This window comes from Streptomyces sp. NPDC020681, assembly GCF_044334895.1.
Lineage (GTDB): Bacteria > Actinomycetota > Actinomycetes > Streptomycetales > Streptomycetaceae > Streptomyces.
Genome location: NZ_JBIRTX010000008.1, coordinates 57,149 through 113,006 on the forward strand (window position 1 = coordinate 57,149; position 55,858 = coordinate 113,006).

53 protein-coding genes and 1 tRNA gene (2 of these 54 cut by a window edge) are annotated in these 55,858 nt (G+C 70.7%); 27 read left to right on the top strand and 27 right to left on the bottom strand.

The features are described from left to right. Positions 1-339: the 5' portion of an ATP-binding protein gene (locus ACH4YL_RS20465; RefSeq protein ID WP_398508800.1), read on the bottom strand. The gene continues 174 nt to the left of window position 1, outside the view; 339 of the gene's 513 nt are visible here — the first part of the coding sequence; its start codon is at positions 337-339; its stop codon lies beyond the left edge, outside the window. Positions 340-519: 180 nt separating this feature from the next. Further along, complete coding sequence (locus ACH4YL_RS20470; protein ID WP_398508801.1) at positions 520-888, bottom strand: STAS domain-containing protein; 369 nt, start codon at positions 886-888, stop codon at positions 520-522. Between the two features lie 262 nt (positions 889-1,150). Between ACH4YL_RS20470 and ACH4YL_RS20475 the strand changes: the two genes are divergently transcribed. From ACH4YL_RS20475 to ACH4YL_RS20485, 3 genes are all read left to right on the top strand, one after another. Continuing rightward, positions 1,151-2,041 carry an RNA polymerase sigma factor SigF gene (locus ACH4YL_RS20475; RefSeq protein WP_398508802.1) on the top strand — a complete coding sequence of 297 codons (891 nt, stop codon included), beginning with the start codon at positions 1,151-1,153 and terminating at the stop codon, positions 2,039-2,041. A 334-nt stretch (positions 2,042-2,375) separates the two neighbouring features. Continuing rightward, positions 2,376-3,527 carry a DegT/DnrJ/EryC1/StrS family aminotransferase gene (locus ACH4YL_RS20480; RefSeq protein ID WP_398509087.1) on the top strand — a complete coding sequence of 384 codons (1,152 nt, stop codon included), beginning with the start codon at positions 2,376-2,378 and terminating at the stop codon, positions 3,525-3,527. Continuing rightward, positions 3,520-5,733: a lipopolysaccharide biosynthesis protein gene (locus ACH4YL_RS20485; protein WP_398508803.1), complete on the top strand. Its 2,214-nt coding sequence runs from the start codon at positions 3,520-3,522 to the stop codon at positions 5,731-5,733. Before ACH4YL_RS20480 ends, ACH4YL_RS20485 begins: the two co-directional genes overlap by 8 nt. Here the strand turns inward: ACH4YL_RS20485 and ACH4YL_RS20490 are convergent. The 6 genes from ACH4YL_RS20490 to ACH4YL_RS20515 form a co-directional block, all read right to left on the bottom strand. Then, positions 5,708-6,832, bottom strand: coding sequence for a glycoside hydrolase family 26 protein (locus ACH4YL_RS20490; RefSeq protein WP_398508804.1), 1,125 nt, complete (start codon positions 6,830-6,832; stop codon positions 5,708-5,710). The two genes, ACH4YL_RS20485 and ACH4YL_RS20490, sit on opposite strands and share 26 nt — an antisense overlap. After that, positions 6,829-7,230: a hypothetical protein gene (locus tag ACH4YL_RS20495; RefSeq protein WP_398508805.1), complete on the bottom strand. Its 402-nt coding sequence runs from the start codon at positions 7,228-7,230 to the stop codon at positions 6,829-6,831. The genes ACH4YL_RS20490 and ACH4YL_RS20495 overlap by 4 nt, the downstream gene beginning before the upstream one ends. Next, positions 7,227-9,158 (bottom strand): hypothetical protein, encoded by a 1,932-nt coding sequence (locus ACH4YL_RS20500; RefSeq protein ID WP_398508806.1) that lies wholly within the window; start codon positions 9,156-9,158, stop codon positions 7,227-7,229. Before ACH4YL_RS20500 ends, ACH4YL_RS20495 begins: the two co-directional genes overlap by 4 nt. A gap of 137 nt (positions 9,159-9,295) precedes the next feature. Next, on the bottom strand, positions 9,296-10,087 hold the full coding sequence (locus tag ACH4YL_RS20505; protein WP_398508807.1) for a polysaccharide deacetylase family protein: 792 nt from the start codon (positions 10,085-10,087) through the stop codon (positions 9,296-9,298). An 11-nt stretch (positions 10,088-10,098) separates the two neighbouring features. Continuing rightward, the gene (locus ACH4YL_RS20510; protein ID WP_398508808.1) at positions 10,099-11,454 is read right to left on the bottom strand and encodes a glycosyltransferase; all 1,356 of its coding nucleotides are present in this window, start codon (positions 11,452-11,454) and stop codon (positions 10,099-10,101) included. Between the two features lie 29 nt (positions 11,455-11,483). Continuing rightward, positions 11,484-12,554, bottom strand: a complete 1,071-nt coding sequence (locus ACH4YL_RS20515; protein WP_398509088.1) for a GNAT family N-acetyltransferase — start codon at positions 12,552-12,554, stop codon at positions 11,484-11,486. Positions 12,555-12,897: 343 nt separating this feature from the next. Here ACH4YL_RS20515 and ACH4YL_RS20520 point away from each other — a divergent pair, with 343 nt between their 5' ends. The 6 genes from ACH4YL_RS20520 to ACH4YL_RS20545 all read left to right on the top strand — a co-directional run bounded on the left by ACH4YL_RS20520 (position 12,898) and on the right by ACH4YL_RS20545 (position 18,273). Next, on the top strand, positions 12,898-14,247 hold the full coding sequence (locus ACH4YL_RS20520) for an ATP-binding protein (RefSeq protein ID WP_398508809.1): 1,350 nt from the start codon (positions 12,898-12,900) through the stop codon (positions 14,245-14,247). Beyond that, entirely contained in the window at positions 14,244-14,690 is a 447-nt protein-coding gene (locus ACH4YL_RS20525) for a roadblock/LC7 domain-containing protein (RefSeq protein WP_398508810.1), read from the top strand. Before ACH4YL_RS20520 ends, ACH4YL_RS20525 begins: the two co-directional genes overlap by 4 nt. Further along, on the top strand, positions 14,687-15,046 hold the full coding sequence (locus ACH4YL_RS20530) for a DUF742 domain-containing protein (RefSeq protein ID WP_398508811.1): 360 nt from the start codon (positions 14,687-14,689) through the stop codon (positions 15,044-15,046). The genes ACH4YL_RS20525 and ACH4YL_RS20530 overlap by 4 nt, the downstream gene beginning before the upstream one ends. After that, a complete protein-coding gene (locus tag ACH4YL_RS20535) occupies positions 15,024-15,647 on the top strand; it encodes a GTP-binding protein (protein ID WP_398508812.1) in 624 nt (207 codons plus the stop codon). The genes ACH4YL_RS20530 and ACH4YL_RS20535 overlap by 23 nt, the downstream gene beginning before the upstream one ends. Beyond that, positions 15,644-16,966, top strand: a complete 1,323-nt coding sequence (locus tag ACH4YL_RS20540) for a cytochrome P450 (protein WP_398508813.1) — start codon at positions 15,644-15,646, stop codon at positions 16,964-16,966. The genes ACH4YL_RS20535 and ACH4YL_RS20540 overlap by 4 nt, the downstream gene beginning before the upstream one ends. Positions 16,967-17,067: 101 nt before the next feature. Further along, positions 17,068-18,273: a cytochrome P450 gene (locus tag ACH4YL_RS20545; RefSeq protein WP_398509089.1), complete on the top strand. Its 1,206-nt coding sequence runs from the start codon at positions 17,068-17,070 to the stop codon at positions 18,271-18,273. A gap of 33 nt (positions 18,274-18,306) precedes the next feature. On the opposite strand, the gene ACH4YL_RS20550 is transcribed toward ACH4YL_RS20545, so the two are convergent. Then, positions 18,307-18,996 carry an aspartate/glutamate racemase family protein gene (locus tag ACH4YL_RS20550; protein ID WP_398508814.1) on the bottom strand — a complete coding sequence of 230 codons (690 nt, stop codon included), beginning with the start codon at positions 18,994-18,996 and terminating at the stop codon, positions 18,307-18,309. A gap of 130 nt (positions 18,997-19,126) precedes the next feature. On the opposite strand from ACH4YL_RS20550, the gene ACH4YL_RS20555 reads away from it, so the two are divergent. After that, entirely contained in the window at positions 19,127-19,993 is an 867-nt protein-coding gene (locus ACH4YL_RS20555) for an SDR family oxidoreductase (RefSeq protein ID WP_398508815.1), read from the top strand. Here ACH4YL_RS20555 and hutI read toward each other — a convergent pair. Genes hutI through hutU form a run of 4 tightly spaced genes read right to left on the bottom strand, consistent with a single transcriptional unit; the run spans position 19,972 to position 25,390 of the window. Then, entirely contained in the window at positions 19,972-21,144 is a 1,173-nt protein-coding gene (hutI, locus tag ACH4YL_RS20560; RefSeq protein WP_398508816.1) for an imidazolonepropionase, read from the bottom strand. The two genes, ACH4YL_RS20555 and hutI, sit on opposite strands and share 22 nt — an antisense overlap. A gap of 39 nt (positions 21,145-21,183) precedes the next feature. Further along, positions 21,184-22,518: a formimidoylglutamate deiminase gene (locus ACH4YL_RS20565; RefSeq protein ID WP_398508817.1), complete on the bottom strand. Its 1,335-nt coding sequence runs from the start codon at positions 22,516-22,518 to the stop codon at positions 21,184-21,186. After that, positions 22,509-23,699, bottom strand: coding sequence for an allantoate amidohydrolase (locus ACH4YL_RS20570; protein ID WP_398509090.1), 1,191 nt, complete (start codon positions 23,697-23,699; stop codon positions 22,509-22,511). The genes ACH4YL_RS20565 and ACH4YL_RS20570 overlap by 10 nt, the downstream gene beginning before the upstream one ends. Positions 23,700-23,731: 32 nt before the next feature. After that, positions 23,732-25,390, bottom strand: coding sequence for a urocanate hydratase (gene hutU, locus ACH4YL_RS20575; RefSeq protein ID WP_398508818.1), 1,659 nt, complete (start codon positions 25,388-25,390; stop codon positions 23,732-23,734). 118 nt (positions 25,391-25,508) lie between these two features. Between hutU and ACH4YL_RS20580 the strand changes: the two genes are divergently transcribed. From ACH4YL_RS20580 to ACH4YL_RS20605, 6 genes are all read left to right on the top strand, one after another. Continuing rightward, complete coding sequence (locus ACH4YL_RS20580; protein ID WP_398508819.1) at positions 25,509-26,822, top strand: diaminopimelate decarboxylase; 1,314 nt, start codon at positions 25,509-25,511, stop codon at positions 26,820-26,822. Between the two features lie 60 nt (positions 26,823-26,882). Continuing rightward, the gene (locus tag ACH4YL_RS20585) at positions 26,883-27,353 is read left to right on the top strand and encodes an SRPBCC family protein (RefSeq protein WP_398508820.1); all 471 of its coding nucleotides are present in this window, start codon (positions 26,883-26,885) and stop codon (positions 27,351-27,353) included. Positions 27,354-27,555: 202 nt separating this feature from the next. Further along, entirely contained in the window at positions 27,556-28,005 is a 450-nt protein-coding gene (locus tag ACH4YL_RS20590) for a hypothetical protein (protein WP_398508821.1), read from the top strand. Then, positions 28,002-28,772: a transcriptional regulator gene (locus ACH4YL_RS20595; RefSeq protein WP_398508822.1), complete on the top strand. Its 771-nt coding sequence runs from the start codon at positions 28,002-28,004 to the stop codon at positions 28,770-28,772. The genes ACH4YL_RS20590 and ACH4YL_RS20595 overlap by 4 nt, the downstream gene beginning before the upstream one ends. Before the next feature lie 37 nt (positions 28,773-28,809). Then, positions 28,810-29,238 carry a roadblock/LC7 domain-containing protein gene (locus ACH4YL_RS20600; protein ID WP_398508823.1) on the top strand — a complete coding sequence of 143 codons (429 nt, stop codon included), beginning with the start codon at positions 28,810-28,812 and terminating at the stop codon, positions 29,236-29,238. A gap of 57 nt (positions 29,239-29,295) precedes the next feature. Next, complete coding sequence (locus ACH4YL_RS20605; protein WP_398508824.1) at positions 29,296-29,670, top strand: hypothetical protein; 375 nt, start codon at positions 29,296-29,298, stop codon at positions 29,668-29,670. 58 nt (positions 29,671-29,728) lie between these two features. Here ACH4YL_RS20605 and ACH4YL_RS20610 read toward each other — a convergent pair whose 3' ends face one another. Both ACH4YL_RS20610 and ACH4YL_RS20615 read right to left on the bottom strand, forming a co-directional pair. Continuing rightward, positions 29,729-30,565, bottom strand: a complete 837-nt coding sequence (locus tag ACH4YL_RS20610; protein WP_398508825.1) for a MurR/RpiR family transcriptional regulator — start codon at positions 30,563-30,565, stop codon at positions 29,729-29,731. Further along, positions 30,562-32,079 carry an aromatic amino acid ammonia-lyase gene (locus ACH4YL_RS20615; protein ID WP_398509091.1) on the bottom strand — a complete coding sequence of 506 codons (1,518 nt, stop codon included), beginning with the start codon at positions 32,077-32,079 and terminating at the stop codon, positions 30,562-30,564. Before ACH4YL_RS20615 ends, ACH4YL_RS20610 begins: the two co-directional genes overlap by 4 nt. A gap of 140 nt (positions 32,080-32,219) precedes the next feature. Between ACH4YL_RS20615 and ACH4YL_RS20620 the strand changes: the two genes are divergently transcribed. The 5 genes from ACH4YL_RS20620 (at position 32,220) to ACH4YL_RS20640 (ending at position 36,272) form a co-directional block, all read left to right on the top strand. Next, a complete protein-coding gene (locus ACH4YL_RS20620; protein WP_398508826.1) occupies positions 32,220-33,503 on the top strand; it encodes an ABC transporter ATP-binding protein in 1,284 nt (427 codons plus the stop codon). Further along, complete coding sequence (locus ACH4YL_RS20625; RefSeq protein ID WP_398508827.1) at positions 33,500-34,159, top strand: ABC transporter permease; 660 nt, start codon at positions 33,500-33,502, stop codon at positions 34,157-34,159. Before ACH4YL_RS20620 ends, ACH4YL_RS20625 begins: the two co-directional genes overlap by 4 nt. Position 34,160: 1 nt before the next feature. Further along, positions 34,161-34,823, top strand: coding sequence for an ABC transporter permease (locus ACH4YL_RS20630; protein WP_398508828.1), 663 nt, complete (start codon positions 34,161-34,163; stop codon positions 34,821-34,823). A gap of 21 nt (positions 34,824-34,844) precedes the next feature. Then, entirely contained in the window at positions 34,845-35,774 is a 930-nt protein-coding gene (locus ACH4YL_RS20635) for an ABC transporter substrate-binding protein (RefSeq protein WP_398508829.1), read from the top strand. An 81-nt stretch (positions 35,775-35,855) separates the two neighbouring features. Continuing rightward, positions 35,856-36,272, top strand: coding sequence for a hypothetical protein (locus ACH4YL_RS20640; protein ID WP_398508830.1), 417 nt, complete (start codon positions 35,856-35,858; stop codon positions 36,270-36,272). A 449-nt stretch (positions 36,273-36,721) separates the two neighbouring features. On the opposite strand, the gene ACH4YL_RS20645 is transcribed toward ACH4YL_RS20640, so the two are convergent. Then, the gene (locus ACH4YL_RS20645) at positions 36,722-38,110 is read right to left on the bottom strand and encodes a cystathionine beta-synthase (RefSeq protein WP_398508831.1); all 1,389 of its coding nucleotides are present in this window, start codon (positions 38,108-38,110) and stop codon (positions 36,722-36,724) included. A gap of 153 nt (positions 38,111-38,263) precedes the next feature. Here ACH4YL_RS20645 and ACH4YL_RS20650 point away from each other — a divergent pair, with 153 nt between their 5' ends. The 3 genes from ACH4YL_RS20650 (at position 38,264) to ACH4YL_RS20660 (ending at position 41,761) form a co-directional block, all read left to right on the top strand. Further along, entirely contained in the window at positions 38,264-39,268 is a 1,005-nt protein-coding gene (locus tag ACH4YL_RS20650; protein ID WP_398508832.1) for an SGNH/GDSL hydrolase family protein, read from the top strand. A gap of 150 nt (positions 39,269-39,418) precedes the next feature. Further along, on the top strand, positions 39,419-40,639 hold the full coding sequence (locus tag ACH4YL_RS20655) for an acetyl-CoA C-acetyltransferase (RefSeq protein ID WP_398508833.1): 1,221 nt from the start codon (positions 39,419-39,421) through the stop codon (positions 40,637-40,639). 279 nt (positions 40,640-40,918) lie between these two features. Continuing rightward, a complete protein-coding gene (locus tag ACH4YL_RS20660) occupies positions 40,919-41,761 on the top strand; it encodes a hypothetical protein (RefSeq protein ID WP_398509092.1) in 843 nt (280 codons plus the stop codon). Between the two features lie 62 nt (positions 41,762-41,823). On the opposite strand, the gene ACH4YL_RS20665 is transcribed toward ACH4YL_RS20660, so the two are convergent. Next, entirely contained in the window at positions 41,824-42,150 is a 327-nt protein-coding gene (locus ACH4YL_RS20665) for a hypothetical protein (RefSeq protein WP_398508834.1), read from the bottom strand. A gap of 99 nt (positions 42,151-42,249) precedes the next feature. On the opposite strand from ACH4YL_RS20665, the gene ACH4YL_RS20670 reads away from it, so the two are divergent. Beyond that, positions 42,250-42,480 (top strand): DUF4287 domain-containing protein, encoded by a 231-nt coding sequence (locus tag ACH4YL_RS20670; RefSeq protein WP_392619934.1) that lies wholly within the window; start codon positions 42,250-42,252, stop codon positions 42,478-42,480. A 77-nt stretch (positions 42,481-42,557) separates the two neighbouring features. Here ACH4YL_RS20670 and ACH4YL_RS20675 read toward each other — a convergent pair whose 3' ends face one another. From ACH4YL_RS20675 to ACH4YL_RS20685, 3 genes are all read right to left on the bottom strand, one after another. Continuing rightward, positions 42,558-43,451, bottom strand: coding sequence for a Bax inhibitor-1/YccA family protein (locus ACH4YL_RS20675; RefSeq protein ID WP_398508835.1), 894 nt, complete (start codon positions 43,449-43,451; stop codon positions 42,558-42,560). Positions 43,452-43,598: 147 nt separating this feature from the next. Next, the gene (locus tag ACH4YL_RS20680; RefSeq protein ID WP_398508836.1) at positions 43,599-44,327 is read right to left on the bottom strand and encodes a hypothetical protein; all 729 of its coding nucleotides are present in this window, start codon (positions 44,325-44,327) and stop codon (positions 43,599-43,601) included. Positions 44,328-44,508: 181 nt separating this feature from the next. Beyond that, positions 44,509-44,590: transfer RNA gene (locus tag ACH4YL_RS20685), tRNA-Leu, on the bottom strand. Positions 44,591-44,988: 398 nt separating this feature from the next. Between ACH4YL_RS20685 and ACH4YL_RS20690 the strand changes: the two genes are divergently transcribed. Together ACH4YL_RS20690 and ACH4YL_RS20695 are read left to right on the top strand one after the other, a co-directional pair. Continuing rightward, on the top strand, positions 44,989-45,759 hold the full coding sequence (locus ACH4YL_RS20690; RefSeq protein ID WP_398508837.1) for an ABC transporter ATP-binding protein: 771 nt from the start codon (positions 44,989-44,991) through the stop codon (positions 45,757-45,759). Between the two features lie 178 nt (positions 45,760-45,937). Next, a complete protein-coding gene (locus tag ACH4YL_RS20695; RefSeq protein WP_398508838.1) occupies positions 45,938-48,481 on the top strand; it encodes an ABC transporter permease in 2,544 nt (847 codons plus the stop codon). 72 nt (positions 48,482-48,553) lie between these two features. Here ACH4YL_RS20695 and ACH4YL_RS20700 read toward each other — a convergent pair whose 3' ends face one another. The 7 genes from ACH4YL_RS20700 to ACH4YL_RS20730 form a co-directional block, all read right to left on the bottom strand. After that, positions 48,554-49,864 (bottom strand): class I SAM-dependent methyltransferase, encoded by a 1,311-nt coding sequence (locus ACH4YL_RS20700; protein WP_398508839.1) that lies wholly within the window; start codon positions 49,862-49,864, stop codon positions 48,554-48,556. Positions 49,865-50,070: 206 nt separating this feature from the next. After that, positions 50,071-51,462, bottom strand: coding sequence for an NAD(P)/FAD-dependent oxidoreductase (locus ACH4YL_RS20705; RefSeq protein ID WP_398508840.1), 1,392 nt, complete (start codon positions 51,460-51,462; stop codon positions 50,071-50,073). 356 nt (positions 51,463-51,818) lie between these two features. Then, the gene (locus tag ACH4YL_RS20710) at positions 51,819-52,733 is read right to left on the bottom strand and encodes an exopolyphosphatase (RefSeq protein ID WP_398508841.1); all 915 of its coding nucleotides are present in this window, start codon (positions 52,731-52,733) and stop codon (positions 51,819-51,821) included. Next, positions 52,730-53,320: a DUF501 domain-containing protein gene (locus tag ACH4YL_RS20715; RefSeq protein WP_398508842.1), complete on the bottom strand. Its 591-nt coding sequence runs from the start codon at positions 53,318-53,320 to the stop codon at positions 52,730-52,732. Before ACH4YL_RS20715 ends, ACH4YL_RS20710 begins: the two co-directional genes overlap by 4 nt. A 250-nt stretch (positions 53,321-53,570) precedes the next feature. Next, positions 53,571-54,047 carry a septum formation initiator family protein gene (locus tag ACH4YL_RS20720; RefSeq protein ID WP_398508843.1) on the bottom strand — a complete coding sequence of 159 codons (477 nt, stop codon included), beginning with the start codon at positions 54,045-54,047 and terminating at the stop codon, positions 53,571-53,573. Positions 54,048-54,137: 90 nt separating this feature from the next. After that, positions 54,138-55,424 (bottom strand): phosphopyruvate hydratase, encoded by a 1,287-nt coding sequence (eno, locus tag ACH4YL_RS20725; protein WP_398508844.1) that lies wholly within the window; start codon positions 55,422-55,424, stop codon positions 54,138-54,140. Positions 55,425-55,729: 305 nt separating this feature from the next. Next, positions 55,730-55,858: the end of a transglycosylase family protein gene (locus ACH4YL_RS20730; protein WP_398508845.1), read on the bottom strand. 519 nt of this gene lie beyond the right edge of the window; the window shows 129 of its 648 coding nt (coding positions 520-648); the start codon falls outside the window, past its right edge — the gene reads right to left on this strand; its stop codon occupies positions 55,730-55,732.

Here is a 55,858-nt window from a genome sequence, read left to right on the forward strand (position 1 = left end):
GAGGCGCAGCACTTTGCCGTCGCAGCCGACCCGCAGCTCCTCCGGGCCCTCCGCGTGCAGACAGGCGTTGGTGACCAGTTCGGAGACGACCAGCAGCACATCCTCGGCCGCGGCCCTGCGGTCGGCAGTGGCTGCGGGCAGCCAGCCCCAGTCGTACAGGGCCTGGCGGGTGAAGTCGCGGGCGAGCGGCACGATGCCGCTGGCGCTGCCCAGCGCGAGCGCGCGCACGGCGCCCGCGGGCACGGTCGAGGATCCGCGCACACCGGAGGCGACGTCGGCGCTCGCGCCGTTCGGCTCGGGGCCGAGGTCGCCCGGCGGTTGCTGCCGGGTGGTGCTCATCAGCGCTTCACCTCACCGATTCGCCGTTTCGCCATTCTTCGATACTCAGAGTGCCGGAAGGTCCACGTTCTGCGGGGTTCTCCTGCCCTGCGGAATCGTGCCAACACCCGCTGCGTCTACGCGGAGAGCGTGACGCGGACTACAGGAACCGGCCGGCCGGACGGCCGAACCGGTCAACGGTCAGTCGGCCAGGGCCGCTTCGAGCGATTCATGCACGGTGAAGACCGCCTCCGCCCCGGTGATCTCAAAAACCCTCGCCACGACGGGCAGCATCCCGGCCAAATGAACCCCTCCCCCGGCCGCTTCCGCCTTGAGCCTCGCACCAAGCATCACATTCAGCCCGGTGGAGTCGCAGAATTCGAGCTGCGAGCAGTCGATGACCAGGCGTGAGCGGCCCTGCGCGAGCGCGTCGTCCAAGGGCGCACGCAGCAGTTCGGCCGTATGGTGATCCAACTCACCCACCGGTTTCACAATCTCGCTGCGGCCCTCGGTCCGCACCTCGACCTGAAGCCGGCCCCGATTCGCGCTGCCGACCGTCCCGCGGTCCATGCCCGTCCCTCTTCGCCGTGTCGTTCACTGCCGCCTGGACGGCGCTGACCTCCGCCGAACATTACGCCTTTCGCACGCCCAGCGGCCAGCCGAACTCCATAGCAAACCCGGCATAACAGACATTTGACACTTGCAACTGCCCATGGAGAGCGGGTAGGCCTAGTAAAGACACAACGAACCACGGCCGGCTTTGGAGGCGCCGCTCACCGCAGCTTCATGTATGGGCATCGGCGGCCATATGCCGAGAACGATGGAGGACACCATGTCACCCCGGCTCGACGAATCGCGTACCCCCACCGCGCCGTCGGCACTTTCCACCCCGACCGAAGCGTCCAAGCCCCTCGAAGGCCTGGATGGTCTCCCGGAGATCCCGCCCTTCGACGAAGTGGCGGCACTGGACGCCCGCGCGCTGTCGAAGACGCTCTTCGGACGGCTCGAGTCGCTCGAAGAGGGCACCCACGAGCACGCCTACGTACGCAACACGCTCGTCGAACTCAATCTGGCACTGGTGAAGTTCGCCGCCTCCCGCTTCCGCTCCCGCAGCGAGCCGATGGAGGACATCATCCAGGTCGGCACCATCGGCCTGATCAAGGCGATCGACCGCTTCGAGCTCAGCAGGGGCGTGGAGTTCCCGACGTTCGCGATGCCGACCATCGTCGGCGAGATCAAGCGCTTCTTCCGCGACACCTCGTGGTCGGTGCGGGTACCGCGGCGGCTCCAGGAGCTGCGGCTCGACCTCGCGAAGGCGGGCGACGAGCTCTCCCAGCAGCTGGACCGCGCGCCGACCGTCGGCGAGCTGGCCGAACGGCTCGGCATCGGCAACGACGAGGTCGTCGAGGGCATGGCGGCGAGCAACGCGTACACCGCGAGCTCGCTGGACGCCCAGCCCGAGGAGGACGAGAGCGAGGGTGCGCTCGCGGACCGGATCGGCTACGAGGACCACGGGCTCGAAGGCATCGAGTACGTCGAGTCGCTCAAGCCGCTCATCGCGGGGCTTCCGCCACGGGACCGTAAAATCCTCTCCCTTCGCTTTGTCGCCAACATGACCCAGTCGGAGATCGGCGAGGAGCTCGGCATCTCGCAGATGCATGTGTCCCGCCTGCTGTCCCGCACGCTGGTCAGGCTCAGGAAGGGCCTGACGCTCGAAGAGTGAGCGGAGCAGCGCCGCGACCGTGGACCTGGGGCCTGTCGTTCGGATCAGGCCGGATCAGCGAGCGGGGTCTGGCGCGTGCAGCTGCAAGGCGGAGGAAGGAGCCACTGCGGAGCATTGGCGACTGACGACAACGCAGCAGATGTGCGTGTCAGGGCACGCGAGCCCGGCAAGATCCGAACGACAGGCCCCAGGGCCCATTCCGTCAAGGAATGGGCCCTTCCCCGTTATTGACGGGGCAGTCCCGATTGGTCCACATTGAGCGCGGGGTGTCTGGGGGGACAACATGGCCTTTGGGGAGGGCTGCCCAGCGGCGTACGCACCACTGGAACAGCTGATGCGCCGGCGTCTGGGCAGGGAATCGCTCTACATGCCGTCATGCCGTCTGGGGCTCTATGTGGCGCTGCGCCACTGGTGCCCGCCGGGCGGGCGGGTGCTCATGTCGCCCGTCAACGACGATGTGATCTTCTTCGTGGTCCTCGCGGCCGGACTGCGTCCCGTACAGGCCCCGCTGAAGGCCGAGGACGGCTCGATCGACCTGGCAGCCGTGCCGGATGCGGTGTGGCGCGGCCTGTCCGCGGTGCTCACCACCAATCTGTACGGCAATCCCGATCCGGCGCCCGAACTGCGTGCGCGCTGCGACCAGTTGGGCATTCCGCTGCTCGAAGACGCGGCACACGCGATCGGCAGCGAGGTGGACGGGCGGCCGGTCGGCAGCTTCGGGGACGCGTCGGTCTTCAGCCTGTCCAAGCACACCGGGGCGAAGACGGGCGGATTCCTCGCGATCGCGGACCCGGCGCTGCGTCCGGCGCTGGAGCGGGCACGGGACGAGCTGCTCTCGCCGACCAGGCTCGCGTCCGAGCTGGTCTACGGCCTGCGGCCGTACGCCGAGGCGGGTGTGCGGGGACTGCGGCTCGTCGGCGCGGCCCGCGCCACGCTGCGGCTGCTCGGCCTCGAGGAGCGCAACGAGATCCGGATGCCGCTGCGCCCCGGCGAGCTCAAGCAGGCGCTGTCCGCCGAGCCCGCTCTGGCCGGCCTCCACTCGTGGATACGGGTGGACATGCACGACTACCGGCTCAGACCCGGCGGGCTGCGGCTGCGCCGCACGAAGCGGCTGCTGACCCGCCTCGACACCCGTCTCGCCGCACACACCGCGGGCACTCGGCTCCTGTCGGCCTCCCGCTGGGCCCTGCCTCGCCCGGGCCCGGCTCAGCCGTTGTTCCGGGTCCCGCTCCTGGTCGAGGACCGCGAGGCGGCGATCGCCGCGCTGGCCCGTCACGGGATCACGGTCGGCTATCTGTACGACCCGCCGCTCGACGCGTACGCGGGCGAGCTCTTCACGGACCCCTCACCCGCGCCCGGGGCCGCATCCTGGTTCGCCCGCCACGCGCTGCCGGTGGACCCGCTGAGGGCGGAACTGGTGCTCTCGATCCTGACTGAGCTGGGCGCACGCCCGGCGGCGTTGCCGCGGGAGCCGGACCGTGGCTGAGACGACCCGGCTGCGGCCCGGGGACGCCTCCCGAACCGATCCTGCCGAGGCGGCGCCGGAAGGCGGTGACACGGCTGCCGCGCAGGCCAGCGGTGACTCCATGTTCCGCAACGCCTACGCTCTGATGCTCTCCACCGGCGTCTCCGCCGCCCTCGGGCTCGGATTCTGGCTTGTCGCCGCCCGGTACTACACCGAGCAGGCCGTCGGCGAGGGCTCCGCCGCCATCGCCGCGATGCGGCTGCTCGCGTCCATCACCGCGACCACCATGATCGGCGCGGTGGTGCGGTACGTGCCGCGCGCCGGGCGGGCCACCGGGCCCCTGGTGTGGCGGGCGTATGCGATCAGTTCGCTCGTGGTGTGCGTCGCCTCCGTGGTGTTTCTGTTCACGCTGGACCTGTGGGGGCCCTCGTACGCCCCGCTCGGCGGGCTCGGCCCCGGACTGCTGTTCATCGCCGCCTGTGTCGCCTGGGCGCTGCTGACGCTGCAGGACGGCGTGCTGACCGGGCTGCGCAAGGCCGTGTGGGTGCCGGTCGGCAACGCCGTCTTCTCCATCGGCAAGCTGCTGCTGCTCGCCGTCTTCGCGACCGCCCTGCCCGTGCTCGGCATCTTCGTCTCCTGGGCCGCGGCCATCGCCCTGTCCGTGCTGCCGCTCGGCTGGCTGGTCTTCCGCAGGCTCATCCCCCGGCAGGCCGCCGCGGACCGCGACCGCGAGCCGCTGCGGATGCGCGACATCGGGCGCTTCCTGGCCGGAGACTCGGTCGGCTCGCTGTTCTCGCTGGCGATGATCAACCTGCTGCCGGTGATGGTCGCCGTCCGCTTCGACGCCGCGCACAACGGCTTCTTCTACATCGCGTACACCGTCGGCGGCACGATGGAGTTCATGGCCATCAACATGGCCTCGTCGCTGACCGCCCACGCCTCCCACAGCCCGGAGAGCCTGGCCTCGGGCGTACGCGGCGCGCTGCGGCGGATGGCCGTGCTGCTGGTGCCGGTCGTGCTGTTCCTGGTCGTGCTGGCACCGCAGATCCTCGCCCCGTTCGGTGAGGACTACGCGGCACACGGCACCACCGTCCTGCGCCTGCTCGCGGCGGCCGCTCTGCCGCGGGTCGTCGTCGAGCTGTACATCGGCGTCCTGCGCGTCCAGGGCCGCACCGGCGTACTCGCCGTGCTCCAGGGCACCATGTGCACGCTGGTCCTGGGCAGCGCGGCCCTGCTGCTGGGCCCCGTCGGCATCTCGGGCGCGGGTCTGGCGATGCTGCTGTCGATGACGTTCATGGCGGTGGTGGCGGCACCGGGCCTGCGTGCGGCGCTGACGGGCCGCGAACCGAAGCCGTCCCGGCTGGCGCGGCTGGTGTACCGGGGACGCGAGCAGGAGATCGAGTACGGGACCAACTGGGCGCGGCGGGCGGCGGAGCGGCGCGAGCGGGCCGCGCGGGACGAGCAGGAGTACGGCTCCGAATGGGCGCGCCAGACCACGTATCTGCGGGGCGGGCACGACACGGCGACGCCCGCGCTCGGCATTCCGGTGTACGTCCACGAGCCCGCGTCCGAGCGGCAGCCCGCGCCCGGCGGGGCCGACGAGGACCGGCTGACCAGCTGGCTGTGGCTCTGGCTCGGGCTGGCCGCCGGGCTCTTCTGGGTCCCGCTCGCCCGGGCCGAGCACCTCGGCACACGTCATCTGCACGGCGGCGAGCTCATCGACGCGCTGCCTCCGGTCACCGTCGCGTCGGGCATCCTGCTGATCGTCGTGTACTGCGCGGCCGTCGCGCTCCAGCGGCCGCGGCCCGCGCTGATCGGCGCGATCCTGCTGGTGACGGTCGCCGCGCTGCACACCGCGCCGCTGCTGCTGGGCATCCGGCCGGAGCCGGCCGACGGGCCCTGGGCAGGGATGTTCGCGGACTTCCTCGCCGAAGCGGCCGGCCTGGACAGCCCGGCCGGTGTGCTGCGCGTCCTGCCCGTGGCGCTCCAGGTGCTCTGCCTCGGGCTCGCCGCGGTGGCGCTGCGCGCGCTGGGCGCGGGCGAGCGGGCGACGGCGGGCGCGGTGTGGCTGCTCGCGGTGGCCGGTTGGGTGGCGCAGGACGCCGTGGCCGCGGCCGCGCTGCCGGTGTTCGCCGCGTTCGCCGGGCTGTACGCGGCGGCGGCCGGTGCCCGGGCCTGGCGCCGCCGCGACGGGAAGTCCCTCAGCGGGTCGGAACCGCCTGCTTGAAGTAGCGGTCGGCGCCCGCCTCCCGGTAACCCTCCAGCGCGGGACCGGAGTTGACCGTCAGGTCGCACTCGGCTTCCTCGGAGGTCGCCCGGTTCCAGTGGACCATCGCCTTCACCTTCGGCATGGTCCTGATGACCTCCGGAATGGCGGTGTACCACCCGCGCTGCCGTCCGGTGTCGGCCAGGTCGGGCGCGGTGGCGAACTCCGCCAGCATCACCGGCTTCTTCGCGGAGATGTTCTCCAGCAGCCAGTCGTAGGTGGGCCGCTGGCTCTCGTCGAAGTCCTTCCAGTCGGTGGTGTCATGACAGCCGAAGTAGTTGTACTGGTCCATGCCGATCCAGTCGACGTAGTCGTCGCCCGGATAGAGCTGCTTCATCGTGGCGGCGCTGCCCAGATAGCCGGAGACGGTCCACACCCACACGACGTTGTCGGCGCCCAGCTTGCGGAACCGGTCGTGCAGGTGCCGGTAGGCCGCGACGTACTCGGCCGGCGTGCCGGCGCCCTCCTTGATGCGGGCGTCGACCTCCTGGTCGAAGGAGAAGAGGACCCGCTTGCCGTAGGCCTTGAGGCGGCGGATCTGCGGGTCGATGATCTCGGCGTCGTACTTGCCCGAGGCGATGTTCTTCCAGCCGAGCTGGGTCTCCGTGTAGTTGGCGTGGTGCCGTTCCTTCCACACCGTGGACTCCCAGGCGAGCATCAGCATGCGGTCCTTGCCGAGTTCCTGCTCGTCGTCGGTGAGCAGTTCGCCGTCGGCCTTCTTGCCCGACATGTCGTGGTACGTGTAGACGAGATCGAGCTTGCGGCCGATCTTCTTCTCGAACGCGTACACCGGCTCGGTGAGCGAACTGTTCGCGTCGTACGGGATGTAGGCACCCCACCAGGCGCCGCACCGCGGAGCCAGCTTCTCGTCCGGCGCGCAGGACCCGGTCGGCGATTCGCCGGACGCCGCGTTCTGCGGCAGATCCTCGTCCCCGTTCTCCGCCGTGCCGTTGCCGCCGCCCTCCAGGACGACGAACGCGGCGACGATCAGAGCCACGGCGACCAGCACGACCGGGGCGTACGCCAGCTTGTGCGGCGGCCCTGCGCGGTGCTCACTCATCGGCCGCTGTCCGCAGGCTTGCGTTTGACCCGCTCCGCGGCACCCTGGGTGGCGGCCGGCAGCGGCAGACCGGGCAGCGCGGCGACCACGGTCGCGAACGCGGCGAGCGCCACCACGAACGCGGTGGCCGAGAAGGCCTCGACCAGAAAGAGCGAGGTGGCGGTGAGCACGCCGAGCGACAGGCTGATCGGCGCGGCCAGCGCGAACGCCTCCAGACGTGCGCCGGACCGCAGCCGGCCGGGCTGCGGATAGAGCATGGCGAGGCCGGGCCCGAAGCAGACGAAGAGCAGCACGGGTATCCAGCGCAACGGTGAACCGCCTGGCAGCGCGGTCGCGGCGAGGGCCACCCATCCGGAGACGGCCACGCCCGCTCTCAGCTGGTTCTGATTGACCTTCATGGGGTGGTCCCCCCGCTTCGGGAGCCCCGTGGGTCTCCTGGCCGGTATGCGAACACGACGCCGTACGGATGCTCCTCGACGACCTCGAACAGCGGTGAGGCCGACAGGCTCGAGCGCAGCCGGCCGAAGCCGCCGGGCGGCAGCAGTCCCTCGCCGGCGCTGTAGATGTCCTGTGTGCGGGTGAGAACGACGAACGCAGGGGCACCGGGCGGGATGCCGTCGGCCAGATAGCGGGCGGGGTCCCGCAGCATCTTCTCGTTCTCGGGGAGCTCCTGCTCGGCGAAGAACCAGTGCTCCACCTGGTCGTAGCGGTGCAGCGCCTGCGGGAAGGAGCCGGTGGTGGCGAGCATCAGCGCGCCCTTGGGCGCCTGGTCGATGGCCCGGGTGACCATGGCCGTCTCGGCGGGCGGCGTGTAGTGCATCTTCTCCTTGCCGTAGTACGACGGCATGAAGCCCACGATCAGCGCCACCAGCACGACGGGCAGTGCGACGCCGGTGACCCGCCGGCGGACGGCGTCGGCCCTGCTCGGCGCCCGACGGGTGCCGACGACGGCCGGCACGAGCGCCGCCGCCGCGAAGAAGGCAGCGCCCGGCAGCCCGAAGAGGTAGACGCGGAACAGCATTTCGCCGCCGTAGTCGTTGACGGCGAACATCGGCACGGGCGCGGCCGACACCAGCAGCAGCGGCAGCGCGCTCCGGGTCAGTTTGCGCCGGGTGAACACCGCGATCCCGGCGAGGACGGCCACCGCCAGCACCATCAGCACATTGGCCCGCCCGGCCAGCTCCGGCCCCGGTCCGGTGAGTTCGCCGGCATACCCCGCCCGGGAGTTCTGCAGCAGGTCGCCGATCGAGTCGCGCAGGGTGTGCAGCGTCTCGACGAACAGGGGCCGCCCCATGGTCAGGTCCCAGATCAGCATGAGCAGCCCGGCGACGGCCAGCAGCCCGATGTTCCGGTACCGGCGGGTGAGCGTCAGCGCGAGCAGTGAGGCGCACAGCATGACCGGTGTGAGCTGGTGGGAGGCGTTGATCGCGGCGATGAGCGGAGCGAGAATCGCGATGCAGACGGCCCGCTGGCGCACACCGGTGGGCGGCGGGACCGGCGCTGCCACCGGATCGAGACAGGTACGGTCGCGCAGCCTGCCTGCCGAGCCCGGGCGTACGAAATGGCGCAGCACCACGGCGAGCACGGTCAGATGCAGCAGAAACGCGAAGCCCTGGGGGGCCAGATAGTCCTGCCCGACCCAGTTGGCCGCCTGGAAGATCCAGACGGCGGTCCACACCAGCCGCCAGTCCTCCGTGAACGTCCGGTAGATCAGGATCAGCACGGGCATCAGCAGCAGGCCGAAGACGATCGGCGCCCAGTTGAGATAGGCGGTCGCGCCGTCCACGCCGAACGCCCGCACCAGCGCGGCGTTGAGGGAGAAGAAGCCCGGCCACTGGTCGTACGCCGACATGTTGCCGGACAGTGCGGCGTTCGGCCGCAGCTCGCCGTTGATCAAGAGCTGGTTGATGACCGCGTCGTGCTTGGACGCCCAGGGGTAGCGCACCGAGTCGTACAGCACGGCGGGCGCCGCCTTGAGCGCGAAGAGCAGGGCCACGCAGTACGCGGCGGGCCACCACGGAGCGGTACCGGCCCGGCGCAGACTGAACAGAAAGCCGCAGGTCAGGACGAGGAGCGACAGATAGAAGGCGGCGGGCAGCCGGTCGAGGAGACCGTAGTCGCCCATGGAGCGGAAGCCGATGCGCGGCAGCGCGTACAGCCAGAGACCGATGCCGAGGAGCAGCGGCAGCCAGCTGAACACGAGGTCCGGCGGCAGCAGTTCGGAGGTTCTGCGCAGCTGCGGCTTTTCGGGTTCGGCGGGCGGTTTCTGCTCGGTGCCGTCCAGGGCGTCGGGCGGCGAACTGCGCCCTGTGAGCGGTGTAGGCACGCGTAGGCGCACAGTGCGACTCCCCCCACGAATGTGGTCGCGGCCGTCACGCCGCTGTCCCTTCAGCGAAGTATAGGAACTGATTCCGTGTTTGCGTGGCTCTCTTGCACTCTGGTCCCTGCTATCCCGCTATCCCGCTATCCCGCGAACACCGGACCTTTCACCGCCGCCCGCGCGCGCCGGTAGAGCCGCCAGCCGACCGTCTTCGGTGAGTCGGGGAACGGCGCGACCGGCGCTCCGTGGCCGGACATCCAGGTCTCGACGTCCGCGACCGTGTGGCCGCGGCGCAGGATGAGGCGGGCGATGCGGTACGACTCGTCCGTCCGAGAGCTCAGCGCGTGACGGACGGCCGCCGCCGACGCGTAGCCCTCGCGCAGTGCCGCCCGGCGCACGGAGCGGCTGTTGTAGCCGTGCGGATAGGCGAGATGCGTCACCTCGTGGCCGAGCACGTCCTCCAGCACCGCCTTGGGCTCGCGCAGTTCACGGCGGAGCGCGGACGGCGGGAGGGTGTCCAGCTGAGGGTGCGTGACGGTGTGGGCGCCGACCTCCAGGCCGTACTGCTCGAGGCGCGGGGTCTGGGCGAGCGTCATCATCGGCGCGGGCGGCAGCAGGCTGCGGCCGCCGGGAGTGATCGCGCCGGTGGTGAGATAGGCCGTGGCGGGCAGGGCACGGGAGGCCAGAGCCTCGGCGGTCGGGCCCGGGAGGTCGGCGAAGCCGTCGTCGAAGGTGAGGACCACGGGGCGGTCGGGCAGCTCCGTGCCGGTCGCCAGGTGGTCGGAGAGCGCGCTGATGGCGACCGGTGTGCGGCCGCTGGCCACGATCGCGTCCAGTTGTGCGCCGAACTCCTTCGGGGTGACGGTGAATTCGGCGATCCAGTCCGGCGGATCGTCCATGACGGCGTGGTAGAGGAGTACGGGAATCCGGGGCATGGTGCCGCCTTTCATGTCTGCCGTCCGCCCTGGGGCGGGGACCAGGGCAGCGGTACGCCCCGGACCCGGCGGCGGGCTTTCGCGTACCCGAGCGGTCCGGCCAGCATGCCGCGCCGCTCCAGCCGGGACAGATGGCGCGGCCACGGGTAGTCCTGCGCGCCGTGCGCGCCGGGCACGGCCGCGGTGGCGGCCTCGCGGTGGGCGGTGATGGTGCGGGCGTGCGCCAGGCCGCGCGGGAGTTTGCGCAGCAGGGCGGGGAGCAGGGCGGGGCGGCGGACCAGCAGGGCCGTGAGATACGCGGTGAGGCCCGCGCCGTATCCGTACGCCTGGTTCTTCAAGTCCTGCCAGGTCTCGCGGTGGTGGTGCCAGACGAGTGCCTCGGGTGTGTAGCGCAGCCGGTGGCCGGCGGCGAGGACGCTGACGAAGGCGTACAGGTCGTCGCCGCCCCTGGCGGGAGTGCCGGTGCCGGTCGCGGGGTCGAAGCCGCCGATGTCGCGCAGCACCCGGGCGCGGAAGGCCATGTTGGCGCCGGAGCCGAAGCTGCCCGCGGTGAACGGGAACAGCGGTTCGTCGGCGGGCGGCCGGGCCGGGTCGTAGCTGCGTGGCGCGAAGCCCTTGGCGAAGCCGCCGTGGCTCTCCAGCAGGATCTGCGCGGGCGTGCCGAGTCTGGCGGGCAGGATCAGCCCGGTCGTACAGCCGAGACCGGGGTCGGCGGCGAACGGCGCGGTCAGGGCGGTGAGCCAGTGCGGGTCGGCCACCACGTCGTCGTCGGTGAAGGCGATGACCTCGCCGTCGGCGACGGCGATGCCGCGGTTGTGCGCGATCGCGAGCCCGGGCACGGACTCGCGCACATACCGGACGCGGTCGGCGTACTTGTGCTCGACGAGGTCCTGAGTTGCGCCGGTGGCGGGCGCGTTGTCGACGACGACGATCTCGAAGTCCGGATGGTCCTGCGCGAGCAGCGAGTCCAGCGCGCGGGCGAGTTGATCGGCCCGTTCACGGGTGGCGACGACGACGCTGGTGCGCGGCAGGTCGTGGTCGGATACCGCTGCCGGTCCTTCCGCCGTCCGTCCACCGAGGTGCCCGGACCGATCGGCGGCGGCCAGTTGCGCGCGGGCCGCCACCGCCACGACGTCGGCCGCGTTCTTGCCCGGCGGCACATGGCACACGACCGTGGCGACCGGGCGGCCGCGCAGCCGTACGAGCGCGTAGACGTCACCGCGGCTTGCACCGGGCGAGGCGCCCGGGCTCGCGGACCCGCCGCCTCCGCTCATCGCCGGGCCGAAGCTCAGCACCGCCCCGTCCGGGCCGTCCAGGTTCAGTTCCGTGACCTGGATCGGAGCCAGGCGCGGTCGTTGTGCTTCCATCACAGTCCCTGCTTCCGCTCCCCCGGCCCTCACCGGCCGCGCAGCCTGCCCAGCCGGTTCAGCGTCTGTTGCGCGTAGCCCGCCAGCCGCGGCCTGTTGCGGACGAAGCTGTGCGCGCGGCGCGGCGGCTCACGGGTCAGCCAGTACAGGGCCGCCCTGGCTCCCGGGCGCGCCGCGGAGCCCTCGTGGACGCGGAGTTCGCCGGTCTTGAGCGCGTCCTTGTACTCCGCGGAACCGCGGCCCAGGTCGAGCATTCCGATGCCTTTTTCCGCGGCCGCCTCGGCCATCCGCAGATGCAGGATCAGGCCCGGCGAGTACTTGGCGAACTCGGGGTCGTACGCCGGGAACCAGCACGACAGCACCGTGCGCGAGCGCAGGCCGAAGTGCGCGGCGACCGGCCGGTCCCCGGCGTACAGCACCGACAGCACGCCGGAGCAGTCCGGCGAGCGCGTCTCGTGGAGCAGCCGTACCAGCGTGCTGATCCAGTCCTTGGCGAAACGGTCGCGGCGGCCCGTCCTGCGGTACTGCGCGGACTTCCACTCCATGAGCCGGCGCAGCGCCGCCGGATCGCGTTCGTCGAAGACGAAGCGCACTGGGCCCGCCTGCCGTCCGAGTTTGCGTTCCTTGGCCAGCGTGGTCTTGAGGAACTTCGGCGACTGCGTCCGGAGCACCTGCTCGTACGCCTCGTAACCCGCGCCGACGTCGATCACCGGAGAGGCGAACTCCTCCGCCGCGGCCGGCGCGAACAGTCCCTGGCCCGCCTCCAGATTGTCGAACTCCCAGGCCGACAGGGCGCACGCGCGCATCAGCTCCCGGGCCGTGACCGCGAGGCCGGGGCGCAGGACCGCGCCCTGGCAGTCGGAGACGCCGAGGCCGATCGCCCGGCCGTGGCCGAGCGGGCCTCTCTCGTACGGGAAGAAGCCGGCCGGCTCCCCGTCCTCCCACAGCACCGCGACTCTGGCCGCGGGCCGCACACGGCCGACGGCCAGCGTGAACTCAGGCTCCATGAACGGATTGGCGGGCGCACCCGACTTGGCGCGCAGTTCCCGCCAGGCCTCGGTGTCCCCTTCGTCCAGCTCCTCGGTTTTCAGCACACGAATGCGTACACCGCTCAACCCGACCCCCCAGGTCCCACCCCATGAGCTTTCCCCAGGACAGGACGGTACCGGGCGATATCGCGACAGGATAGGGAGCAATGCCCTTCTTGTGACGGATCCGTGAAGGACCGCGAAAGCGGGGGATACCGATGTTGCTCGAGTGACGCATGAGGCCTGAGAGAGCGGACGCTTCACCAATGTATGGGCGATTGCTCAACTGACGTTCGAATACGCCCTGTTGATCGTAGGATCTGAGTGCTTCCGATCCCCCAAGGGAGTTCGGCGTGTCCTGGAAGGACTCAGTCTCCGTGGTCGTGGTCTGCACAGACATCATGTCGAGGTCGTCGTGGTGAGCCTGGCGATCGGCTGCGCGGCCGTCGCCGTACTGGCCCTCACCTGGGCGTTCCTGCTTCTACGGAAGCTCGCCACCGAACGTGCGGCGCGCGCCCGCGACCAGCGGACCGCCGCCGCACGCGGCGCCGAGGTCGCCCACCTCGCGGCGGTCCGGCTGCCCGCGATCACCGAACGGCTGCGTACCGGACAGCGACTCGACTCGATGCCGGGGCCGCTCGCACCGGCCGCCGACACCGGTGAGGAGTTCGCCCGGGCGCTGGCCGCGGTCGTGCAGGCGCTGGGCTCGGACGAGGCGGTGCGCCGGGAGCGAGCGCTGCGCGACTCCGTGCAGGCCGCCTTCGAGTCCGTCGCCCGCAACATGCACGCCATGGCCACGGTCCAGCAGCAGGTGCTCGACCGCGTGGAGCGGCGCATCGACGACTCCCGGCTGATGGCCGAGGTGATGCAGGCCGACCACGCCGCCTCGCAGATGACCCGCAAGGCGCAGACGCTGCTGGTGATGTGCGGCATCTGGCCGGCCCGCCGCGAGACCCAGCCGGTCTCGCTCTACGACTGCGTACGGGGCGCACAGTCCCGGATCGTGGAGTTCGGCCGGATCGAGGTGCACGGCGGGCAGACGCTGTACGTGGTGCCGCCGGCGGTCGAGGGCCTGATGCACGCCATCGCCGAACTGCTGGAGAACGCCACGGTGTTCTCGCCCTCCCGCACCCAGGTCGTCGTCACCGTCCGGGAGGTCGGCGCCGGGGCCGTCATCGAGATCGACGACGCGGGCCTGGGCATGCCGCCGGACGTGCTGCAGCAGGCGACGGCGCAGCTGCGCGACGAACTGGACCTGGCGAAGCTGGGCGCGGTGCCGCGGCTGGGGCTCGCCTGCGTCGGACGCTGGAGCCGCGAACTCGGCTTCAATGTCGAGCTGACGGGCGCTTCGGCGTACGGCGGGACGCGTGCGGTGACGTTCGTGCCGTTCCGGCTGCTGACCGAGCCGCTGTCGCACTTCGCGAAGCCGGGCCAGGCGGGCCGGCAGACCGAGACCCAGGAGGAGCCTGCGCGCGGGCCCGACGGGGCCGCACACCACGTCGTACCGCAGCAGGCGCAGCCCGGCCAGCAGTCCGGCTCACTGTCCGGCGCGCTGCCGCGCCGCCGCAGCCGCCGCGGAGCCGCGGTGGAGGCCGCGGCCCAACAGGCCCTCCAGCCGCCGCCCGACCCGGAACCCGAGCAGTCCCCCTGGACCCCGGAGGCCGCCCGCGCTTCCATCGCCAGTGTGGTGTCCGGCTCGCGGCGCGGGCGCGCGGCCCTCGACGACACCGACGTACCCGACGAGCACGATGGAGGCCGGCCGTGACCGGGACCATTACGAGACTTCCCGACCTGGGCTGGATGCTGCGCCCGCTCACCGAGATCCCGGGCGTCCGGCACGCCGTGGTCGTCTCCGAGGACGGTCTGCGGCTCGGACACGCCTCCGCCGAGAACCTCACCGGGCCCGTCTCCTCCCTCAGCGTCGCCCAGGCCGAGTCGCTCTCCGCGGCCTGCGCGGCGATGACCATGACCGGACGCTCCACCGCCGCGCTGCTGTTCGGCGGCCGCGCCGGAGTGCGCCAGCTGATGCTGGAGACCGATCACGGATTTGTGCTCTTCACCCATGCGGGAGTGGGCGCGCACCTGGGTGTGGCCACCGACACCGACGCCGATGTCGGCCTGGTCGCCCAGCAGATGCAGCTGCTGGTGGCGAAGATCGGCGCGCACCTGACGAGTCAGCCACGGGATCCGGTGACCGATCCGTCATGACGGACCGCCCGGAGGAACGGACCACATCGGCGGTACGCCCGTATGTGATCACCGGCGGACGCGCGGACTCCGGCAGCGAGCCGCTGTCCTGGGAAACGCTGGTGATGGCCACGGAGGCCGCCTTTCCGCCGTCCCTCCAGCCGGAGCACCACACGATCCTGGCGCACTGCCAGGGTCTGCTGTCGGTCGCCGAAGTGGCCGCCCACCTCGGCCAGCCGCCCTCGGTGGTGCAGGTGTTGCTCTCCGACCTCCTCGAGTGGGGGCTGATCGTGACCCGCCCACCCATTCCGCCGGCCGAACGCGCCGATGTGACCATGCTCAGAAAGGTCCTCCATGGCCTCGAAAGCCGTCTCTGACGCCACGGGAAACCCGGCAGGGTCGGACGCGGGAAAGTACGTGACCTCCAGCGTCGCGGGTGCGGCGAAGATCCTGGTCGTCGGGCCGCTGGGCGTCGGCAAGACCACGCTGATCGGCACCGTCTCGGAGATCGAGCCGCTGTCCACCGAGGCGATGATGACGCAGGCCGGCGCCCGCGTGGACACCGGCGTCGACCGGTCGAAGACCACCACCACCGTCGCACTGGACTTCGGCCGGATCACGATCGACGGCGAGCTGGTGCTCTACCTCTTCGGCACGCCGGGCCAGCAGCGGTTCCTGCCCGCCTGGCGCGATCTCGCCAAGGGCGCGCTCGGCGCGCTGGCCCTGGTCGACACCCGCGATCTGACCTCGTCCTTCGACGCGCTCGGCAATCTGGAGGATCTGGGGCTGCCGTTCGCCGTCGCCGTCAATGTCTTCCCGGGCAGCCCGCAGCACGAGGAGAAGGAGCTGAGGGCGGCACTCGATCTGCTCCCCGACACCCCGCTGGTGTGGTGCGACGCCCGGGACGTGCGCTCCTCGGTCCGCGCGCTGATCGCGCTCGTCAGCCATCTCATCAACGCCGCCACGGAGTCCCCATGACCACGCTGCCGCCGCCCCCCGTACCGCCGCATCCGTCGACCGGCACCACGCCTTCGCCGCCGCCCTCGCCCGGGACCGGCGCCCGCTGCCCGGTCACCTCCGCGCCCGCGCTGTACGGCCCCGAACTCGACGGCGACTCGCTGCCCGCGTTCTACGAGCAACTGCGCCGCGAACACGGCCCGGTGGCCCCGGTGGCCATCGCGCCCGGCATCCAGGCGTGGCTGGTGCTCGGCCACCGCGAGCTGCTCCGGCTCACCCGCGAGGAGCAGGACTTCTCGCACGACCCGCGCCGCTGGACCCTGCTGCGCGAGGGCCGGGTGCCGGCGGACTCGCCGATCATGCCGATGGTCGGCTGGCGGCCCGCGCTGCTGTACACCGACGGTCAGCAGCACCGCCGGATGCGTACGGCCGTGTCCGACGCGCTGGCCGGGATCAACGGACACGAGCTGCGCCGCAGCGTACGGACCGCCGCCGAGCGGCTGATCGCGTCCTTCGCCGAACGCCGCGAGGCCGATCTGGTGCCGCACTACGCGCGCAAGCTCCCGCTGATGGTCGTCACCGGCCTGCTCGGTCTGGACGACCGGACCGGACAGCAACTGGTGCAGGCCATCGCCGGCATGGCCGCCGCCAACGCGGACTCGGTCAACGCCAGCCGGCGGATGGGCGCGATCCTGGCCGCGCTGATCGAGGAGAAGCGCCGCAGGCCCGGCAGCGATGTCACATCGGCGCTGCTGCACCACCCGGCGCGGCTCACCGACGAGGAGGTGCTGCACAACCTGGTGGTGATGTTCGTGGCGGGCAATCAGACCACCGTGAACTGGATCGCCACCACGCTGCGCATCCTGCTCTGCGACCCGGCCTTCCGGTCCTCGCTGTCGGGCGGGCATCTGAGCGTGGACGACGCGCTGGACCTGGTGCTGTGGCGGCACCCGCCGACGCAGAACTTCCCGGCGCGGTACGCCACCCGGGATCTGCGCTTCGGCGGCCAGGACGTCCGCGCCGGGGACATGCTGCTGCTCGGTCTGGCCGGAGCGAACCAGGATCCCGAAGTGCTGCCCGCCGACGGTGTTCCGGTGACCGGCAACCGTTCGCATCTGGCGTTCGGCGCGGGCCCGCACACCTGCCCGGCGCAGGATCCGGCCCGGCTGATCACCCGTACCGCCGTGGACACGATCCGGCACCGGCTGCCCGATCTGGAGCTGGCCGTGCCGGAGTCCGAGCTGGAATGGATCAAGTCGCCCTGGAGCAAGGGGCTTGCGGCGCTGCCGGTGCGGTTCACCGATCCGCAGCTGCCGCAGCAGCACGTGCCACCCGCATAGCAGTCGTCGCAGCCGTCTCAGTCGTCCCAGTTCTCGCAGTCGTCCTCGTTCTCGCAGTCAGGAGAGCCCAGTTGAACACCTCACGTGTCACGCCGCACCGGATGGACCCGGCCGGTGGCTGCCCGCACGCGGCCAACGCCCGGCTGCTCGCCGAGAACGCGGTGGCGGCGGTCGTCCTGCCCGGAGACGTCCAGGGCATGGCGGTACTCGGCCACGACGCGCTCAAGGAGTTCCTCGCGCATCCCGATGTCGCCAAGGGCGCCGGGCACTTCACCGCACTCCAGGACGGCGGGATACCCGACGGCTGGCCGCTGAAGACCTTCGCCACCGTGCAGGGCATGACCACCGCCGACGACGCGGACCACCGGCGGCTGCGTTCGCTGGTGAGCAAGGCGTTCACGGCCCGCCGGGTGGAGGAGCTGCGGCCGCGGATCGAGACGGTGACGGCGCAGCTGCTGGACCGGCTGGCCGACGCGGCAGCGGCGGGCGACGGCGTCGCCGATCTGCGCAAGCACTTCGCGCTGCCGCTGCCGATGGGTGTGATCTGCGAACTCCTCGGCGTGGACGCCGAGTACCAGGACCGGCTGCACCATCTGTCGAACCAGATCGTCGCCACCGACATCGGCCCCGAGCAGGCGATGGCCGCGAACCGCGAGATGGTCGCGATCCTCGCCACCGTCGCCGCGACCCGTCTTGAGACACCGGGCGACGATCTGACCAGCGCGCTGATCGCGGCACGCGAGGAGGACGGCGACCGGCTCAGCCAGCACGAGCTGATCGGCACACTGCTGCTGATGATCATCGCCGGGCACGAGACGACGCTGAACCTGATCACCAATGCCGTAAGGGGCCTGTGCGCACACCGCGACCAGCTCGGACTCGTCCAGTCCGGCAAGGCGTCCTGGTCCGACGTGGTCGAGGAGACACTGCGCTGGGACAGCCCGGTCAGCTTCTTCCCGTTCCGCTACCCGACCCGGGACATCACGCTGGACGGGACCGTGATCCCCAAGGGCACACCGGTGCTCGCCGGTTACTCGGCGGCCGGCCGCGACAAGGCCGCGCACGGACCGGACGCGGACCTCTTCGACGTCACCAGGACCGCGGCGACCAGGCATCTCTCGCTCGGCCACGGCCCGCACTACTGCCTGGGCTCGCCGCTGGCCCGGATGGAGGCGACGATCGCGCTGGAGCAGCTGTTCACCCGCTTCCCCGAGCTGGACCTCGCGGTCACGGAGGAGGAACTGCCGCGGCACAGAAGCTTCGTGGGCAACAGCGTGCAGGAGCTGCCGGTGCGCCCGGTGGCCTGAAGTCCGAGGACGAGCCCGGGGCCTGGGCCGGTGTCAGCTCAGCGCGGCGTCCACCGCGGCCTCGGCGTGCAGCCGGGTCGTCGGGAAGACCGGCACCGGGCTGTCCGCCGCGCCGATCAGCAGCTCGATCTCCGTGCACCCGAGGACGATGCCCTCCGCTCCGCCGGCGACCAGCTTGCCGATGACGTCCTGGTACGCGGCGCGGGACTCGTCCCGTACAACGCCGAGACACAGCTCCTCGTAGATGACCCGGTGCACCTCGGCCCGTCCTTCGGCGTCCGGCGTCAGCACGGTCAGACCGTGGCTCGCGAGCCGGTCCCGGTAGAAGTCCTGCTCCATGGTGAAGGCCGTCCCGAGCAGCCCGACCCGGCTCAGGCCCGCGGACCGTACGGCCGTCGCGGTGGCGTCGCCGAGATGCAGCAGCGGGATCCCGACCGCGTCCGCCACCTGGTCGGCGACCTTGTGCATGGTGTTGGTGCAGATGAGAAGGAGGTCGGCGCCCGCGGCTTCGAGGCCGCGGCCCGCCTCGGCGAGGATCTCGCCGGCGCGCTCCCAGTCGCCCGCGACCTGGAGCTCCTCGATCTCGGCGAAGTCGACGGAGTGCAGGACACAGCGTGCGGAGTGCAGCCCGCCGAGCCGGTCGCGTACCAGCTCGTTGAGCAGCCGGTAGTACTCCGCGCTGGATTCCCAGCTCATGCCGCCGATCAGTCCGATGGTCCTCATCGATCCAGCCTGCCAGGCGCGGGCGGGTGCGGGCGAGCTGCGGGCGGTACACCGCTGTCCGACACTGACTTCGTACGTACCTGACACGCCGTCGGCCGTCGGTTCCGCGGGACCGGGAAGGACAGACACCATGCCCCCAGTCATCGCCGTCACCGGAGCGAGCGGCCATGTCGGCAGCCGGGTCGCGCACCGTCTCGCCGAGCGGGGCGCGGCGCCCCGCCTGCTGGGTCGGGATCCGGCGCGGGTGCCGCCGATCGTGGGGGCCACGGTCGCCCCGGCGGCCGAGTACGGGGACGGCGAGGCGATGCGGCGGGCGTGCGAGGGCGCTCAGACGCTGTTTCTGGTCTCCGCGCACGAGGGCGCCCATCGGGTGCAGGACCACACCACCGCTGTCGACGCGGCCGTGGCGGCGGGTGTCGGGCGGATCGTGTACGTGTCGTTCCTGGGCGCCGCGGCCGACGCGACCTTCACCTTCGCCCGCGACCACTGGCACACCGAGGAACACATCCGGGCGACCGGGCTGCCGTTCACCTTTCTGCGCGACAGCCTCTATGCCGCCGGGCTGCCCGCGATGGCCGGCAAGGACGGCGTGATCCGCGGACCGGCGGGCAACGGGCGGGTCTCGGCGGTCGCGCACGACGACATCGCGGACGCGGCGGTCGCCGTGCTGGTCGGCACGGGACACGACGGCGCGACATACGAGATCACCGGGCCGGAGGCGATCTCGCTCGACGAGGCTGCCGCCGAGCTGAGCCGGGTCACCGGCCGCACGGTCACCTATGTGGCCGAGACGCGCGAGGAGGCGTTCGCGTCACGGGCCGGGTTCGAGGCGGCCCAGTGGGCGGTGGAGGGCTGGGTCTCCTCGTACGAGGCGATCGCCTCCGGCGAGATGGCGAAGGTCTCCGACGCGGTGCCGCGGCTGACCGGCCACCGGGCGCGGACCTTCGGCGAGTATCTGCGCGAGCACCCGCGCAGCTACCGGCACCTGGTGCCGTGACGCCACACCTCCGAGACGAGCGGCACGCCCGGGCGGTAGGCGAGGTGGACATGGCTGGGCGCGTCGAGCAGCGCGAGGTCGGCGCGGGCGCCGGGGCTGATGCGTCCGACGTCGGTGCGGCGCAGCGCCTGCGCGCCGCCCGCGGTCGCCGACCAGAGCGCCTCGTCCGGCGTCATGCCCATGTCCCTTACGGCCAGCGCGATGCAGAACGGCACGGATGACGTGAAGGACGAGCCCGGGTTGCAGTCCGTGGACAGTGCGACGGTCACGCCGGCGTCGAGGAGGAGACGGGCGTCGGGCCACTCGGCGCGGGTGGAGAACTCGGCGCCGGGAAGCAGCGTCGCCACCGTGTTGCTGTTCGCCAGCGCGTCGACGTCCTCCGGCGACAGATGCGTGCAGTGGTCCGCGGACGCGGCATCGAGCTCGACGGCGAGCTGCACGCCGGGGCCCTGGCTGAGCTGGTTGGCGTGCACGCGGGGCGTGAGGCCCTTCTCCTTGCCGGCGGTCAGGATCGCGCGCGCCTGGTAGCCGTCGAACGCGCCCTGCTCGCAGAAGACATCGATCCAACGGGCGTACGGGGCACAGGCGTCGAGCATCTCGCCGGTGACGAGCGCGACATAGGCGGCCGGGTCGTCGGCGTGGTCCGGTGACACGATGTGCGCGCCGAGGTAGGTCACCTCTTCGGTGTGGAGCGCGGCGATCCGCAGGGCGCGGGCCTCGTCGTGAGTGGTGAGGCCGTACCCGGACTTGGTCTCGAAGGTCGTGGTGCCCTGGCGGAGCGCCTCGTCGAGATAGCGGAGCAGATTGGTCTCCAGCTCCTCGTCGGTGGCGGCGCGGGTGGCGGCGACGGTGGTGCGGATCCCGCCGGCGGAGTAGGCGCGGCCCGACATACGGGCGTTGAACTCCTGGGTGCGGTCGCCCGCGAAGAGCAGATGGGAGTGCGAGTCCACGAAGCCGGGGATGGCGGCGCGGCCCCCGGCGTCGTACGCCTCGTCCGCGTCGGGCGCTTCGGCGGCGCGGCCGACCCAGGCGATGTGGTCGCCGTCGACGACGACGGCGGCGTCCTCGACCAGGCCGAGGGGGCTGTTGTCGCCGAGTTCGGGGTCGTTGGTGACGAGGCTGCGGATGTTGGTGATGAGGGTGGTGCTCATGGGTTCCTCTCGGGAGTTACCGCCGTGGGGGTGCAGCCGTCACGACCGCAGCGCGGCGATCGCCTTCTCCAGCGCCGCCGCGACATCCGGGACCGTGGTGTGCCGCCCGTCGCGTACGACATGGCGTCCGCCGACCACCGTGTGCCGCACATCCGCCGCCGTCGCCGCGAACACCGCCGCCTCCGCGGCGAGCCGCGGAACGGGACCCGCGGTCCTGACCGAGTCCAGCGCCACGGTGGTGAAGTCGGCGAGCGCTCCGGCCTCGATGCGCCCCGCGTCGCCCCAGCCCAGCGCCGCGTGCCCGTCCTCCGTGGCCGCCCGCAGCAGCGCCGCCGCCGTCCAGTGACCGCGGGTGCGCGAGCGCAGCCGCTCGTTGAGCTCCATCGCCCGCGCCTCCTCCAGGAGGTCGATCACGGCATGGCTGTCGCTGCCCAGCGACAGCGGCGAGCCCGCGCGCTGGAGCGCTACCGCGGGGCCGATGCCGTCGGCCAGATCGCGTTCGGTCGTCGGGCACATGCAGGTGCCGGTGCCGGTCGAGCCGAGGAGTGCGATGTCCTCGTCCGTCAGATGCGTGTTGTGGACGCCGGTGGTCCGCGGGCCGAGCACGCCGCGGTCGGCGAGCAGCCGCGTCGGGGTGCAGCCGTGGGCGGCGAGGCAGGCGTCGTTCTCGGCGGTCTGCTCGGAGAGATGGACGTGCAGCGGTGCGGCACGGTCGGCGGCCCAGGAGGCGACCGCGGACAGTTCGGCCGCCGGGACCGCGCGCACGGAGTGGATCGCCGCGCCGAGCCGTACGCCGTCCCGCTCCTTGAGCAGCGAGACGCGCTCGGCCCAGGCGTCGGCGGTCCCGTCGGAGAAGCGGAGCTGGTGCGGTTCGGGCGGCTGCCCGAACCCGGAGGACAGATACGCCGTGTCGAGCAGGGTGATCCGGATGCCGGCCTCGCCGGCCGCGGCGATCAGCGCCTCGCCCATGGCGTTGGGGTCCGCGTACGCGGCGCCGCCCGGCGCGTGGTGCACATAGTGGAACTCGCCGACCGACGTGACGCCCGCCAGCGCCATCTCCGCGTACACCGCCCGCGCCAGCGCGTGGTACGTCTCCGGCGTCAGCCGCGAGGCGATCTGGTACATCACCTCGCGCCAGGTCCAGAACGTGCCGGAGCCGACCTGGACCGTGCCGCGCAGCGCCCGGTGGAAGGCGTGGCTGTGGGCGTTCGCCAGGCCTGGAATCGTGAGGCCGCGCAGGACCACCGCTCCCGGCGGCGGGGCCACGACCCCGGCGTGGGCACCCTCGATCCTGCCGTTTTGTACGTCCAGCGCCACGCCGGGCTCGACATGAGTGCCGAGCCAGGCGTGTTCCAGCCAGTACGTCACCTGCACGCCAGACCCTCCAGTACGTCGGCGAGTGCCAGGACTCCGGCCACACAGTCGTCCTCGGCCGCGAACTCGGCCGGTGAGTGCGAGACGCCGGTCGGGTTCCGTACGAACAGCATGGCGGTCGGGATCGATCCGGACAGGATTCCGGCGTCGTGTCCCGCTCCCGTGCCGAGGACCGGGACCCGGCCGCCGAGGAGGCGGTTCAGCTCGTCGCGCAGGGCGTGCTCGAACTCCACGACCGGTGTGAACGACTCCCGTACGACTGCGAGGTCCACGCCGTCGTGCTGCGCGCGGTCCTTCGCCGCCTGCTCGATCGCGGCGACGACGGTGTCCAGCGTCGCCTGGTCGGCGGCGCGCGAGTCCAGCCAGCCGCGGACGAGCGACGGGATGGCGTTGACGCCGTTCGGCTCGACGGAGATCTTGCCGAACGTCGCCACCGCGCCCGCGAGCTCCGCCTCACGGCGGGCGGCGAGCACGGTCTCCGCGTACGTCAGCATCGGGTCGCGCCGGTCGACGAGACGGGTGGTGCCGGCGTGGTTGGCCTCGCCGTGGAAGTCGAACCGCCAGCGGCCGTGGGGCCAGATCGCCGACGCGATGCCGACCGCGTCTCCGGACAGGTCCAGGGCCCGGCCCTGCTCGACATGCAGCTCGACGAACGCGCCGATCCGGGCGAGGCGGTCGGGGTCGGGCCCGATGGCCGCGGGGTCGTAGCCGGCCCGCTCCATCGCCTCGGGAAGGCTGATGCCGTCGCCGTCCCGGAGCGCGTACGCCTTCTCCTTGCTCAGCTGCCCGGACGCGAGCCGGGAGCCGACGCAGGCGAGACCGAAGCGGGCGCCTTCCTCGTCACCGAAGTTGGTGATGGCCAGTGGCCGGGTGAACTCCGCACCTCTGCGGCGCAGTTCATCGAGCGCGGCGAAGGAGGAGACGACGCCGAGGGGACCGTCGAAGGCTCCGCCGTCGGGAACGGAGTCGAGATGCGACCCGGTGACGACGGCGTCCCCGGCGGCCCGGTCGCCGAGCCAGGCCCACTGGTTCCCGTTCCGGTCGGTCTCGTAGCCGAGCCCGCGGGACTCCGCCTGCTCCTGGAACCAGCTCCGGCACTCGACGTCGGCCTCGGTCCACGCGTACCGCCGATACCCGCGGGTGTCGGGGTTGCGCCCGACGGGAGTCAGCTCCCGCCACATCTCGTGGAACGAGCTCGCGCCCACAGAACCGGTCACTGCTCCTCCCGCATGGGGACCCGCACGCCACGCTCGTCCGCGACCGACTCCGCGATGTCGTACCCGGCGTCGACGTGCCGGATGACGCCCATGCCGGGGTCGTTCGTCAGCACCCGGCGGATCTTCTCGCCGGCCAGCTTCGTACCGTCGGCCACCGACACCTGACCCGCGTGGATGGAGCGGCCCATGCCGACGCCACCACCGTGGTGGATCGACACCCACGACGCACCGGACGCGACATTCACCATCGCGTTCAGCAGCGGCCAGTCCGCGATGGCGTCCGAGCCGTCCAGCATCGCCTCCGTCTCCCGGTACGGGGACGCCACCGATCCGCAGTCCAGGTGGTCGCGGCCGATCGCCAGCGGGGCCGCCAGCTCGCCGGAAGCCACCATGTCGTTGAAGCGTTCGCCGGCGCGGTCGCGCTCGCCGTAGCCGAGCCAGCAGATACGCGCCGGGAGGCCCTGGAAGTGGACGCGTTCGCGCGCCATGTTGATCCAGCGGTGGAGGGACTCGTTCTCCGGGAACAGCTCAAGAATCGCGCGGTCGGTCTTCGCGATGTCCGAGGCCTCGCCCGAGAGCGCCGCCCAGCGGAACGGGCCCTTGCCCTCGCAGAACAGCGGCCGGATATAGGCAGGGACAAAGCCGGGGAAGGCGAACGCCCGGTCGTATCCGGCCAGTTGGGCCTCGCCGCGGATGGAGTTGCCGTAGTCGAAGACCTCGGCGCCCGCGTCCATGAAGCCGACCATGGCCTCGACGTGCTTCGCCATGGACTCACGGGCGCGGGTGGTGAAGCCCGCCGGGTCCTTGGCGGCCGCGTCGGCCATGTCGTCGAAGTCGATGCCGATCGGCAGGTAAGCGAGCGGGTCGTGGGCCGAGGTCTGGTCGGTCACGATGTCGATCGGCGCGCCCTCGGCGAGCATCTGCGGAAGCAGCTCGGCCGCGTTGCCGAGCAGGCCGATGGAGAGCGGACGGCGGGCGTCGCCCGCCTCGACCGCCAGCTGCATCGCGTGCTGCAGCGAGTCGGCCTTCACATCCAGGTAGCGGTGCTCGATGCGGCGCTCGATCGCGCGCGGGTCGACGTCGATGCAGATCGCGACGCCGTCGTTCATGGTGACGGCGAGCGGCTGGGCGCCGCCCATGCCGCCCAGACCCGCGGTCAGTGTGATGGTGCCGGCCAGCGTGCCGTTGAACTTCTTCGCGGCGACCGCCGAGAACGTCTCGTACGTGCCCTGCAGGATGCCCTGCGTGCCGATGTAGATCCAGGATCCGGCCGTCATCTGGCCGTACATGGTGAGGCCGAGCGCCTCGAGGCGGCGGAACTCCTCCCAGTTCGCCCAGTCGCCGACCAGGTTGGAGTTGGCGATCAGGACCCGCGGGGCCCACTCGTGCGTCTGCATGACGCCGACCGGGCGGCCGGACTGGACGAGCATCGTCTCGTCCTGCTTCAGGGTCCGCAGCGTGCGCACCATCGCGTCGAAGGAGCGCCAGTCGCGCGCGGCCTTGCCCGTGCCGCCGTAGACGACGAGCTTGTCGGGGTGCTCGGCGACCTCGGGGTCGAGGTTGTTCTGCAGCATGCGGAGGGCGGCTTCCTGCTGCCATCCCAGGGCGCTCAGTTCCGTACCGCGCGGTGCCCGTACGGGGCGGGGTCCTGACATGGCAATGCCTCCTCGCGACTGCGACCATCACTGTTGGCTGTTCTATTCACATCCTGCTTCTCTGAATAGTCTTAGTCAACAGCTGCGGTGCGGCGGACCGGATGATTGGCTGGCGCACATGGCTTCAGACCGTCGTGATCAGGCCGTACGAGCGGCAGTGGAACAGGGACTTCTCACCGAGGAGCAGCCCGTCGCCGCCCTCCTCGACGTGGCGGGTATCCGCGCATCCGCCGCCGCGCTGCGCACCGCCTTCGCCGCCGTCACCGACGCGCCCGTGCTGCACGCCTTCGCCGTGAAGGCCGCGCCTCTGGTGCCGGTGCTCGCGCTGCTGCACGCGGAGGGCATCGGCGCCGAGGTCGCGAGCCCGGGCGAGCTGGCGCTGGCGCGGGCGGCCGGCATTCCCGCGGCCCGCACCGTCCTCGACTCCCCGGCCAAGACGCCGGCCGAACTGCGCGAGGCACTCGGCCTCGGCATCGCGCTCAACGCCGACAATCCGCAGGAGCTCGCCCGCATCGACGCGCTCGTCCCGCAGCCGACGGCGCTGCCGCCGGTCGGGCTGCGGGTCAACGCGCAGGTCGGAGGAGGCGCGATCGGCGCGCTGTCCACGGCCACCGCGACATCCAAGTTCGGTGTCGCGCTGCTCGACGAGGGTGCCCGGGAGTGGGTCGTGGCGGCCTTTCTGGCCCGGCCGTGGCTGACCCGGCTGCACGCCCACTCCGGCTCGCAGGGCATGCCGCTCGCGCTGCTCGCCGACGGCATCCGCGCCCTGTACGAACTCGCCGAGGAGATCAACGCGGCCGCCGGACGGCGGCAGATCGACACTCTCGACATCGGCGGCGGGCTCCCGGTGAACTTCGCGTCCGACGAGCAGACGCCGACGTTCGCTGCGTACGCGCAGCTGCTGAAGGAGCGGGTGCCCGGGCTGTTCGACGGCCGCTACGGCCTGGTCACCGAGTTCGGCAGGTCGCTGGTCGCCAAGCACGGCGTGATCCTCGCCCGCGTCGAGTACGCCAAGACCGCGGGCGCACGCCCCATCGCCGTCACCCACGCCGGCGTCCAGGTCGCCACGCGCACGGTGTACGACCCCGACTCGTGGCCGCTGCGGATCGCCGCGTACGACTCCAAGGGCGTGCCGAAGGCCGGCCCCGATGTGGTGCAGGACATCGCCGGTCCCGCCTGCTTCGCGGGCGACCTGCTCGCCGAGGCCCGGCCGCTGCCGCTGCTGGAGCAGGGCGATGTGATCGCGGCGCTGGACACCGGCGCGTACTACTTCTCGAACCACTACGGCTACAACAGCCTGCCGCGGCCGGGCGTGCACGGTTTCGCGGCTTCGGCGGACGGGTCGGTGCGCTTCGCGACGGTACGGCCGCCGCAGAGCGTCCCGGAGATCGTCGCCGAGTCGGGTGGTGCGCAGCGGGACGCACTCCTGTAGGGAGCGGCCTTGCGGGAGCTTTCGGGGGCGAATGTCGGACCCGGCTGATTCCATGGGTCCATGGCTGAAACTCGCGTCGTCGTAGAACGCCGGATCACCGCCCCCGCGGACCGGGTCTGGCGCGCCCTGACGGATCTGGAGAGCATGCCGCGCGTGCTCAGCGGCGTGGACAAGGTCGAGATCCTCTCCGCCGACGGCCCCTTCCGCGTCGGCACCCGCTGGCGCGAAACGCGCACGATGCTCGGCAAGCAGGCCACCGAGGAGATGGAGGTGACCGCGAGCGAGCCACCGGAGCGCTATGTGGTGGAGGCCCACTCGCACGGCACGCACTACGTCTCGGAGTTCGCGCTCCGGTCTGCCGGGCCTGAGACGACGGACGTCCGGATGACCTTCTCCGCGACGCCGTCCGGGGGCGTCACCGGGCTGCTGGCGAAGATCTTCGGCGCGATCGGCAGGCGGGCGGTGGCGAAGGCGATCGCGAAGGACCTGGCGGACGTCGCGACGTCGGTCGAGGGCAAGGGCGCGGCCTGAAACAGCCTCTTGTTTTCGGGCATGCCTGAGCGCCTGGTCGTGACGTTTCAGGAGCAGGCGACTGGGCGCGGACCTTACCGGGCCAGCGGCATGTTCCGATGGAAAATGCCCCAACTCCCCCCAGCCGCAGCAACATTGCGTAACTTCCTCGTCACTGCCGCATGCGAGTGCGCGCATGCAGATGTGGGGAGGGAAGTTCCGCGTGCCTGGAATCGACGAGTGTCTGCTTCAAGCCATGCTGGTCCCGGGCGCGCGTGGGGCCGCGATCGTGGACTGGATCAGTGGGCTGGCACTCGGCACCGTCGGTGAGCCGGCCCGCAGCGACCACGAGGCCACCGCCGCGGAGACGGCCGAACTGGCCAGGGTGGCAACGGAGTACGCGGCGTCCGCCACGCATCCGGCGTCCACGGCCTCCACCGCGTCCACAGCGCCCGCGCCCGAACCGGTAGCCGGGGCACAGGAGTTCAGAGAGTCCACTCCCGTCGAGGACCTGATCGTCACCACCCGTACCGGCTATCACGTGGTGCGCTTTGTGGACACCGACTTCGACAGCAGCGTGTTCCTGCATCTGTGGCTCGACCGGGACCTGGGCAATCTCGCACTGGCCCGGCTGCGACTGCAGGATCTCGCCGAAGAGCTGGTGCTGGGATGAGAACGGCCGTCTCCCCGATGCTCGTCAGACTCGCCGAGGAACGAGCCACCGGCGTGCTCGTCCGCGACCACGGCGCTCTCTATCTGGCCGACGGCCAGGTCGTCCACGCGGAGAGCCCCGAGGCCCCCGGACTCGACGTCCTGCTCACCGCCGGCGGCCGGCTGAAGCCCGACAGCTGGGCCGACGCGGTCGCCCAGGCCGGCTCACGCCGCGAGGTCGCCCGCTTCCTGGTCGACAGCGGCCAGGTGGGCGGCGGCGAGCTGGAGATCTGCCATCTCGGCGCACTGTTCGACGCCGCGTTCTTCGCACTCGCGCCCGCGAGCGGCCCGACCCGCTTCCGCTACGGGGTCGCCCACTGGATCGGCACCGTACGACCGGTGCCCGCCGAAGTCGTCGAACGCGAGGCCCGGCGGCGCAGCCTGCTGTTGGACTCGGTGTGGCCCAGCCCGGCGTGGGACACGGCTCCGGTGAAGCGCCGCGCGCAGCACGCGCGACGGGAGGTCAGCCCCCGGAGTCAGTCGCTGCTGGACCTCGCCGACGGCGTCCGCACCCCGGCCGCCATCGCCCGGCAGCTCGGGCGACCTGCCTTCAACACCCTGGTCGAGGTGCGCAGGCTGGCCGCGGAAGGGCTCATCGAGGCGCCCGCGGAGCCCGCCGAATCCGCCCGACCCTCCGGGGCGGAGCACGCCGGGGCCGTCGAAGCCCCGTCCGTCCTGGACTCCGCCCTGCTCCGCCGGCTCCGCGAGGCACTGGAGGCAACCCTGTGACCCACCGTCCCGTTCACCAGGTCCTGTGCCCGCCTTCATGAGGCGCGTACTGAGGCAGCGCGCCGAGAGGAGACAGCTCATGACGGCCAAGGCCGATGTGCTAGCCGAACTGAAACGACTGCGCGTGCAGGTTCCGGCGCTGACCGGAGCGCTCGCAGCGAGCACGGACGGTCTCGTGCTGGCCGCGGACACCGAGGAGGCGGAAGGCGTCGCGGCGCTGACCGCCGCCGCCCTCGGCGTCGCGATACGACTGACCGAGGCCACCGGGCAGGGGGCGTTCCGCGAGCTGCTGGTCCGTGGCGAACGGGGCTGTGTGGCCACTTACGCCGCGGGCGCCTCGGCCGTCCTCACCCTACTGGCCGAGCCACGCATCAACGTGGGACGGCTCCATCTCGAGGCCCGCCGCTCGGGCGCCCGCATCGGCGAGCTGATCGACGGCGCCCTCGCCCGACCGGAGAACACCTGACCCATGACCGACACACCACCACGCACACCCAGCAGACGGAAAGGAAGTGCGCATCTCATGGCGAACACCGAACGCGCCCTCAAGGAAGCCACCACTGTCATCGAGGGCGCCCTCGGCGCAGCGCTCGTCGACTACACCAGCGGAATGGCGCTGGGCACCGTCGGCGGCGGAAAGGACCTGGATCTGACGGTCGCCGCGGCCGGCAACACGGACGTGGTGCGCGCCAAGGTGCGCACCATGGAACAGCTGGGCCTCAAGGACGGAATCGAGGACATCCTGATCACTCTCAGCACGCAGTACCACCTGATCCGGCTGCTCAAGGGCCGCGGAACCAACGGCCTGTTCCTCTACCTGGCCCTCGACAAGGAGCGGGCGAACCTCGCCATGGCACGGCATCAGCTGAAGAAGATCGAGGCCGAGCTCGAGCTCTGACGGCCGGTCCGTACGGATCGGACGGGCTCCGTCCACGAGCCCGTCCGATCGGGCCCCGCTACTCCACGAACAGACCCCGCGTCGCCGCCCTCGTGTCGAATTCCTCCAGGCTCGCCTGGGCGTCCGGCAGGGCGTCGCACATCGCCTCCAGGAGCACCCGGCCCAGCAGCATCGGGGCGCAGGCCGTATCGAAGGCCAGACCCGTGCCGACCGCCGCCGGGATCAGGAGGTCGCTGTGTCCCGCGACCGGTGCGAAGGCCGAGTCCGCGACCGTCACCACCGTCAGGCCCGCCGAGCGTGCGTACGCCAGCGCCTCCACGACCTCCTTCGGATGCCGCGGCAGCGCGAAGCACAGCAGTGTGGTCGCACCCGCCCGGCGGGCCGCGTCGATGCGGTCGGCGAGCATCGTGCCGCCCTCGTCGAGCAGGCGCACGTCCGGGTGGACCTTGGCCGCGAAGTACGCGAAGCCGCGGGCCTGCGAGGACGCGGCTCGCAGGCCGAGCACCGGCAGCGGGCGGGAGCCGGCCAGGAGGCGGCCGGCGCGTTCGACCGGCGACGGGTCGGCCAGCAGTTCGGACAGGTGGCGCAGGTTCTCGATCTCGGCCTGCACGGCCTGCTGGTACTCGTTCTGGCCGTCCTCGGCGCTCTCGCTCTCCGCGGGCGCGACCTCGCGCAGATGGCGGCGCAGTGCCGGATAGCCGTCGAAGCCGAGCGCGACGGCGAAACGGGTCACGGACGGCTGGCTGACACCGGCGAGTTCGGCGAGCTCGACGCTGGACAGGAACGGCACATCGCCCGCCCTGCGCACCATGCTGTGCGCGATCCGCCGCTGGGTGGGGGTGAGCCGGTGGCCCTCGAAGAGCTGCTGCAGTCGTGCGGCAGGGCTGTCGCTCATGCCATCCCCCTCGTCACATCGGTCATCACGTCGGTCATCAGCTCCGTGAAACGGTCGAGCAGCGCGGCCGCCGCCGTCACATCATCGGTGAGCGGCCGGTCGGCGAACTCCTCGGCCAGCACGGTCTCGGCCAGCTCGAAGGCCCGGCCCACCAAAAGCTCCGGGTCGGGCCGCAGCCCGCGCTGGCGCAACGCCCGTACCGCGGCGACGAGTTCACAGCCGACGACAAGCCGGTACGCACCCCCCGCGCGCAGCGTCTGACGCGCCGCCAGCGACGCGAAGCTGGCCTGCTCCTCGACGCCCCGGGACAGTACCGCGTGGCCGAGCGAGGCGGGCGCGGAGAACGCCCGCAGATCGCCGAGGGCCGCACCGGCCGCGTACTCCAGGATCATCACGCCGGAGCTCGCTGCCTCCGCGTCCGCGAGGAAGGGCCGCAGCCGGGTGAAGGCGGGCTCGTTCAGCGCGGAGAGCCGTGACGTGGACAGTCGCGCGGTCTGTGTGAGCGCCAGCCTGAAGTGGTCGAGATCCAGGGCGAGTTGGGCCATGTAGAAGCCGCCGTGGTGGTACGCGGCCATGTCACCGGACCGGATCAGCGGGTTTTCCGCGGCCGCGTTGATCTCGACGGCGAGCGTGCGCTCCAGCGCGTCCGCCGCGTCCTGGGCCGGACCGTGGATCTGCGGCAGGCAGCGGAAGCCGTACGGGTCCTGGATCCGGCCGAGCGGCGGCGTCGGCCGCTCGGGGGCGCCGAGCAGCCGGCGCATCCTGGCGGCGACGGCGTACGTGCCGGGGTGCGGGCGGGCCGCGTGGACCGGCTCCGCGTACGCCTCGTAGGAGCCGTCGACGGCCAGCAGCGACAGGGCTCCGACCAGTTCGGTGGCCGAGACGAGCGCGCGCAGTTCGTCGACGGCGAGCGCGGCCTGGCCGAGGGTGAGGGCGTTGGAGCTGATCAGCGCGAGGGCGTCGTTGTTGTCGAGGGCCTGTGCCTCGGGCGGCGGTCCGCCCTCCCAGGGGTGTTCGCCGGCCAGCGCGAGGCCCATCTGCGCGAGCGCGGCGATGTCTCCCGTGCCGACCGAGCCGAACTCGTTGACCACGGGATACGCGCCGCTCTCCAGCGCCTCACAGAGTGCGGTGACCACACCGGGCCGCAGCCCCGCGCCGCCCGCGAGCAGCTGATTGGCCCGTACGGCGAGCATCGCGCGGACTTCGCGGGCGGGCAGCGGGTCGCCGATCGCTCCGGCGTGCGAGCGCAGCAGCCGCAGCCCGTGGCCGGCGGCGGCCTCGGTGGGCAGGTCCTCGTTCCGGTTGGCGCCGACGCCGGTGGAACGGCCGTAGACGCGGCCCGACCTGGCGAGTTCGCGCGCGGCGTCCCAGGCGGTCTCGACGCGCTTCAGCGCCTCGGAGCCGGGTACGGGCCTGGCCGCGCCGTCGGCCAGCCGGATGATGTCCGCGACCGGAAGGCTCTGTCCGTCGAGGACCACGATGCCGGTGGGTGAGTCCACCATGTGGGACGACATCATGCGCAAACCCCTCCTTTTCGGACGGATTGTCTTGCCTCGCGAGCATCCGTAACCAGTGATTTACCCCGAGGCATTGACAACTTATTCAGACACCGAGAACTCTGCATGACTATATGCAGCCGGGCAAGGGACCACTGATGATCAAATTCGAAGCAGTGAACAAGCGCTTCCCCAACGGCACGACGGCAGTCAACGACCTCACCCTGGAGATGCCGGACGGCGGGATCACGGTCCTCGTCGGATCCTCCGGATGCGGTAAGACCACCACGCTCCGCATGATCAACCGCATGGTCGACCCGACGTCCGGAACCATCCACGTCGGCGGCAAGGACGTCCTCGCACAGGACGCGGCGGAACTGCGCCGCTCCATCGGATACGTCATCCAGCAGTCCGGCCTGTTCCCGCACCGCACCATCCTCGACAACGTCGCGACGGTGCCGCTGCTGCTGGGCTGGGGTCGCCGCAAGGCCCGCGCCCGTGCGGCGGAGCTGCTGGAGACGGTCGGCCTCCCCGCGGACGCGGCCAAGCGCTATCCGCACCAGCTCTCCGGCGGTCAGCAGCAGCGCGTCGGCGTGGCACGCGCGCTCGCCGCGGACCCGCCGGTGCTGCTGATGGACGAGCCGTTCGGCGCGGTCGACCCGGTGGTGCGCACCCAGCTCCAGGACGAACTGCTGCGGCTGCAGAAGGAGTTGAGCAAGACCATCGTCTTCGTCACGCACGACATCGACGAAGCCGTCAGGCTCGGCGACCGCATAGCCGTCTTCCGCACCGGCGGTCACCTGGTCCAGTGCGCATCCCCGTCCGAACTGCTGGCCCGCCCGGCGGACGAATTCGTGGCGGACTTCCTGGGCGCGGAGCGGGGCCTGAAGCTGCTCTCGCTCTCGACGCTTGCGGGAGTCCCGCAGCAGCGGGCCGCGACGGTGCGGGTGGACGAGTCCGGCTCGCTCGCCTCGGGCGACGGCCGCTGGCGGCTCGCGGTCTCGGCGAAGAACGAGCCGCAGGGCTGGCTGGACACTCAGGCGCCGACCGGCGCGGAACTGCTTCCCGTACGCGCCCTGCGCGACGAGGACTCGCTGCTCTCGGCCCTGAACGAGTCGGTCGCCAGCCCGACCGGCCTGGTGGCCCGAGTCGACGCCGAAGGCGTCCTGACGGGCGTCACACCGCGGGAAGTCATCCACGACCACGCGGGCGACTGGCACGTTTCGGCCTCAACGGCGCGGACGACCTCGGTCGCGGGCGGCGGGCCCGCCGCCCAGGGCGGCACAGTGGCAACGCTCGGCACAGCAGAGGCGTCCGCCGAAGCGCCTGAAGCGGCCGGCGCCACAGACGCGGACCCGGCAACGCCGGGCACCACGGGCGCCGTCACCGAGCCCGGCGGCGGCACAACCGGTGCCGCTTCACCCAAGGGCGGCGTCGCATGACGATCGAATGGTCGTGGATATCCGACCACGCCGGCGACCTCACCACCCTCACCCTGTCGCACCTCCAGGCCGCCCTCTCCGCCGTACTCCTCGGCCTGGTCATCTCGCTCCCCCTCGCCGTGCTCGCCCACCGGGTCCGCCCTCTGCGCGGATTCCTCCTCGGGCTCTCGAACGTCCTGTTCACCATTCCGTCCATCGCCGTCTTCGTGCTGCTGCTGCCGGTCTCCGGGCTGACCCGCACCACCACCGTCATCGGCCTGACGATCTACACCCTCGTCGTGCTCCTGCGGAACACCGTCGAAGGCCTCGACGCCGTCCCGGCCAGGACCAAGGAGGCCGCCAAGGCGATGGGCACCCGCCCGCTGCGAACCCTCCTCACCGTCGAACTCCCGCTCGCGCTGCCCGTGATCATGGCCGGTGTCCGCATCGCCACCGTCATGTCGATCTCGCTCGTCAGCGTCGCGACCTACATCGGCGACGGCGGCCTCGGGCAGCTCTTCACCGACGGCTTCCAGCGCAACTTCCCGACCCCCGTAGTCGTCGGCGTCGTCCTCACACTGCTCCTCGCACTGGTCGCCGACGCGCTGTTGGTCGCTCTCCAATACGTACTCACCCCCTGGCGCAGGCTGCAACATTCAACGCGTGGGAGGGCCTGACATGTACGAGCTCGTCAAAGACCTCGGTTCCTGGCTGACCAGCGGCACCCAGTGGTCCGGCAGCGACGGCATCGCACACCGGCTCGCGGAGCACCTCCAGTACTCGCTCCTCGCGACGCTGATCGCCGCCGTCATCGCCCTGCCCGTCGGCCTGCTCATCGGGCACACCGGCCGCGGCGCGTTCCTCGCCATCAACCTGTCGTCCTTCGGCCGGGCGCTGCCCACCGTCGGCCTCGTCGTGCTGGTCTTCCTCGCCAGCGGACTGTCCATGACACCGGTGTACGTCGCCCTCGTCGCGCTCGCCGTCCCGTCGATCGTCACCAACACCTACGCCGGCATGTCCGCCGTCGACCCCGAGGTCAAGGACGCCGCCCGCGGCCAGGGCATGCGCGGCCACCAGGTCCTCGTCCAGGTCGAGATCCCGCTCGCGATGCCGCTGATCATGACCGGGCTGCGGCTCGCTCTGATCCAGGTCGTGGCGACGGCCACCATCGCCGCGTACGTCAGCTTCGGCGGCCTCGGCCGGTACGTCTTCGACGGCCTCGCCCAGCGCGACCTCGTCCAGGTGCTCGGCGGAGCGGTGCTCGTCGCACTCGTCGCCGTCGCACTCGATCTTGTGCTCGCCACGCTCCAGCGCGTCCTCTTCAGCAACCGCCCCGCGTAACGCCCTGCGTAAGGACACTCCATGAACCGACGCACTCTTCTCGGCGGCCTGTTCGCCGCGGCCACCGTCCCCGCGCTCGCCGCCTGCAGCAGCGGCATCACCTCTCTGGAGGGCGAGGGCGACATCTCCGGCGGCGGCTCCAGCAAGGACGGCGTCACCATCGGCACCGCCAACTTCACCGAGAACCAGATACTCGGCTTCCTGTACGCGGCCGTCCTCGAGGCGGCCGGCGTCAGGACGAAGGTCCGCCCGAACCTCGGCACCCGCGAGATCCTCATCCCCGCCCTCAGGGGCGGCGACATCGACCTGCTGCCGGAGTACCAGGGCGCGCTGCTGCACTACCTCGACCCGAAGGCCAAGTCCACGGAGGAGGGCGAGATGCAGAACGCCCTCGCGATCGTGCTCCCCCAGGGCCTCCAGATCCTCCCGTACGGCCTGGCCGAGGACTCCGACGCCTTCGCCGTCACGCGCGAGACAGCCGACAAGTACGGCCTCAGGACGCTCGCCGACCTCGCCAAGCAGAACGGCAAGCTCGTCATCGGCGCGGCGCCCGAGGTCAAGAAGCGGGTCGTCGGCGTCGTCGGCCTGAAGGACGAATACGGCGTGGAATTCAAGGAGTTCAAGTCGCTGGACTCCTCGGGACCGCTGGTCAAGGGCGCGCTGAAGAAGGGCGATGTGGACGTCGCCAACCTCTTCACCACCGACACCGACATCAAGGCCGAGGGCTGGGTGGTCCTCGCCGACCCCAAGAACCTGATTCCCGGCCAGCATGTCGTCCCGCTGATCGCCGACCGCAAGGCCGACTCGACCGTGCGCAAGGCGCTGGCCCGGCTCGGCGCCGTACTGACGACCGAGCAGCTGACCGAGCTGAACCGCCTGGTCGACAAGGACAAGAAGGATCCCGAGGACGTGGCGAACGCGTGGGCCAAGCAGCACGGGCTGGCGAAATAGCCGCCCCCCAGCCAGCCCAGGGGCAAACAGTGGGGCTACCCCCACTGACGCGGCGACCCCGCACCCGTAGCGTGAACGTTTATGGAAGCCCGCGACCCTGAGCTCAAGAAAGAGCTCGACGCCACCCTGCATGCCCGCCGCGAGCTGGGCGAAGAGTACGACTCCGCGCTTGTCGAGTCCTTCCTCGAGAAGGTCGAACAGCGCCTGGACGGCTCGGTGGACAAGCGTGTCCGCCGCCAGCTCGCCGAGCAGCAGATGGTCGTCGCCCGCGGCGCCCGCCCGCAGCAGTCGGCGGAATCCAATTTCGGTGAACGCTTCGGCTTCGCGATCATCTCGATGATCCTGGCGGTCCCGCTGTCGGCGATCGCCGTGGTCAACGCGGATCTGGAGGGCCTGATCGTGGCCTGGGCGGGCATCGTGGGCGTCAACGCGGTCCACGCCAGGGGTTGGCTGTGGCCCAGCCGCGACCGTTCGCAGAAGTCCGACTGGGAAGACTGAACGTCGGCCCGTCGCCCATGTTGGCCCCGCCCCCAAGAGGCGAGTGAGCCGAAGGGGCGCGGCGATGTCGAAAGAGAGAACGCGCGGAGGCCGCGAGGAACGAGTGGCCGAGCACGATCGACCGTCGACATCGTCTTAAGGCGCCCCGGAGGCGAACCGAGCCCCAAAAAAATAAGCGCGGGGACCGCCGCACCCCCGGCGAACCGGGGGGCGGGACGACGGCGGTCCCCGCGTGGGACACGGTCCGGGTCAGGGCCGGTCTCCGCGTCCAGGGCGTCTTCAGAGGTCCGGGAGCCGCTCCGGAGGTCTGGGACGCCGACTGTGTGCCGGCCGGGTTCCCTGCCCAGGCCCCCTGCCGACATCCACAACTGTGCAGGACGCGTGTTAAGCGGGTGCTGCGCGTACGTGACGCGCGCGTACCGTTTGAGCGAAACCCCTTTCCGCAGGGGTTACTTGCCGCCGTTCGCGAGGAACGACAGCAGGTCCTGACGGCTCACCACACCCGTCGGCTTGCCCTCCACCAGCACGATCGCCGCGTCCGCCACACCCAGCACCGACATCAGGTCACCGACCGGCTCGCCCGAGCCGACCTGCGGCAGCGGCGAGCTCATGTGCTTCTCCAGCGGGTCGGAGAGCGAGGCGCGCTGGGTGAACAGCGCGTCCAGGAGCTCCCGTTCGACGACCGAGCCGATGACCTCCGCGGCCATCACGTCCGGGTGTCCCGCGCCGGGCTTCACGATCGGCATCTGGGAGACGCCGTACTCCCGCAGCACCTCGATCGCCTCGCCGACCGTCTCCTCCGGGTGCATGTGCACCAGGCTGGGGATGCCGCCGTGCTCCTTGTGCGCGAGTACGTCGCCGACGCTCGCGGACGGTCCCGTGTCCTCCAGGAAGCCGTAGTCCGCCATCCACTCGTCGTTGAAGATCTTGGAGAGATAGCCGCGGCCGCTGTCCGGGAGCAGGACGACCACCACATCGTCCGGGCCGAGGCCCTCGGCCACCCGCAGCGCGGCCACGACCGCCATGCCACAGGAACCGCCGACGAGCAGGCCCTCCTCCTTGGCGAGGCGGCGGGTCATCTGGAAGGAGTCCTTGTCGGACACGGCGACGATCTCGTCGGTCACGGTCCGGTCGTACGCGGTCGGCCAGAAGTCCTCGCCGACGCCCTCGACGAGATACGGCCGGCCGGAGCCGCCGGAGTACACGGAGCCCTCAGGGTCGGCGCCGACGATCCTGACCTTGCCGCCGCTGATCTCCTTGAGGTAGTTGCCGGTTCCGGAGATCGTGCCGCCGGTGCCGACGCCCGCGACGAAGTGGGTGATCTTCCCGTCCGTCTGGTCCCAGAGTTCGGGACCGGTGGTCTCGTAGTGCGAGCGCGGGTTGTTCGGGTTGGAGTACTGGTCCGGCTTCCAGGCGCCCGGGGTCTCGCGTACGAGACGGTCGGAGACGTTGTAGTAGGAGTCCGGGTGCTCGGGATCCACGGCGGTGGGGCAGACCACGACCTCGGCGCCGTACGCACGGAGCACATTGATCTTGTCCGTGGACACCTTGTCCGGGCAGACGAAGATGCACTTGTAGCCCTTCTGCTGGGCCACGATGGCAAGGCCGACACCGGTGTTGCCGCTCGTCGGCTCGACGATCGTGCCGCCGGGCTGGAGCGCGCCGCTCTGTTCGGCCGCCTCGATCATCCGAAGGGCGATGCGGTCCTTCACCGACCCGCCGGGGTTGAAGTACTCGACCTTGGCGAGGACCGTCGCCTGGATGCCTGTGGTCACGCTGTTCAGCTTCACCAGCGGGGTATTGCCGACGAGACTGATCATCGAGTGGTGGATGCGCACAATGTTCTCCGGGATCTCCGTAGTGATGCGGCCAGGGTAAGCGGACCAGCGGGTGATTGGGCGACGGCCGCTACGGGGCAGTTAGCTCATGACCGGTTGCGAGTGTCGACGACTGGCGACGAGGAGGTGGCTCGGACTGTGTCGAGGGCGAGGGTGGCACGACGCATCGCCGCGGGAGCGGCCTACGGAGGCGGCAGCATCGGCCTGCTCGGAGTGGCGGCCGTGGGGCTGGTGCTCGCGGAGGTCCAGCTGGCGAAACGCACGGTCGGCGGCGGCATCGCACCCGTTCCACCACGCGGTGACGGCCTGTACGGGCTGGCCTTCGGGCGCGAGAACCCGCTGCTGCTGGGCGTGCTCGGGGACTCGACGGCGGCGGGCCAGGGCGTGCGCAGGGCGGGCCAGACGCCGGGTGCGCTACTCGCCTCGGGGCTCGCGGCGGTGGCCGAGCGGCCGGTCGAGGTGTGCAATGTGGCGCTGCCCGGGGCACAGTCGGACGATCTTGAGCGGCAGGTGACGCTGCTGCTCGCGGACACCTCCCGGATGCCCGACGTCTGCGTGATCATGATTGGCGCGAATGACGTCACCCACCGGATGCCGCCCACGGAGTCCGTCCGTCATCTGTCGGCGGCGGTGCGCAGGCTGCGTACGGCGGGCGCGGAGGTGGTCGTCGGCACGTGCCCGGATCTGGGCACGATCGAGGAGGTGTACCAGCCGCTGCGGTTTCTGGCCCGGAGGGTCTCGCGGCAGCTGGCGGCCGCCCAGACGATCGTGGTGGTGGAGCAGGGCGGGCGCACGGTGTCGCTGGGCGATCTGCTGGGCCCGGAGTTCGCGGCGAACCCCCGGGAGATGTTCGGCGTGGACAACTACCATCCGTCGGCCGAGGGCTATGCGACGGCCTCGATGGCCATGCTGCCGACGGTGTGCGCGGTGCTGGGGCTGTGGCCCGAGTCCGACCGGCTGGACCCGGACAGGGACGAGGGGATGCTGCCGGTCGCGAAGGCGGCAGCCACGGCGGCGAAGCAGGCAGGCACCGAGGTGACGGGTGCGCGGGCGCCCTGGGCTCTGCTGAAGCACCGCCGCCGCCGGCGTCTCCCGGCGCCGCACGCGGTCGACGAGACGGCCTCGCCGACGGAAGAGGAGGCGGAGGCCCAGGCCTGAGCCCGGCCGCGGGGTTCTTGTGGAACAACCCGGGCAGAAAACTGAGCGCTCGCTTAGAATTGAGGTGCTCGTCACACCTCCCTGCCCGTGACCCCGCCCTTACCTAGGGGTAACTTCCACCTGAAGCCACCTCACCCTCCTGGAGCCGTGATGCCCGAAGCCGTCATCGTTTCCGCCGCCCGCTCCCCCATCGGCCGGGCCTTCAAGGGCTCCCTGAAGGACCTGCGGCCCGACGACCTGACCGCGACGATCATTCAGGCCGCGCTCGCGAAGGTCCCCGAGCTGGACCCCACGCAGATCGACGACCTGATGCTCGGCTGCGGACTGCCGGGCGGTGAGCAGGGGCACAACCTCGGCCGGATCGTCGCCGTGCAGATGGGAATGGACCACCTCCCGGGCTGCACGATCACCCGTTACTGCTCGTCCTCGCTGCAGACCTCCCGGATGGCCATGCACGCCATCAAGGCCGGCGAGGGCGATGTCTTCATCTCCGCCGGCGTCGAGATGGTCTCCCGCTCCGTGAAGGGCAGCTCCGACGGTCTGCCCGACACCCACAACCCGCTCTTCGCCGATGCGGAGGCCCGTACCGCGGCGGTCGCCGCGAGCGAGGGCGCGAGCTGGCACGACCCGCGCGAGGACGGCCTCGTCCCGGACGCGTACATCGCGATGGGCCAGACCGCGGAGAACCTGGCGCGGCTGAAGGGCGTGACCCGCCAGGACATGGACGAGTTCGGCGTGCGGTCCCAGAACCTCGCCGAGGAAGCCATCAAGAACGGCTTCTGGGAGCGCGAGATCACCCCTGTGACGCTCCCGGACGGCTCCGTCGTCTCCAGGGACGACGGCCCGCGCGCGGGCGTCACCGTGGAGGGCGTGCAGGGCCTGAAGCCGGTCTTCCGCCCCGACGGCCTGGTCACCGCGGGCAACTGCTGCCCGCTCAACGACGGCGCCGCCGCTCTCGTGATCATGTCCGACACCAAGGCACGGGAGCTGGGCCTGACCCCGCTGGCCCGGATCGTCTCCACCGGCGTCTCCGGCCTCTCGCCCGAGATCATGGGTTACGGCCCGGTCGAGGCGAGCAGGCAGGCGCTGTCCCGGGCCGGCCTGACCATCGGCGACATCGACCTGGTCGAGATCAACGAGGCCTTCGCCGCGCAGGTCATCCCGTCCTACCGGGACCTGGACATCCCGCTGGACAAGCTGAACGTGAACGGTGGCGCGATCGCCGTCGGCCACCCCTTCGGCATGACCGGCGCCCGGATCACCGGCACGCTGATCAACTCGCTCCAGTTCCACGACAAGCAGTTCGGCCTGGAGACGATGTGCGTCGGCGGCGGGCAGGGCATGGCGATGGTGATCGAGCGCCTGAGCTGAGCCGGTCGGCCGGGCCTGCGGGACCCCGGCCGGGGCACGTTCGGGGCCGGTTTTGGGCCTCCTCGGAGCTCAAGTCGTGACCGAAACTCCCCCAGGATGTGACCTATCTCCTGGGGGAGAGTCGTTTTCCCAGGTCAGACTGGTTGCCGGGTTAAACACTGGGTCCAAAGTCCTGTCCATTTCGTGACGTAATGCACTGACAGGGGGCGCGGGCTCACCGCAAGCTGTTGTAGGAAGTCGGGGGTATCGATTGAAACCGGGAGTACGTCAGTGAGCGCCATGTCTCTTGCCCTGCTGCTGACCACGGCCGCCGCGACGGTTGTGGGCGCCGCCGCCCTGCACGCTGCCCACGGGCTCCGTAAGCAGGTCACGGCCCTGCGCACCGAGCTGGCGACCACGCCCGCCGCCGGGCGCATCGCCACCGTGCCGCAGGCCCGTCACACCCCCGCCGCCGAGATACGCGCCGCGGTCGCCGAAGCGCTGGCCGAGGAGCGGGAGCGCGAGCTCGCCGAGGCCCGCGCCTTCTGGGCCGCGCAGGAGTCCCGTGACGCCGCCGACGCCACTCCGCGGCTGGCCGGTGACGCCACCGCCTCGCTGCTGGGCGGCCTGGCCGCACCCGGCGACGAGCTCCCGTTCTACGTCCCGCGCCAGGCCGACTTCGTGGGCCTGGAGGCGATGGACTTCGAGGCGGTCGACGCGCTGGACGAGCTGGCGGACCTGCCCGAGGTCACCGAGTTCGCCGAGGACTCCCCGGAGCTGGCCGCGGCCCGCCGCCGCCACCCCTCGCACCCCGATTTCGTACCGGTCCAGACACCGGTCGTCACCGACCACGAGCGCACGGTGACCCGCCTCGAGGAGCTCTCCGAGTCGCGTACGGAGCTCGCGGACGTACGGCCCGGACCGCTCGGCACGCTCGACGTGTATGTCTTCGCCGACGGCACGACGCTCTGCATGACCCCCGGCCACCGGGAGACCGCGGAGCAGCTCGCCCAGGCCCTGAGCGCCGGGAACGCCCCGGTGCTGCTGGGCGGCTCCAGCGTCTCGGGCGCATACGCCCTGACCTTCGAGTGCGGCGAGGAGACGGTCTACATCCTCGCGGACCGCGTCATCGCGTCGCTGTAGCCCGCTCCGGCCCCGCTCCGGCCGGGCTCCGTACGGCGGCCGCACAGCCCCGTACGGACCTCCTAGAGGCCCGCTCGCCGCTTGGCCGCGTCAACCAGACTCACGGCCTCGTCCACCTCCCTGAGGGAACCGGACGGGGCCGTTCGCAGTGCTTCGGCCAAATCCCGACCGGCCACCGTCAGTTGATCAGCGACTGCAAACAGGCCCGCGTCGGGCATGATCCGCGGCACCTCGTCAGGGGTCTCGATGCGCTGGGCACGCAGTGCCAACTCCCTGGCCAAAGCCAGTCCTTCCGCGGCCGCCCCGCGCTTGAGGCGGCTCTGCGGAGCGGCCCGCAGCCGGTCGGCGAAACGGTCCACGGCGGCGGTCAGCTCACTCGTTTCAAGCACACTTCGACCCTATGCGCAGCACACACACTGTTGCCAATACGCGAACGCTCAGGCACGGTGGCGTGAAGGAGCACACGCGCGACGCGTCCGGAGGCGCCGATGTCCCAAGTCTTCTCCGAAGAGACCCATCGAAATCTGCTCTCCCGAATCCCCCATTGCACCGGTCGTGAAATCGCCGACTGGCTGCGCACGGTCGATGAAGGTCCTTCTCTCTTCCGCTTCGAGGAGAAAGTCAGCTGGCTCCGGAGCGAGCACGATCTCGCGTACGGACATGCCAAAGCGATCATCCACGAGTACGACCTGAGGCGCGCTGCGCGCAAGCTTCTCTAGGTCATCCGACGCCGAAGGGCCCGCAGGCGGCTGCCTGAGGGCCCTTCGTCACGTGCTGTCTGCGGCTACTGCCTGCGCTAGTCGTTCCCCTGCAGGATCGACAGCAGACGCAGCATCTCCAGGTAGATCCACACCAGGGTCAGGGTGAGGCCGAAGGCCGCCAGCCAGGACTCCTCGCGCGGAGCGCCGTACGTGATGCCGTCCTCGACCTGCTTGAAGTCGAGAGCGAGGAAGCAGGCGCCGAGGATGATGCCGATGACGCCGAAGAGGATGCCGAGGCCGCCGCTGCGGAAGCCGAGGCCGTCACCGCCGCCGAAGACGGCGAACAGGAGGTTGACGGCCATCAGCAGCAGGAAGCCCATCGCCGCGGCCATCACGAAGCCGTAGAAGCGGCGCGTGACGCGGATCCAGCGCATCTTGTAGGCGAAGAGGACACCGGCGAAGACACACATGGTGCCGAGGACCGCCTGGACCACCACACCGGGGCTGATGTAGGTGCTGACCGCGCTGGAGATCACTCCGAGGAAGACGCCCTCGAAGGCCGCGTACGACAGGATCAGCGCCGGCACCGGCTTGCGCTTGAACGCCTGGATCAGCGACAGGACCATGGCCACCAGGGCCGCGCCGATCGCGATGCCGTACGACTTGCCGATGTTGGCCTCGTCGACGGGCAGCAGGACCCAGGAGAGCACGGCGGTGAGGACGACCGTGCCGAGCGTCATGGCGGTACGCGCCACGACGTCGTCGATGGTCATCACACCGGTGCGCGCGGGAGCCTGCGGGCCGCCCGCGCCGAGCTGCGTGTCAGCCGGGGCGTACGGGTTGGTCGCGTACGGGTTGCCGGTGCCCTGGGCGTACGGGTTGGTTCCTACGGCGGGGCCCCCGGCCTGCGGCTGCTGGGCGTTGAAGCCGGCATAGCCGTTGTCGCGGCTGAACCCCCGTCGCGAGAAGACCGGGTTACTGCTCCTCATCTCACTCCTCCATGGTGGCCACGGCCACGCTGCGCGGCCTCGGACTTAAGAGTAATGCGGACGCAAAGCATGCACCCTAGTGCTCGGGGAGGATCTTTCCGGGATCGTGACCGACCTGGGCCTGGGCGTACCACCGGGTGCGGGGCCTCACCCCGCCTGGTCGACGTCTCCGTACGCCGTGCCGACCTTCAGCGCGTCGACATAGTGGTCCACGGCATTCGCCTGGGCCCCGTAGACGCCCCACTTCGGATGGTTCTCGCTGTCCCAGGTCCGGCACTGCCACCGCTGGGTACCGCTGTTGAAGGTCTGCTTGGAGCCGTTGAACCACAGCTCCACCCAGCCGCCCTTCGTCTGGTCCGACAGATGCAGCCCGACGACGATGTGGTTCCAGCTGTTGGCGGACACCGCCTTGGACCAAATGGTGTGCACGGTGCCGTCGGGCTGGCGCTGGATCATGGTCAGCCTGCCGCTGATCATCTTGAGGACGACGGGCCAGTTCTGACTGAAGTCGCCGTAGGACTTCCACTGGAAGACCGCGTTGTTGTCGACGGTGCTGGAGAGCTTGCTGGTCCAGCCGAGGTAGTAGGTCCTGCCGTTGGTGAAGGCGTAGTCGGTGCCGCCGTTCGCGATCCCCCGGCTCTCGCACCGGTTCAGCCCGCCGGGCTTGCGGTAGCGCCACACGGCCCCGCGGGACGAGTCGTTCACGGCGGTGAGGCTGCCGGGCGACGCGCAGTTGCTTCCGACATGAGCGAAGACTCCGGTGCCCTTGGAGGCGTCGCCGTCCCAGATCACGGAGGCCTGTGCCTGCCCGGCGAACAGGGTCATCGCGGCGACACCGGCGACGACGGTGCCGGCGAGTCCGACTCGCTTCTTCATGGTGGTGTCCCTCGGGTCCATCGGTGGGGGGATGCGCCGCCGACGGGTGCCGCCTTGTCGGGGTCACGCCAACACGTTAGATGGTTCAGACCATCGGCGTAAGGACTGGGACGCGACATCTCAACGCGGGCCGGAGGTAAACAGTTCAACTACTCTGCGTCGGGCCTCTGGTTACGGAGAGTGCCCGGAGCCGGACTTGAACCGGCACGGCCCGAAGGCCAGCGAGGTTTAAGCTCGCCGTGTCTGCATTCCACCATCCGGGCCAGTCGCGTGGCTCCGCGTTGGCACCCGAGCCTATCCGGGTAGATCCACGCGCCGATCGGCCCGTGGCCCGATGTTGTCTTATTTTATTGCCGCTTGAGGGTGCGTCAGACCTGGCAGCAGCGCATTCCGACGCCCCGTACACGGCCGGTGGGCATCACCGCGCGCACCCGGGATTGACGGAAAGTCGCCGCCCCTGACGTGTCTTCAGGCAAGCGTCCCAGCGGCACCGCGGCCTCGGGCCCGTCTCAGGGGTGCCGTCATACCAAAGGAGGACGATCGGACCGCGCGGTCCGACCCAAGAGGGCCTCAGAGACGGGCATCGGGAGTGACGATCTGGAGCCGAACGCTCGAGACGATGTGATGGTTCCCGCAGCAGACCGCGACAGGAGTCCCACTCGTGACCACCACGCCCATCGCTCACCGCGCCACCGCCGTGGCCGCCCGCGCCACGGATCTGTCCAAGGTGTACGGACAGGGCGAGACCCAGGTGGTCGCCCTCGACCGGGTCACTGTCGACTTCCGGCAGGCCGAGTACACCGCGATCATGGGGCCCTCCGGCTCCGGCAAGTCCACGCTGATGCACTGCGTGGCCGGCCTCGACACCTTCAGCTCCGGATCCGTGCGCCTCGGCGAGACCGAGCTCGGCTCGCTCAAGGACAAGCAGCTGACGCAGCTGCGCCGGGACAAGATCGGCTTCATCTTCCAGGCGTTCAACCTGCTTCCGACGCTGACCGCGCTGGAGAACATCACGCTCCCGATGGACATCGCCGGCCGCAAGCCCGACAAGCAGTGGCTCCAGCAGGTCATCGACATGGTGGGCCTGAAGGACCGGCTCAGCCACCGCCCCACCCAGCTCTCCGGCGGGCAGCAGCAGCGCGTCGCCGTCGCCCGCGCGCTGGCCTCCCGGCCGGAGATCATCTTCGGTGACGAGCCGACCGGAAACCTGGACTCGCGCTCGGGCGCCGAGGTGCTGGGCTTCCTGCGCAACTCCGTACGGGAGCTGGGCCAGACCGTCGTCATGGTCACCCACGACCCGGTGGCCGCCTCCTACGCCGACCGCGTCATCTTCCTGGCGGACGGCCGCATCGTCGACGAGGTCATCAACCCGACCGCGGACGGGGTCCTCGACCGCATGAAGGCCTTCGACGCCAAGGGCCGTACGAGCTGAGGCGGTTGCGCCGCCCAGCTCGGCCTCCGGGGCTCCGCCCCGGGCACCGCGCGTCTTGCAGGTGCCGGCCCGCGCCATGCCCCACAGCCGGGACGACGCCCGCCGTCGGCCTGCCCGGAAGCGCGCCGCGGCCGACCTCCCCGACTCTCTTCGGACACCCACACCAGGACTGACACCCATGTTCCGTACCGCCCTGCGCAATGTGCTCGCGCACAAGGCCAGGCTGCTGATGACCGTCCTCGCCGTGATGCTCGGCGTGGCCTTCGTCTCCGGCACCCTGATCTTCACCGACACCCTCGGCAACGCCTACCGCAAGCAGTCGGCCAAGAGCTACGACAACGTCGCGGTCGCCGTCACCACCTACGCCGACCAGAACGACGCCGACGAGGCCATCGACACCAAGACCCTGGAGAAGATCCGGGCCCTGGACGGGGTCGCCGAAGCCACCGGGCGGGTCTCCGGGTTCGCCGGAGTCGCCGACCAGGACGGCAAGCTGATCGGCAACGGCTGGTCCAACACCGGCGCCAACTACGCGCCCGGCAAGGACGGCAAGGACGCCGCGTACACCTTCACCGACGGCTCGGGCCCGGTGAAGGACAGTCAGATCGCGCTCGACAAGGACACCGCCGACAAGGGCAAGTACCGCGTCGGCGACACCGTGCGGGTCGCCACCAACGGACCGGTGAAGGAGTACGAGCTCACCGGCGTCTTCACCACCGAGGACGGCGCGGTCAACGCCGGCGGCAGCCTGGTGCTCTTCGACACGTCCGTAGCGCAGCAGCTGTATCTGCAGCCCGGCTACTACAAGGACGTCACCATCACCGCCGCGTCCGGCGCCAACGACCGGCAGATCCTGAACGCCGTCGAGCCGCTGCTGCCCAAGAACGCCAATGCGCAGACCGGCAAGCAGCTCGCCGACGACCAGGCCAAGGAGATCGAGTCCGGCCTGAGCAGCCTCAACACCATGCTGCTCGCCTTCGCCGCCATCGCGCTCTTCGTCGGCGTCTTCCTGATCGCCAACACCTTCACCATGCTGGTCGCCCAGCGCACCAAGGAGCTGGCGCTGCTGCGCGCCGTCGGCGCGTCCCGCCGCCAGGTCAAGCGCTCGGTGATCCTGGAGGCGATGGTCGTCGGCGCGGTCGCCTCCGTCGTCGGCTTCGCGCTCGGCCTCGGTCTCGCGACCGGCCTGCGTTCCCTGATGGGGACGTTCGGCGCGAAGGTCCCCGGCGGGCCGCTGATCATCTCGCCCACCGCGATCGCCGCCGCGCTCGGCGTCGGCATCCTGATCACCGTGCTCGCCGCGTGGCTGCCGGCCCGCCGGGCCGCGAAGATCCCGCCGGTGGCGGCGATGGGCAGCGCTCATCTCCCCGCGAGCACCAAGACCCTTGTCGTACGGAACACCATCGGCTCCATCGTCACGCTCGCCGGTCTGGCCGCGATCGCCGGCGGTGCGGCGGTCGGCAAGAGCGACGGCCGGATGATGATCGGGGCGGGCGCGTTCCTGACGCTGATCGGCATCATCGTGCTGATCCCGCTGCTGTCCCGTCCGGTGATCGCGCTGGCGCGTCCGCTGCTGGTGAGGGTCTTCGGGGTCTCCGGCAACCTCGCCGGGCGCAACGCGGTCCGCAACCCGCGCCGTACGGGAGCCACCGCCTCGGCGCTGGCGATCGGCCTCACGCTGGTCACCGGCCTCACGGTCATCGGCGTCACGCTCGGCCAGGCCATCGACAAGATGACCACGGACAACATCCGCGCCGACTACATGGTCACCATGGCCAGCGGCGGCGCGCTCGACAAGTCGGCGCTCACCGCGCTGGAGAAGGCGAAGGGCGTCGCAGCGGTCTCCCCGCAGCAGTCCGCCTCGGTGATGATCAACGACTCGTACGAGTCCGCCTCCGCGGTCACGCCGGGCGACGTGGAGCAGGTCTTCGACCTGAAGACGGTCTCCGGCTCCATGGCCACACTCGGCCAGGGCCAGATCGCCGTCGCCGAGAAGACCGCCGAGAAGAAGGGCTGGAAGACCGGCGACAAGCTGCCGGCGAAGTTCGGCGACTTCAGTGAGGGCGGCAAGGCGGACACCAAGACCCTGACGATCGGGGCGGTCTACAAGGACAACGAGTTCCTGGAGCCGATCGTGCTGTCGACCTCGCTGGTCGCTCCGTACGAGACCAAGCCGTACATCCCCGAGGTCTGGGTGAAGATGGACGGCGGCGCGACCGCGGCGAACGAGCAGGCGCTGGTGGACGCGCTGGGCGACAACCCGGCGATGAGCGTCATGGACCGGCAGGACATCCGCAACATGTTCGGCGGCATGATCAACACGATGCTGAACATCATGTACGGACTGCTGGCGATGGCCCTGCTCATCGCGGTGCTCGGCGTCGTCAACACACTCGCGATGTCCGTCTTCGAACGCCAGCAGGAGATCGGCATGCTGCGGGCCATCGGCCTGGACCGCAGGAGGGTCAAGCGCATGATCCGCCTGGAGGCGGTGGTGATCTCGCTCTTCGGCGCGGTGATCGGTGTCGCGCTCGGCTCGTTCCTGGCCTGGGCGGTCGGCGAGACGATCAGGTCGAGCATCCCGAACTACGCGCTGGTCATGCCGTGGGAGCGGATCGGGATCTTCCTGCTGCTGGCCGGAGTGGTGGGTGTGCTGGCCGCGCTCTGGCCGGCCCGGAGTGCCGCGCGGCTGAACATGCTGACGGCGATCAAGACGGAGTAGCCCGCGCCGGATGGACGAGCGAGGGCCCCGCGACCGGCTGGTGTGGTCGCGGGGCCCTTCTCCGTGCCGGGCTCAGTTCCAGGTGCGGGCCCGCAGCGGCACTCCGGACGTGCCGCTCTCCGGTGTCTTCACGGCCAGGATCTGGTTGACGCCGATCCTGTTGCGCTCGAAGGAGACCGCGCACGCGGCCATGTAGAGCCGCCAGACGCGGGCGCGTCCGGGTGAGCTGAGGCGTACCGCCTGACGCCAGTCGGCCTCCAGATTGGCGACCCAGCGGCGCAGTGTGAGGGCGTAGTGCTCACGGATCGCCTCGACGTCGCGCACCTCGAAGCCGGCCTCTTCGAGGCTGGAGAGGGTACGGCCGAGCGGCGCGAGCTCGCCGTCCGGGAAGACGTACCGGTCGATGAACTCGTCCACGTGGTACGCGGATTCGTCCTTCTCCGGGCGGCGCGCGATCTGGTGGTTGAGCAGCCGGCCGCCGGGCCTCAGGAGCGCGAAGAGCTGTTCGGCGTACTCGTGGTAGCGGACCTGGCCGACGTGTTCGGCCATGCCGATGGAGGAGACGGCGTCGTAGGGACCGTCCCTGACGTCCCGGTAGTCCTGAACGCGGATCTCGATACGGTCGGTGAGCCCGGCTTCGGCGATGCGCTTGCGGGCGTACGCGGCCTGCTCGCGGGAGAGCGTGACGCCGGTGACCTGTACGCCGTACTCCTGGGCTGCGTGCATGGCCATGGAGCCCCAGCCGCAGCCGACGTCCAGGAGCCGGTCGCCCGCCTTGAGGGCGAGCTTGCGGCAGATCAGGTCCAGCTTGTCGCGCTGGGCGTCCTCGAGAGTGCCGGCGTCGTCCCAGTAGGCGCAGGAGTAGACCATGGACGGCCCGAGCACCAGCTCGTAGAAGTCGTTGCCGACGTCGTAGTGGTGGCTGATGGCCTGCCGGTCGCGGCGCTTGGTGTGCAGCGGACCGCTGCGCCGGCGGACTTCCTCGGCGGGCGGGGGCGGCGGCGGGAACGGCCCGCCGAGTTTCAGCAGCCCGCGTGCGGCGGCGCGCATGCGGGGGTCGCGCAGCGGGTGGACCTTGCGCTGACCGGGTTCGTCGCCGCGCTCCCACACGAGGCCGGCGAGCAGGTCCAGCGCGCGGTACAGATCGCCTTCGACGTCGATCTCACCGGCCACCCATGCGCGGGCGAGCGCGAGCTCGCCCGGCCGCCACAGCAGCCGCCGCAGGGCACGCCGATGCCGCACGACGAGCACGGGCGCGCTCTTGTCGGCCGTCGCGCCCGGGGGCCCGGACTCGGAGCCGTCCCAGGCCCGGATACGGACCGGGAGCGGGGTGCCGAGCAACTCTTCGGCAAAGGTGGTCAGCCGCGATGCGGCATCGGCCATGGCGCACACCTCCGTGACGGTGGATCGCAGACTCCACATGCAAAGAACAATCTGCCCACCGCGGGTGCTTCCCGGCACCACGCAATACCGAAGCAAAATACTTGCCCCCCACACGGGTGCGCCCACCGGTGCTGGGGCCGGGCATGACGAAGGGCCGCCCGCACCACGGATGGCGGACGGCCCTTGGCCTTGCAGTGAGGCTGGAGTCAGGAAGCCTTCGCCTTCTCCGGGGTCGGGGACGGAGCCGAAGCGGCAGCCGCCGGGGCAGGCTTGGCCGCCTCGTAGAACTCCTCGCGCGGGGACTCGATCGCGCCGAGCGAGACGACCTCGCGCTTGAGGAACATCGCGAGCGTCCAGTCCGCGAAGACCCGGATCTTCCGGTTCCACGTCGGCATCGCCATGCCGTGGTAGCCACGGTGCATGTACCACGCCAGCCGCCCGCGCAGCTTGATCTTCACCTTGCCCATGACGATCATCGCGACGCCCTTGTGCAGGCCGAGCCCGGCCACCGCACCCTTGTTGGCGTGGCTGTACTCCTTCTGCGGGAAGCCCCGCATGCCGGAGATCACGTTGTCGCCGAGGAGCCGGGCCTGACGCAGCGCGTGCTGGGCGTTCGGCGGGCACCAGGCGTTCTCGACGCCGGCCTTGCGCGCCGCCACGTCCGGGACCTGCGCGTTGTCGCCCGCGGCCCAGATGTAGTCGGTGCCCTGGACCTGCAGCGTCGTCTGCGTGTCGACGTGGCCGCGCGGGCCGAGCGGCAGGCCGTAGCGCGCCAGCGCCGGGTTCGGCTTGACGCCCGCGGTCCACACGATGGTGTTGGAGTCGACCTCGAGGCCGTTCTTCAGCACCACGTGGCCGTCCACGCAGGAGTCCATCGAGGTCGACAGGTAGATCTCGATGCCGCGGCCCTCGAGGTGCTCCTTGCCGTACTTGCCCAGCTTCGGGCCCACCTCGGGAAGGATCTTGTCGGCCGCGTCGACCAGGATGAAGCGCATGTCCTCGCGCTTGACGCTGGTGTAGTACTTGGCCGCGTCGCGCGCCAGGTCCTCGACCTCGCCGATGGTCTCCGCGCCGGCGAAGCCGCCGCCCACGAAGACGAACGTGAGCGCCCTGCGCCGGACTTCCTCGTCGGTCGTCGAGTCGGCCTTGTCGAGCTGCTCGAGCACGTGGTTCCGCAGGCCGATGGCCTCCTCGATGCCCTTCATACCGATGCCCTGCTCGGCGAGGCCGGGGATCGGGAAGGTGCGGGAGACCGCGCCGAGCGCCACGACCAGGTAGTCGAAGGGCAGCTCGTACGCCTCGCCGACGAGCGGCGAGATCGTCGCGACCTTGCGGTCCTGATCGATGGTGGTGACTCGGCCGGTGAGCACCTCAGCCTTGGGCAGCACGCGTCGCAGCGGGACGACGACATGCCGAGGCGAGATGCTGCCGGCGGCAGCTTCGGGGAGGAAGGGCTGGTACGTCATGTACGAGCGCGGGTCCACGACCGTGACGGTCGCTTCCGCGTAACGCATCTTCTTCAGAATGCGTCGAGCTGCGTACAGGCCTACGTACCCACCGCCTACAACGAGGATCCTGGGACGCTCCGTGGTGCTCATGCCATCGAGTATCCACCCCCCTAGGAGGGGTCGCTCGTGAGCCCCTTCACAAGGTCCTGACCCACCTCTGCTACACTGCGCGACCCACGTGACCGAGGTCATGGCACGGCAGGGGAACCACGGTACAAGGGGAAGCGTTGTTCACCCCCCGTGAGCTGGCCCTGGGCTGCCGACCGGAACTGGACCACAGCCCCGGTTCATACCCGCGCAACACAGTCCGCGCCGCCGGGAAACCGCCTCCGCGGGACCAACGGCCGGGCCCCGAAGGGCTTTCGGACCCCCGGAGTGCCCATCAGGGCCCTTTTCCTTGTGAAGAACTTCACGAAGTTCGTCGCGGGCCCGCCACGAAGGGCTCTCTACGCGACCGAGAAGGCGATCCCGTCAAGGATGTCGTGCTCGCTGACGACCACTTCCCGGGCCCCGATGCGCTCCATGATCGCGAGCAGGACGAGGGCCCCGGCGACGATGACGTCCACGCGTCCCGGGTGCATGACCGGGATCGCCGCGCGCTCGTCATGAGTGGCGTTCTGGAGCATCCGGGCGATCTCGGCGACACGCTCGTAGGGGATCCGCGCACGGTGGATCGCCTCGGAGTCGTACGCGTGAAGGCCCAGCGCAATACCCGCCACGGTCGTCACCGAACCGGCGAGTCCCACCAGCGTGCCGGCGCCCCGCAGCGGCACGGTCTCCTCGGCGAGGTCGAGCGCGGCCTCGATGTCCGCACGGATCGCGGCGATCTCCTCGGCGGCCGGCGGATCGCTGCGGACATGGCGCTCGGTCAGCCGTACGCAGCCGATGTCCACGGACCGCGCGGCCTCGACATGCTCGCGGCCGATGACGAACTCGGTCGAGCCGCCGCCGATGTCGACGACGAGCCGCTCCTCGTGGCCGGGAAGTTCCATGGTGGCGCCGGTGAAGGAGAACTCCGCCTCCTGGTCACCGCTGATCACCTCGGGCTCGACGCCGAGGATGTCCAGCACGCCGCGGACGAACTCGTCCCTGTTCTCGGCGTCGCGGGAGGCGGAGGTGGCGACGAAGCGCACCTTCTCCGCGCCGTGCTCCTTGATGACCGCGGCGTACTCGCGGCAGGCCGCGAAGGTCCGCTCCAGTGCGTCGGGGGCGAGACGGCCGGTGCGGTCGACGCCCTGTCCGAGCCGGACGATGATCATGCGCCGGTCGAGGTCGACGATCTCGCCCGTGTCCGGGTCGGCGTCGGCGACGAGCAGGCGGATGGAGTTCGTACCGCAGTCGATGGCGGCGACCCGGGTCACTTGTCGTCCTCCTCGTCGATGCCGAGGGAGCCGCCCTCGTTGGCACCGACCTTCAGGATGTCCTCCTGCGTCGCGAACGGAGTGACGCACGCACCCTTGCGCCACCACTCCGGCAGCATCGCGATGGCCTCGTCCCCGAGCGGGTTCACGCCCGGGCCCGCCGCCAGCGAGTGGCCGACCAGCACGTGCAGGCACTTCACCCGGTCCGGCATGCCGCCCGCGCTCGGGAAGCCCGTCAGCTCCTCGATCGCGTCGCGCCGCGCGATGTAGTCCTCGTGCGCGGCCCGGTACGCCGCCGCCAGCTCCGGGTCCGTCGCGAGGCGTTCGGTCATCTCCTTCATCACGCCGTTCGCCTCGAGCGTGCCGATCGCCGACGCGGCCCGCGGGCACGTCAGGTAGTACAGCGTCGGGAAAGGGGTGCCGTCGGGAAGCCGGGGCGCGGTCTCGACGACGTCCGGCTGCCCGCACGGGCAGCGGTGCGCGATCGCGCGCAGCCCGCGCGGCGGACGGCCGAGCTGCTCCTTGAACGCGGCGATGTCCGCGTCGGTGGGCTCGGTCGGTTCGGTGTGGGGAGGAGGGGTTTCCATGCCTGCGTTCTGTCTTCTCGTGTCTTCTCGTCGAGTGCGGGTCTTCTCGTCGAGTGCGGGACGGGCCCGCGGGTCTAGGGAGTGTCCGCTAAGTATCGCCGTCCGCCCGGAGGGCGGGGCGTGCGGCGTCCGGTGCGTGCGATCGCAAGGCGCCGGTGCGCCCTCGTAGCGGAGCTACTTGGGCGTATCGGCAACGCAGCGAGCGTGCGTGCAGGGCGTCGCATGCCAGGCGAGACTTTGCGGACACGACCTAGCGGCGCGCGTCGGCGTGGTCGACGCCGTCCCACACGTTCGAGTACCAGGGGCGGTCCACGGCCTCTTCCTCGGTACGGCGCTGCTCCGCCGCCTCGGGGTCGATCATCGTGTAGCCGGTCTCCCCCGGCAGCACGAAGTGCAGATGCTCACGGGCCAGCCGCTGGATGTACCGGTCGTCCTGGAGGCGCGCCTTCTCGTCCCGGAGCTGCTCGACCCGCTGCTCCGCCTCGGCCATCCGGCGCTGCTGCTCCTCTATGTCGCCGCGCTGCGAAACGTACTGCCGCATCGGATAGGCGAGCGCCACCACCAGCGAGCAGACCACCAGTGCGAGAAAGGCCGCGCGCCCGGTGAGCCGGGAGCGGCGGGCCTGTCGCCGGGTCTGGGAGCGGTAGACGCGGGCGGCGGTCTCCTCGCCGAGCAGCCGCAGCCTGGTCGCGGTGGAGAACCGTTCCCGGTCTCCTTTGCGTGCCATGGTCTCGCCTCCCCATACGTACGTACGTCCCCGGACACGGTACGGGACCGCGGCCGGGGACGTACGGACGACAGGGCGTCAGGAGCGCGATCAGCCCTTGAAACGCGGGAACGCCGAACGGCCCGCGTACACCGCCGCGTCGTCGAGGATCTCCTCGATGCGCAGCAGCTGGTTGTACTTCGCGACGCGCTCGGAGCGGGCCGGGGCGCCGGTCTTGATCTGGCCGCAGTTGGTGGCGACGGCCAGGTCGGCGATGGTGACGTCCTCGGTCTCGCCGGAGCGGTGGGACATCATGCACTTGAAGCCACTGCGCTGTGCGAGCTCGACGGCGTCCAGGGTCTCGGTCAGCGAACCGATCTGGTTGACCTTGACGAGCAGGGCGTTCGCGGCGCCCTCGTCGATGCCGCGGCCGAGGCGCTCCGGGTTGGTGACGAAGAGGTCGTCGCCGACGATCTGGACCTTGGCGCCCAGCTTGTCGGTGAGGACCTTCCAGCCGGCCCAGTCGTCCTCGAACAGCGGGTCCTCGATGGAGACGAGCGGGTACGAGGCGACGAGCTCCTCGTAGTACTCGGTCATCTCGGCGGCCGAGCGGTCCTTGCCCTCGAACTGGTACTTGCCGTCCTTGTAGAACTCGGAGGCGGCGACGTCCAGCGCGAGCGCGATGTCCTGGCCGGGAGCGTAACCGGCCTGCTTGATGGCCTCGATGATGAGGTCGAGCGCGGCGCGGTTGGAGTCGAGGTTCGGCGCGAAACCGCCCTCGTCGCCGAGACCGGTGGACAGGCCCTTGGTCTTCAGCACGGACTTGAGGGTGTGGTAGACCTCCGTGCCCCAGCGCAGCGCCTCGGAGAAGGACTCCGCGCCGATCGGCGCGATCATGAACTCCTGGATGTCCACGTTGGAGTCGGCGTGCGAGCCGCCGTTCAGGATGTTCATCATCGGCACCGGCAGCAGGTGCGCGTTCGGGCCGCCGAGGTAGCGGAAGAGAGGCAGGTCGGAGGCCTCGGAGGCGGCGTGCGCCACGGCGAGCGAGACGCCGAGGATGGCGTTGGCGCCGAGCGAGGACTTGTCCGGGGTGGCGTCCAGGTCGAACATCGCCTGGTCGATCAGGCGCTGCTCGGTGGCGTCGTAGCCGACGAGCTCCGGTCCGATCTGCTCGATGACGGCGAGGACGGCCTTCTCGACGCCCTTGCCCTGGTAGCGGTTCTGGTCACCGTCGCGGAGCTCAAGAGCCTCGAACGCACCGGTGGAGGCGCCGGACGGAACTGCAGCACGACCCGTGCTGCCGTCGTCGAGGCCAACCTCGACCTCGACCGTGGGGTTGCCTCGGGAGTCCAGGATTTCCCGGGCTACGACGACGTCGATGGACGGCACGAGCATCTCCTTCTGGGATGTGACGCTTGGAGTGCAGGGTCTCATTGGCCTTGCGGCATGAGCCTAACCGGCTCACGGGCATCGGCCCGCCGGTGCCCGCCTCCTGGACATGAACTACCTACCGGTAACAGGAAGAACCCGCAAAAGGCGGAACCCCGGCCCGGCGCGTACGGGGGAATGCGCGCCGGACCGGGGTGGCTGTGGGGACGGGAGTGAGCGGAGTTCTCGGCAGGGTTCGGTGGGCCGCCGGGTCCACCGGAGTCCTGGGTCGAGTCCTCGAGTACTCAGGTCCTCGGGCCTCGGGCCTCGGGTCAGCTCAGGTGGAGCTTCTGGCCCGGGCGGATGACGTCCGCGTCGTCGATGATGTCCTTGTTCAGGTCGAACAGCTTCTTCCAGCCGCCCTTGACCTTCTCGGCCTTGGCGATCTTGCTGAGGGTGTC

Excerpts from the sequence above, each read along its gene's own strand:
- ACH4YL_RS20670 (WP_392619934.1), top strand. The coding sequence starts at position 42,250 with ATGTCCCAAGTCTTCTCCGAAGAGACCCATCGAAATCTGCTCTCCCGA.
- ACH4YL_RS20550 (WP_398508814.1), bottom strand. The coding sequence starts at position 18,996 with ATGAGGACCATCGGACTGATCGGCGGCATGAGCTGGGAATCCAGCGCG.
- ACH4YL_RS20715 (WP_398508842.1), bottom strand. The coding sequence starts at position 53,320 with ATGGAAACCCCTCCTCCCCACACCGAACCGACCGAGCCCACCGACGCG.
- ACH4YL_RS20480 (WP_398509087.1), top strand. The coding sequence starts at position 2,376 with ATGCGCCGGCGTCTGGGCAGGGAATCGCTCTACATGCCGTCATGCCGT.
- ACH4YL_RS20510 (WP_398508808.1), bottom strand. The coding sequence starts at position 11,454 with ATGGAAGCACAACGACCGCGCCTGGCTCCGATCCAGGTCACGGAACTG.
- ACH4YL_RS20505 (WP_398508807.1), bottom strand. The coding sequence starts at position 10,087 with ATGCCCCGGATTCCCGTACTCCTCTACCACGCCGTCATGGACGATCCG.
- ACH4YL_RS20675 (WP_398508835.1), bottom strand. The coding sequence starts at position 43,451 with ATGAGGAGCAGTAACCCGGTCTTCTCGCGACGGGGGTTCAGCCGCGAC.
- ACH4YL_RS20700 (WP_398508839.1), bottom strand. The coding sequence starts at position 49,864 with ATGGCCGATGCCGCATCGCGGCTGACCACCTTTGCCGAAGAGTTGCTC.
- ACH4YL_RS20705 (WP_398508840.1), bottom strand. The coding sequence starts at position 51,462 with ATGAGCACCACGGAGCGTCCCAGGATCCTCGTTGTAGGCGGTGGGTAC.
- ACH4YL_RS20610 (WP_398508825.1), bottom strand. The coding sequence starts at position 30,565 with ATGAGCGACAGCCCTGCCGCACGACTGCAGCAGCTCTTCGAGGGCCAC.
- ACH4YL_RS20635 (WP_398508829.1), top strand. The coding sequence starts at position 34,845 with ATGAACCGACGCACTCTTCTCGGCGGCCTGTTCGCCGCGGCCACCGTC.
- ACH4YL_RS20580 (WP_398508819.1), top strand. The coding sequence starts at position 25,509 with ATGGCTTCAGACCGTCGTGATCAGGCCGTACGAGCGGCAGTGGAACAG.
- ACH4YL_RS20655 (WP_398508833.1), top strand. The coding sequence starts at position 39,419 with ATGCCCGAAGCCGTCATCGTTTCCGCCGCCCGCTCCCCCATCGGCCGG.
- ACH4YL_RS20695 (WP_398508838.1), top strand. The coding sequence starts at position 45,938 with ATGTTCCGTACCGCCCTGCGCAATGTGCTCGCGCACAAGGCCAGGCTG.
- ACH4YL_RS20585 (WP_398508820.1), top strand. The coding sequence starts at position 26,883 with ATGGCTGAAACTCGCGTCGTCGTAGAACGCCGGATCACCGCCCCCGCG.
- ACH4YL_RS20660 (WP_398509092.1), top strand. The coding sequence starts at position 40,919 with ATGTCTCTTGCCCTGCTGCTGACCACGGCCGCCGCGACGGTTGTGGGC.
- hutI (WP_398508816.1), bottom strand. The coding sequence starts at position 21,144 with ATGAGCACCACCCTCATCACCAACATCCGCAGCCTCGTCACCAACGAC.
- ACH4YL_RS20680 (WP_398508836.1), bottom strand. The coding sequence starts at position 44,327 with ATGAAGAAGCGAGTCGGACTCGCCGGCACCGTCGTCGCCGGTGTCGCC.
- hutU (WP_398508818.1), bottom strand. The coding sequence starts at position 25,390 with ATGTCAGGACCCCGCCCCGTACGGGCACCGCGCGGTACGGAACTGAGC.
- ACH4YL_RS20605 (WP_398508824.1), top strand. The coding sequence starts at position 29,296 with ATGGCGAACACCGAACGCGCCCTCAAGGAAGCCACCACTGTCATCGAG.
- ACH4YL_RS20540 (WP_398508813.1), top strand. The coding sequence starts at position 15,644 with ATGACCACGCTGCCGCCGCCCCCCGTACCGCCGCATCCGTCGACCGGC.
- eno (WP_398508844.1), bottom strand. The coding sequence starts at position 55,424 with ATGCTCGTGCCGTCCATCGACGTCGTCGTAGCCCGGGAAATCCTGGAC.
- ACH4YL_RS20600 (WP_398508823.1), top strand. The coding sequence starts at position 28,810 with ATGAGGCGCGTACTGAGGCAGCGCGCCGAGAGGAGACAGCTCATGACG.
- ACH4YL_RS20555 (WP_398508815.1), top strand. The coding sequence starts at position 19,127 with ATGCCCCCAGTCATCGCCGTCACCGGAGCGAGCGGCCATGTCGGCAGC.
- ACH4YL_RS20475 (WP_398508802.1), top strand. The coding sequence starts at position 1,151 with ATGTCACCCCGGCTCGACGAATCGCGTACCCCCACCGCGCCGTCGGCA.
- ACH4YL_RS20495 (WP_398508805.1), bottom strand. The coding sequence starts at position 7,230 with ATGAAGGTCAATCAGAACCAGCTGAGAGCGGGCGTGGCCGTCTCCGGA.
- ACH4YL_RS20625 (WP_398508827.1), top strand. The coding sequence starts at position 33,500 with ATGACGATCGAATGGTCGTGGATATCCGACCACGCCGGCGACCTCACC.
- ACH4YL_RS20470 (WP_398508801.1), bottom strand. The coding sequence starts at position 888 with ATGGACCGCGGGACGGTCGGCAGCGCGAATCGGGGCCGGCTTCAGGTC.
- ACH4YL_RS20490 (WP_398508804.1), bottom strand. The coding sequence starts at position 6,832 with ATGAGTGAGCACCGCGCAGGGCCGCCGCACAAGCTGGCGTACGCCCCG.
- ACH4YL_RS20720 (WP_398508843.1), bottom strand. The coding sequence starts at position 54,047 with ATGGCACGCAAAGGAGACCGGGAACGGTTCTCCACCGCGACCAGGCTG.
- ACH4YL_RS20535 (WP_398508812.1), top strand. The coding sequence starts at position 15,024 with ATGGCCTCGAAAGCCGTCTCTGACGCCACGGGAAACCCGGCAGGGTCG.
- ACH4YL_RS20630 (WP_398508828.1), top strand. The coding sequence starts at position 34,161 with ATGTACGAGCTCGTCAAAGACCTCGGTTCCTGGCTGACCAGCGGCACC.
- ACH4YL_RS20615 (WP_398509091.1), bottom strand. The coding sequence starts at position 32,079 with ATGTCGTCCCACATGGTGGACTCACCCACCGGCATCGTGGTCCTCGAC.
- ACH4YL_RS20570 (WP_398509090.1), bottom strand. The coding sequence starts at position 23,699 with ATGTGGCGGGAGCTGACTCCCGTCGGGCGCAACCCCGACACCCGCGGG.
- ACH4YL_RS20530 (WP_398508811.1), top strand. The coding sequence starts at position 14,687 with ATGACGGACCGCCCGGAGGAACGGACCACATCGGCGGTACGCCCGTAT.
- ACH4YL_RS20620 (WP_398508826.1), top strand. The coding sequence starts at position 32,220 with ATGATCAAATTCGAAGCAGTGAACAAGCGCTTCCCCAACGGCACGACG.
- ACH4YL_RS20595 (WP_398508822.1), top strand. The coding sequence starts at position 28,002 with ATGAGAACGGCCGTCTCCCCGATGCTCGTCAGACTCGCCGAGGAACGA.
- ACH4YL_RS20545 (WP_398509089.1), top strand. The coding sequence starts at position 17,068 with ATGGACCCGGCCGGTGGCTGCCCGCACGCGGCCAACGCCCGGCTGCTC.
- ACH4YL_RS20640 (WP_398508830.1), top strand. The coding sequence starts at position 35,856 with ATGGAAGCCCGCGACCCTGAGCTCAAGAAAGAGCTCGACGCCACCCTG.